Below are 52,107 nucleotides of genomic sequence, written 5' to 3' on the forward strand. Positions count from 1 at the left end.
GGCGGCGTTGCGGCTAACCGCGGCCTTCGTGCCGCTCTCGCCGCGCGCTGCGAGGCGGAGGGTGTTCCGCTGCTCGTGCCGCCTTTTGAGCTGTGCACCGACAATGGCGCCATGATCGCGGCAGCAGCTCATCTGAAATGGAAGAACGGCGAATTTACTTCGCTCGATATGAAGGCCGATCCGCTCCTCTCGCTGGAAGAGTGGTCAGTTGCAGCAAAGCCGGTCGATTGACCGGCTTTTTTGTATGTTCCGCTGCTGCTGCGCAACTCGGGCTAACTGCGTGCGTCTTAATTAACGAGCCTCATATCTGTTGCACAACTGGCTGTATCTCGATGGTGTGCGCTGCAGAATATGTTGCTGGATTCACCGGGCATAAGAGTTTTTGCAAACGCTTAATCGAATACGAACACGGTGTTTGGCAGGATAGGAGATCATGTGAAGCTCTTAAATTCGTCAATGAGTATGACAGATACGAATAAGAGTCCCAGAGAGACACTTATCATAGCTCAAGAGGCGATATTGCTTGCCTAGTGCAGACGTAAGAGTCTTTGGCAGACTCTTATATGTGTGCGAACATTGCGTGTGGCAGGATAAGAGACCTTAATAGGCTCTTAGAGGGAGTCGCTATAATAGACTATGACAACAACCTGTTAGGAGGAACAAGACGATGAAACAGAACAAATATGATGATTCGAGCTTCTTTACGAACTACAGTCAGATGGCAAGGTCGATCGGCGGACTGGATGCAGCGGGCGAATGGACGACCTTCCGCTCGATGCTGCCGGAGTTGAGGGACAAGAGAGTGCTCGACCTTGGCTGCGGCTTCGGCTGGCATTGCCGTTATGCTCGTGAACAACACGCGAGCTCGGTGCTCGGAATCGATTTATCGGACAACATGTTGGCACGTGCCCGAGAAATGACGGACGATCCGAACATTGAGTATCGGCGCCAAGCGATTGAAGACATTGAGCTAACTGGGGAACAATTCGATGTTGTCCTCAGCTCGCTCGCGATTCACTATGTGGAGCGGTTTGATCTGTTGTGCAGCAAAGTGTACGACAGTCTGGTGCCGGGAGGGAACTTCTTGCTTTCGGTCGAACACCCGATCTTTACGGCGCTTGCTGCGCAAGATTGGCACTACGGCCCGCAAGGCGAGAAGCTTCATTGGCCGGTCGATAATTACCACCATGAAGGACCGCGCGAGGCGAGATTTCTCGATCACGATGTCGTGAAGTATCATCGGACGGTGTCCTCTTATTTGAATGAGCTCATAGAGTCCGGCTTCACCGTAACCAAGCTGTCGGAGCTTCAGCCGACGCAGCAAATGCTGGAGAGCAATCCGGCGTGGCAGGAGGAAACTCGTCGTCCGATGTTCTTGCTTATTGCGGCTGTGAAGAAATAATGCCGGCGCGCAAGGCGAACCGATGTGCACCGATCGATGGCTTGGCTTAATTGTGGATTTAATAACTGAGGCGTTTCGAGGCGACAAATCGTGTAAAGGCAAAATACACGGTTTGTCTTTTTTTATGGGCTGCAAAGTCCCCCTGCTCTCACGCCTATGCAACTGCGCTAATTCGTCAGAACGGTATGTTCCTTACGAAGGAAGCGGTAACAATCAGATGTGGTGAATACGATGCAATGTTAGTTCCATAGGAACATATTTACATATCGAATGGGAGTCAGTCGATCGGCAGACAAGCAGCGTGTCTGGTTAACCGAGCGGACAAATGAATGCCTTAGGGCTGATATCTAATTGGAAAACGTTGGCTGTATAATGAATTGTGTGTAAGCATCCAGGAGGTGAGAAAGAGGAATGACAAAGGCAATCGAGTCTAAAGGGCGGCAGACAGCGAGCAACCAAGAGACAAAATGAAAGTGCTTACATGCGATGCGGTCGATTGCCATCGTTGTCATTTTAATGCTTGCTGTAAGAGCAATTCGTCGTTACCTTTCGGAAAAGGAGGATTCATAGACTACTTACATCCAAATGAGCGTACTCGTTCAATCATTATGATTTTGAAGGGAGTCAAAGTAATGGAAAGTATGATTGCTAGACCGTCCAAGAAGACGCTTCTGTATGGGTTGATCCTTAGTCTATTGTTGACATCCGTATGGATGGCTTTTGTGATGAAGCCGACTTCTGCCGCTTCAGCTGCCGACTGTCAGGCTACGTGGAAGCTCGATAATTCATGGCCCGGCGGTTACCAGGCATCCGTTACGGTAACCAATCTTGGGACGTCATCGATCAGTACTTGGAATGTCAAATTTACGCTGGCTTCGGGCCAGACGATATCGAATGCGTGGAACGCTAAGTTGACTGGAACCACGGGCACTGTCACAGCGAATGATGCAGGGTACAACGGCAACCTCGCTCCTAACGCTAGCACGAGCTTTGGCTATCAGGCTAGCAGCTCAGGTACGGCGACCGCTCCGACCAGCTGGATTGTCAACGGCGTCGCCTGCGACTCGAGTACACCGCCAACTACGCCGCCAACCACGCCACCTACTACGCCGCCAACCACACCGCCTACGACGCCGACAGGCTGTAACGGCGCCGCGGTCTGCGACAGCTTCGAGAATCAAACCGGCAGCGCGCCATCCGGCAATTGGTCGGTGACTGCGCAGAACTGCTCGGGCACTGGCACCGTGACCGTCGACCGCACGAAGTCGCATTCCGGCAGCACCTCGATGCGTGTCAACGGCGGAGTAGGCTACTGTAACCACGTGTTCCTGACCAACACCAGCGCGATGGCCGGACTCGGACCGAACTGGTACGCCCGGTTCTGGGTCTATCATACGACCTTGCTGCCTCAAGGACACGTCACGTTCCTCGCTATGAAGGACTCGACGACGGGCAAGGACCTCCGCATGGGCGGACAAAATTCTGCTCTGCAGTGGAACCGTGAGAACGACGATGCCACGCTGCCTGCGCAAAGCCCGGTAGGGGTTGCGCTGAGCAAGCCGCTGCCGACGGGTTCCTGGAGTTGCGTGGAAGTAATGGCCGGCGCTGACGGTATCCGCACGTGGCTCAATGACGAGGAAATAACGGGCTTACGCGGCGATAGCACGCCAACGGCCGACGTCGACGCAACCGGATGGGGCACGACCTATCGTCCGAAGCCGACCGATTTCCGGCTTGGTTGGGAGAGCTACGGCGGCGGCGACGATACGCTGTGGTTCGACGACATAGCGTTCAGCAGCTCGCGGATCGGCTGCAGCAGTCAATAACAGAACGAGGGTCAGATGCCGTTGAACGGCGGCTGACCCTCGTTTTTATTTTTTGTTAAAGCTGAAAAATAATATTGGCATCGTAAGGCGATTCGGTGTATCAATTGATCAACGGAGAAAGATTTATAACCAAATTGTATATATAACAGCTGTGGTGTTTGAGGTAACAAATCGTGCAGCGGATAAATGACGGATTTGTCTTTTCTTTTTGATGAGGCAGAGGTCAGAATGTTTATATCGCCTGAACTTTTGCCGAGATTACCGCAGGGGGCGGACTAACACGGGTAGACATTGAATCGTATGCTTACGGATGGTTCAGATTAGAACGACAATCAAATCGTACAGGTGAAGTTCCGTCGTATCTTCTGTCGCATTACCCAAAATTGCCCTGGAAAATTCCGAATTGACAGACGAAAAACGGTTGAATATAATAACGTCAACAGATCGCACTTGAATATCGTTCCAAACGCGACGAACAGGAGCAGTAGAAATTACCGGGATAAGCGGCTAGACCGAATGCGGTCGGCTGACATTAGAGAGCTGCGGGTCGGTGCAACGCAGCCGAAGGAATTTCGAAACTCGCCTGGGAGCGGAATGACGGAACCGATTGGCGATGACGATGGTCATCGGCACGGCGTACGTCATTACGGCTAACCCCCGTGAGAGGGTGCGCATTCGTCTGTCCGGACATGACGAAGCGCTTAAGGTGGGCATTCCGCTCCGAACAGCATCTATCGTCTAGATGTCTCGTTCGTCGGCCGATGTCAACAAGAGTGGTACCGCGCGGGCACACAAGCCTGTCGTCTCTTGCATTACGCAAGAGGCGGCAGGCTTTTCTTGTTGTCACCGAGCTGAGCTGACAAACCTACAGCGGCGCCGCATTGGAACGGTAATGCAAGATGCAATTCTGTCGTATATGCTGCGCTGACAAATGATACGGCTGGCGTAACAAGTTAAGCCGGCGAACAGACGATCCAGTCCAAACGAACACGGTGATGGACCAATCGCCGGATCCAACATACATGTCACTTAACACGACAACGCGATGAAACAGGAGCAGTACGACGATTCGGGGTGCAGAGAGCTGCGGGACGGTGCGACGCAGCCGAACGAACGTTGGAAACTCACCTGCGAGCGGAACGGTGGAAGAGCGTGCGTCTGTCTATCAGACGCAACGGGCTTGCGTACACTGTTACGGCCGATCCAGCCGTTACCCCGGATGCTTGGCGCCACGGCGCCAAGCACGAAGAGGGCTCGAACGAAACCGCCGGCGGCTGCATCTTGCAGCACGCAAGGCGGGCGGAACGTTCGGCCAACGAGAGTGGTACCGCGGCAGTGGCTTGATCAACAAGCCTGTCGTCTCTTATTAGCAACGGCTATGTGCTGGTGCGAGAGACGGCAGGCTTGTTTTTTATTGTCACAATCTAAATTTCAGGAGGAATCCGCTATGAATACGAACGTGAACATCAATTCCGAAGCGAATACGAACGCCAACAAACAACGAATCCAAATTTTCGATACGACGATGCGCGACGGCGAGCAGTCGCCTGGTGCATCCATCGATTCCGGCCGCAAAATCGTCATCGCCCGCCAGCTCGCCAAGCTGGGCGTCGACGTGATTGAGCCGGGCTTTGCCATCTCAAGTCCGGGCGACTTTGCTGCTATCCAGCACATTTCCCGCGAGATCCAGACGGTTGAAATCGCAGGCTTCGCCCGCTGTGTGAAGGCGGATATCGATGCCGCCGTGCGAGCGACAGTGGATGCGGCGAGGCGCCGGCTGCACCTGTTCATCTCGTCATCGGATATCCATCTGAACTTCCAGATTCGCAAGTCCCGCGAGCAGGTCATTCAGATTGCCCGCGATATGATCAGCTACGGCAAGCAGTTCGTGGACGAGATCGAATTCTCGGCGATGGATTCGACCCGGTCGGGCCGTGACTTCGTCATCGAGCTGGTGGAAGCGGCGATCGACTCCGGCGCAACGGTCATCAATCTGCCGGATACGCTCGGCTATGCGATGCCGCACGAGGTGGAGGATCTGTTCCGTACGGTTCGCCGTCAGGCACGCGGAGCGGACCGCGTCCGGTTCAGCGCCCATTGCCATAACGATCTCGGGATGGCGGTCGCTAACAGTATCGCTGCAATTCGCGGCGGCGCAACGCAGATCGAAGTGACCGTGAACGGCATTGGTGAACGGGCAGGCAACTGCTCGCTGGAGGAGCTCGTCATGGCGATCGAGACGCGCCAAGAAGCGCTGCAGGCCGAGACGGACATCGTTCAGTCGGAAATTTTCGAGACATCGCGTCTCGTCAGCCGCACGATGCGTTTCCCGATCGCGTTCAACAAGCCGATCGTCGGACGCAACGCATTCCAGCACGAATCGGGCATTCATCAGGACGGCCTGCTCAAGAACCGCAACACGTACGAGATTATGGATCCGGAAGCGATGGGGATCCCGCGGAGCATGATCATACTGGGCAAATCGTCCGGACGCCATGCGATCAAGCACCGGCTGTCGGAATTCGGCATTATCGTCAGCGACGAGCAGATGCAGGGAGTGTACGAGAAATTTATTGCCGCTGCCGATGAGAAGAAGATTGTGACCGACAGCGAGCTGATCCGCATGGCCGGCGAAGCGACCGAGACCCAGCCCGATCCGTTCGTGCTGGTCGATCTGCAGGTCATCTCCGGTACGCAGCGCGGACGCGTCGCATCGGTAACGATTCGGGACGACAGCGGACAGGAGCGGTCGTACTCCGCAGTCGGCGAAGGTCCTCTGGAAGCCGTCATCCGCTGCATCCAGCAGGCGATACCGGCAGAAGCGGAATTCGAGGACCTGGAGCTGCACTCGCTGTCGACTGGAGAGGACGCGTACGGCGAGGCGGTCGTGACCATCGTGTACGATGGCCAGCGCTGCCGGGGGACATCGATTCACCGGGATATTGTACTGGCGGCGGCACAGGCATACGTTGCCGCATGCAATCAAGCGATTATGGGCGGCGCGGCGAGGCCGGCTGCTGACCAGCAGGCTGCCGCATCGGAGCAGTCAGCCGTATAACCGAAAGGGAGAGGAAACGGCATGAAGAGCTCGATTATCGACTACTATAATCATTTCGACGAATGGGGAAGGCTGGAACGGGAGCCGATTGAGTTTCTTATCAACTGGCACTATATGAGGCGCAGTATTCCCGGCAACGCACATGTATTGGACATCGGCGCAGGGCCGGGTAAATATTCGATGGAGCTGGCGCGCACTGGCTGCGAAGTGACGTTGGCCGACCTGACGCCGAGACTTGTCGAGATGGCCAGAGACATGGCTGGGCAGCTCGGACTAACCGGGAAGTTTAGAGGCTTTCATACAGCCGATGCGACAGACTTGTCGATGTTCGAGGCCCATTCGTTCGATGCCGCATTGATGATGGGGCCGCTGTACCATCTTCAAGACGAACATCAGAGAAGCGAGGCCGTCAGCGAATTATATCGGATTGCAAAGCCTGGCGCGCCTGTGTTCGTGGCCTTTATGACGAGGCCGCGCATGCTGATGACGTCACTGGCTTATCCGCTTTATTGGAAGCCGAATCATGAGCCGGAAAGCTTGAAGCAGTTCGAAGAAACAGGGATATTCAATCATACAGACCTGGGAAGATTCACAGGCGCCTACTACTATCCAGTTGAAGAAATCGAGCCTTTCATGGCGTCGCATGGCTTCCGTATGTCGCAGCTAATCGGATCTTCGAGTGTCGTACCGGGCATCCATGCAGAGCAGCTCGACTATTGGCGGTCGTTCGGCGAGGAGCGCTTCGGCATGATCATGGATATGGTCTGCCGCGAGGCGGCTAACCCGTACAATCTGGGAGTGTCGTCGCACGTGCTGTATATCGGGGAAAAGGCATAGTCCACACCGGAGCAGCTTGACTTGGGTTTATACAAAGGGATAAGGCAGCCGAGTGCATACTCGGCTGCCTTATCCCTTTGTAGGGCTATTCCACTGCCTTGATCAAATCGCTCAGCGACTTGATCGTCATATAGGGCAGCGCGGACGAGCCGTCGGCAACGCCGTTCCCTTTGTGGTCGACCCAAACGCCTCGTATCCCGAGCCGCTGAGGTGCAGCAACCTCCCATTCGAAGTTGTCGCCGACCATCCAAGCCTCGTCCGCTGCAACGTCAAGCTGTTCCAGCACGTGAGCGTAAATCCGTTCATCCGGCTTGCCGATCCCTAGATCTCCTTCGACCACTATCAGATCGAATAGCGGCGCGAGGTCGAACCGGTTTATTTTCTCCCACTGCATCTTCGAATTTCCGTTTGTAATCATCGCGAGCTTAATTCCTTTGCTCCGGAGCTGTTGAATGGCATCGATGGAATCAGGAAAGATGGTTATGGCAAGGTCGCGTTCTTCCCCGTACGTTGTTGCGAGCTTATGGGCCAAGTCCGGTTGATCGATGTTGCGCTCCTCTAGTACGGCGGCCAGGAACTGAAGTCTCGCGAGATACAGATCTTGACGGCCGATGCGGTGACGTTCAGGATCGCTCCAATACCAACGGGCTTTCTCTTTAATAGAAGAGACGATTTGGGCTGCTGCTTCCTCAGACTGCTGCGGCAAATGCTGACTGACTGTGCTTCTCCAGCATGCATCGGTATCGACGCCGTGATCAAATGAGATGATCGTATCATCCATGTCGAGCATGATTGCCCGCGGCCGATGACGTTCCATGTTTCCCCACATCCGTTTCGTCGTTGTCGTTAACTACTAACGCGGTTACTACCCTTACATTACCATACTTATGATGGGGCAGAGGCGATTTCTGGGTTATAGATGCGCTGCAGGATATAATTTCCGATTATCCACATTTATCCACAATTTGCTGCAGAGTGTTGATAACGTTTGCAAAACCGCATTATTATCGCTTCATGAAGAATTAGTAGCTGTGATGTAAAAGTGGACAACTTTTTCACAGGTCATCTGTGGACAATGTGGATAACGTGGACAAAAGCGACAGGCAGCAGTTCTGAAGTCGCAGGACATTAGTTAACCCCTTGAAATATCTCGCGATATTCGACTTCCTTTTCGACAGAATTGTACAACAATTTATACACGGCTGTGGATAAAGCTGTGGATGAGGTGAATAGTTTTTAATTGGCTTACAAAGCGCATGAAATTGCATAGTGGTCTCTTCATAGAGAAATAATGGATAGGGAACGAATTCCATCACGATGACATCTATGAGGAGGCTATGTCCATGTCCACGAATAACAATGGCGGGAACGGGCTTGCCGCGGGCGGGCCGAACGACCGCCGCTTCGGCGAAGGCGAGACAGAGCTTACGCTGACGAACCGGCAAGGCCATCCGGTAACGGACAATCAGAACGTGAGGACGGTAGGCAGCCGGGGCCCGACGACGCTGGAAAACTACGATTTTATCGAGAAAATATCGCATTTCGACCGCGAGCGCATCCCGGAGCGGGTCGTGCATGCGCGCGGCGCAGGCGCGCACGGCTATTTTGAAACGTATGGCAAAGCAGGCGACGAGCCGGTATCCAAATATACGCGGGCGAAGTTGTTTCAAGAGGCTGGCAAGCAGACGCCGGTGTTCGTCAGGTTCTCCTCCGTTATTCATGGCATCCACTCGCCGGAGACGCTGCGCGATCCGCGGGGCTTTGCTGTGAAATTTTATACCGAAGACGGGAACTGGGATCTTGTCGGCAATAACTTGAAGGTTTTCTTCATCCGCGATCCGATTAAATTCCCGGACATGGTTCATGCGTTCAAGCCTGACCCGGTGACGAACATTCAGAGCAACGAACGTTTTTTTGACTTCGTATCCAACTCTCCGGAAGCGACGCATATGGTTACGTTTCTGTTCTCGCCGTGGGGCATTCCGGCTAACTATCGGCAGATGCAGGGATCGGGCGTTAATACATATAAGTGGGTCAATGCGGAAGGCCAGGCCATGCTCGTGAAATATCACTGGGTGCCGCTGAAGCAGGGCATCCTCAACTTAACGTCCGGTGAAGCGGAGAAAATCCAATCGGTCAACTTCAACCACGCGACGCAGGACTTATATGAAGCGATTGAACGCGGCGATTACCCGGAATGGGAAATGTGCGTGCAGTTGCTCAGCGACGACGACCATCCGGAGCTTGATTTCGACCCGCTCGACCCGACGAAGCTGTGGGATCCCGAGAAGTTCCCATTCTTACCAGTAGGCAAAATGGTGCTGAACCGCAATCCGGTCAACTATTTCGCAGAGGTGGAGCAAGCGGCGTTCGGTACGGGCGTGCTCGTCGACGGGCTTGATTTCTCCGATGACAAGTTGCTGCAGGGACGCACCTTTTCTTATTCGGATACGCAGCGCCACCGGGTCGGGACGAACTACCTGCAACTGCCGATCAATGCGCCGAAGAAACATGTCGCGACGAATCAACGCGACGGGCAGATGGCGTACCAAGTCGACCAGCCGCCAGGCGCCAATCCGCATATCAACTACGAGCCGTCTTCGCTCGGAGGGCTGCAGGAGGCGAAGGAGCGGGGCAAGGAACACGAGCCCGCTTACAATGACCGGCTCGTCCGGCAGCAGATTGAGCGGACGAACGACTTCGCGCAAGCGGGCGATACGTACCGTGCGTTAGATGATGTCGAGCGCGCGGACTTGATCGAGAACTTGGGCGGTGCGCTGGCAGAGTGCAAAGACGTCATCCGCAATCGGATGGTCGAGCATTTTACACAGGCGGACCCGGAATACGGCGCAAGTGTCGCGAAGGCGATCGAAGAAGCGCTGCAGAAGCGTGCGAGCAACCGCAGCGGCATTACATCCCAGGGCGGCGATGGCATGGAGATGGCAACCGAGCTCGGCCATAAGTCGGACGGGTATTAAAGCGATAATGAAGACCCTTGTGATGGACGATGACAAGGGTCTTTTCTATGGAATGTATATCCGAGATACTATTTACATTAAATCCCTTCAATATTAACATCGTATACGATAGGGGTATCACGAATGCCCCCTGTTCTTCCAAAGTATAAGGCTGAAATCGAAGAGCGATTAGAGTGAGCATATAAGGCTGTTGGGGCATCAGATCCCAATGATAACTTGTGGAGATACTCGAATTATAGCGTTCTTAAAAAGCTATGCTGAGTCGAATAAAGGAACTTTTTGCGGGAATGGGATACCTCGGTTTAAGGAAGGGGTGGTTCAATGATAAAAAACAAATGGCTGATCATGTTCATTCTAATATCAATTGCAGGTATAATACAGGCTTGCGGTAATGAAAGGGTTTACTCTGACCTTCGAAATGAGTCTATTGAAGGCTTGAGGCCAGGAGATATGTATCACTCATCTACGAAGATCCCCACGAGAACAAAACCATTGAATTTTGGATGGTAGATAATAAGGTCGATCGCATTTTATTCAAACAAAGAGAATCCGAACGCTAGTCTCGGTTCGGCAAAAAGTAAAACCGTTCCTCGCTTCGTGAGCGTATACGCTTCGAACTGGAGGAACGGTTTTATTATTAGATCTGATTTGAATCGTATAGTGCCTGTCTCGCAGAGTTAAAGTGTGGGTGCTCTTACCCGACTAACGTTTCCCACTGCTCGTACACAGCAGCGAGCGCGGCGCGCTTGGCGTCGATGGCGGACTGGATGCTTTGGATGCGGACGTAGTCGTTGAACACGTCCGGATCGGTCAACTCCGTCTCCAATGCACCGATTGCTTCCTCCAACTCGGCGATTTCCGCCTCCAGCTGCTCTAGCTTCCGCTGGCGGTTGCGCTCGTCGCGCTTGGCTTGCTTGTCGGCTTCATAGGAGGACGAAGCAGTCTCGACAGGAACGGCAGCTGCTTTGCCTGGCTTCGTGCCAGCCATCTCGGCGGCTTGCGCGGCAAGCTCGGCGAGCTCCTGCTTTTTCTCGATCATATCGTCATAATTTCCCAGGAAATGCTGGCAGCCGTCAGGCGTCAATTCGACAATCCGCTCCGCCATCCGGTTCAAGAAATAACGGTCATGCGAGATGAATAGAAGCGTTCCGTCGTAATCGAGCAGTGCCGATTCAAGCACTTCCTTGCTGAACAAATCCAAATGGTTCGTAGGCTCATCGAGAATAAGCACATTTGCTTTATCGAGCATCAGCTTAGTCAGCGCGACGCGCGCCTTCTCTCCGCCGCTTAACGAAGAGACGATCTTCTGCACATCGTCGCCGCTGAATAAGAAGTTGCCGAGTACGGTGCGAATACGGGCTTCCTCCAGCCCCGGGAAAGCGCTCCACACTTCCTCCAATACCGTATTGGAGCCGTTCAGCGTGGCTTGTTCCTGATCGTAGAAGCCGATTTTCACATGAGTTCCCCAACGGTATGTTCCATCTGCGAGCGGCTGGCGGCCGATGAGCGCTTTGAGCAGCGTCGACTTACCGATGCCGTTCGGTCCTACTAGCGCGACGGTCTCGCCGCGCTCCAGCCTGAAGCTGATATCCTTGAACAGCGGCTTCGGGGACCCTTCGAAAGCGACGGACATCGATTCGGTCTGCAGCACGTCTTTGCCGGTCTGGCGCTCGATCTCGAACGAGAAGTGAGCTTTCTTCAGATCGCCCAGCGGCTTGTCCAGACGATCCAACTTGTCGAGCGCCTTGCGGCGGCTCTGCGCCCGCTTCGTCGTAGAAGCGCGCACAATGTTGCGCTGGATGAACTGTTCCATCTTCGCAATTTCATCTTGCTGTTTCTCGTATTGCTTCAACTGCGATTCATACTCGGCAGCCTTCAGGTCGATGTATCGGCTGTAATTGCCGGTGTAGCGTTTTGCCGCATGCCGTTCGATTTCGATAATCGATGTTGCAAGCGCATCAAGAAAATAGCGGTCATGGGATACGATTAGAATCGAGCCGCTGTAACCGCGCAGATACGATTCGAGCCAAGTCAGCGTCTCGATATCAAGATGGTTGGTCGGCTCGTCGAGCATAAGCAGATCGGGAGCTTGCAGCAGCATGCGCGCGAGGGCGAGCCTCGTCCGCTGACCGCCGCTTAGCGTCGAGATCGGCGTCGCGTGATCGAAGTCGCCGAAGCCCATGCCGTGGAGAACGCTCTTGATCCGCGTATCCATCTCGAAGCCGCCCTGAGAGCGGAACCATTCGGAACGCTCGGCGTACCGGGCAAGCGTATCCTCGTACCGCTTCTCGTCGCTGAGAAGAGCCGGGTCGGCAATAGCCACCTCGAGCTGGCGGAGCTCCTGCTCCGCATCGATAAGAGGACGGAACACTTCGCGCATTTCTTCAATTATTGTACGATCCGAATTAAGGCCGCTGTTTTGCGCAAGGTAGCCGATTTTGGTCTCCTTCGCTTTGTAGATCGTGCCGGAATCTGGCGAAATTTCGCCGGCAATCATTTGGAGAAGCGTCGACTTGCCAGCCCCATTCACGCCGACGAGACCGACTCTCTCCCTTTCTAGAATTTGGAATGTAATACGGCTAAGTATAGGCGTAACGCCATAGCTTTTGGACAAGTCCGAAACTTGCAGCAGCATGGTAGATGATAACCTCCAATAAAAACTTTGCTTCTATTAATGATAGACGGCGGTGACGGCGTTATATATCCATCCTTGCCGTATGAATCCGGAAGCGGCAGCCCGGTTCGAGCAGCGTTCCTAAAACGATTACATATACCGACAGTTTACATGATTCCGCCCGATTAAGAAACTAGGTGCACATTGGCGAAAGCGGAACAACAATGGTAAACTAAGAGCGATAAGATACGTCGGAAAGGGTTACGAGTATTCATGACGGAACGGAACAAGGGAGCGAAGGCGGAGCTGCGCGCGTCGATGAAAGCCCGCAGGAAGGCGATCGGTGCTAGCCAGCGTTCAATCAAGTCGGAACAAGCCTGCAGCCGGATGCAAGGGCTGTTGTCCGCTATGGGGGCTTCGAATGTGCTCGTGTACATTCAATTGCGTTCCGAATTGGACACGTCGCCGCTGCTGGAATGGTGCTGGAGCAACGGCATCGCGGTTGCGGCGCCAAGATGCGAGCCGGACGGACAGACGATGACGCCGTATTGGATTCGCGGCTGGGACGATTTGAAGCCGGGAGCTTACGGTATTCGAGAGCCGGATCCGGCGGCAGCGGCTGAATGCGGCAGCGGATTTATTCCCGATGCGGTCATTGTGCCCGGACTTGCCTTCGACCGGCAAGGGGGCCGGCTTGGTTATGGCGCGGGCTACTATGACCGGTATTACGACCAGCTTCAAATGTACGCGAGAGAGGGAGGCGGAATGCCGCCTTGGATAGGCTTCGCATACGAAGAGCAATTGATCGAATCGGTCCCGACGGACGGGCATGACGCATTCATGGATGCGGTCGTAACGGAAAGCGGCGTATATTGGAGTGGGCGGAGGAGCGGAGTACAATGGAATCTTTAACGCATTTTAACGAGCAGGGCCGGGCCCGCATGGTGGACATCTCGGAGAAGGAGACGACTTCGCGGACGGCTGTAGCCCGTACGGCGGTAACGATGCGGCCGGATACGCTTCAGACGATCAAGGCGGGCAAGATCGGCAAAGGCGATGTGCTTGCTGTAGCACAGGTCGCCGGTATAATGGCTGCTAAGCAGACGTCATCTTGGATTCCAATGTGCCATCCGATTGCGCTTACCGGCGTCAACATCGCATTTGATGATAATGGTCATGATGAGCTTCACATTGAAGCGGCGGTGAAGACGACAGGCAGAACGGGTGTTGAGATGGAAGCGTTGACGGCTGTTTCGGCAGCTGCTCTGACGGTGTATGATATGTGCAAAGCGCTGCAGAAGGATATGGTTATAGGGCCGACTCGGTTAGTGGAGAAAACCGGCGGCAAGAGCGGCGACTACCATAGCGGCGGCGAGTCGGCCGAATAGCGGTCCGCAGGGATAGGAGGAATTGTTCATGAAGTGGAAAGTGGCGATTCTGACAGCAAGCGATAAAGGCTCAAGAGGAGAACGGGAAGATACAAGCGCTCAGGTTATTCGCGAGCTAGTCGAAGAAGAGCTCGGAGGCGAAATCGTCGATTACCGGATCGTTCCGGATGAACAAGACGAGATCATGGCCGCATTGATCGAGATGACCGATTATTTCCAAGCGGATCTCGTGCTGACATCAGGAGGGACGGGGCTCGGGCCGCGCGATCTGACTCCAGAAGCGACGCTGAAAGTGATCGATCGCGTCGTTCCCGGCATCGCTGAGGCGATGAGAATGGGCGGGATGTCGCGGTCGCGTGCGGCGATGCTGTCCAGGGGCGTCAGCGGCATCAGAGGCCGCTGTCTCATTATTAACCTGCCCGGCAGTCCGAAGGGCGTACATGAAAGCTTGATGCAGGTCATGGATCAACTGCCGCATGCGCTCGGCATTGTATCGGGACGAATCGGAGAGCATGCGAATGAGCGCTGAGACGGAAGGACAAGCAGCCAGCAGTCAGACGGTGATGCGCGAGGTGCCGGTTGCCGAAGCAGTCGGCATGCGGCTCGCGCATGATCTGACCCAGATCGTGCCCGGCCAGTTCAAAGGCCGCAAGTATAAACGGGGCCATCTCATTACGGAAGCCGATATTCCTGGGCTGCTCGATATTGGGAAAGAACATATTTATACGCTTGAGCTCGGCGATGAAGATCTTCATGAGGACGATGCGGCGCAGCGTCTTGCTTCCGCACTGCAAGGCGAAGGCATCACGTTGTCCGACCCGCATGAAGGCAAAGTGTCGTTAAAGGCGCAGCTGACGGGACTCGTGAGCGTTCCGGCGGAGCTGGTCGAAGCGATTAACGGCATTGGCGAGATTGCGCTTGCGACCGTCCGCAACCATACGCTCGTCAAGGAAGGACAGCCTGTTGCGGCGACGCGCGCCATTCCGCTCGTGCTACCGAAGGCGAAGGTTGAGGCGGCAGAGGCGCTCGCGCAGGCCTATCGGGCGGTCAGCGGAGGAGAGGCTCCGATCAATGTGCGTCCGCTCAAGCGGATGCAGGTGGGACTGCTGACGACGGGCGGAGAAGTGTTCAGCGGCCGTATTCAAGACCGGTTCGGACCAGCCGTCAAGGCTAAGCTGGAAGCGCTTGGTTCGGAAGTGGCGGAACAGCTGTTTTCACCAGACGATAGACAAACAATTGTCAATCATATACGTTTCTTGTACGACAAAGGGTATGATATGATATTGGTGACTGGCGGCATGTCGGTAGACCCCGACGACCGAACGCCTGGCGCCATTAAGGATGCCGGCGCCGATATCGTAAGCTACGGCACGCCAATGCTGCCGGGCTCGATGCTGTTAATCGGCTATTTGCACGGTGTTCCGATTATGGGACTGCCGGGCTGTGTGATGCACGATCCTTATACCTCATTCGACGTACTGCTGCCGCGTATTCTAGCGGGGGATACCATTACCCGGGCGGATATCGTAGCAATGGGTTACGGCGGATTGCACGGCTGTTGATTGGCAACAGCATATACATTACATAATTGACGGAAGAGGTGAATGACATGTTCAGCGGTATTGGAGCAACAGGCATGATTCTGCTTGTACTGATCGCACTCTTGCTGTTCGGTCCGAACAAGCTGCCGGAGCTGGGCCGTGCATTCGGACGGACGCTGCGCGAGTTCAAAGCAGGCGCACGCGATATTATGGACGAACCGACCGATAAGTCGAAGGATCGGATCGAAGCAACCCGGACGGACGATATCAAGTCCGACAACAAGCGGCTTCCGGAATAATCGGGGCCGTTTTTTTCTGCATCATTGAGCCATTCATTACTGCTTCGCATTGAGGAGTGAGCCAACATGGCCGAACAACGCAAGTCCCAGGCCGGCCAGACGGCGGAGGAGATTCGGGCGCGCGTGCAAGAAGAAGGGCTGATGCCGCTGCTGGAGCATCTGGGCGAGCTGAGACGCCGCATTTTCTGGACCTTGCTCATTCTATTAGTGGGTATAGGTATTGGACTTTATTTTGCCAAGCCGCTTTATAATTTCGTTATAGAGGACGGACCGATGAGCGGGGTCGAGCTGCATACGTTCTCCTTGTGGGACGGCATCAGCATGTATATGAAATTCGCCTTCCTGATCGCGCTCGTACTCGTGCTGCCGTTCGCGTTCTTCCAGCTGTGGCTGTTCGTAAAGCCGGCGCTGTCGCGGAAAGAACAGCGGGCAACGCTTCGGTATATACCCTATGCACTTCTGCTGTTTCTTGCAGGCCTGTCGTTCTCTTACTTCGTTATCGCCCCAATGGCCTATGATTTTACGAAGTCGGTATCGCACAGTATGGGATTGATCGAAACTTATGGGGTTATGCAGTACATATCTTTTCTGTTCAACATCTTAATTCCGATCGCCTTGCTGTTCGAGCTGCCGCTCGTCATTATGTTCTTGACGAAGCTGCGGATCTTGAACCCGCTGCGTCTGCGCAAAATGAGACGAATCGCTTATTTCGTCATGGTTCTCATCGGCACGATCATTACGCCGCCGGATGTCATATCGGACATTCTGGTGTCGATTCCGCTGCTGGTGCTCTATGAGATCAGTATCTTCCTGTCATCTTCCGTCTACAAGAAACAGCTTGCAGCGGACGAGGCGTGGGAGCGGGAATTCGCCAGTGAATAACGCAAGACCGGCAAGATAAACAAGTCTCATAGCAACACCGGACGATAAGAGCCGGCATTTGAACCCTCTGCACGCAGAGAACGACAAATGCCGGCTCTTTCTCATTTCCATCATTCGACAATTCATGTATGTTCGCGTCTTCAATGGGGAAAATATTGGAGATGGAGGTGAAGGACGGATGCTGCCGGTCAAAAAATTCGGCGTATGGCCCATGAGCATGATGATGATACTGTCTGTCGGAATCATAAATCATGTCACCATTACCCCGCTGCTGCTTAATGTTGCCGGACGAGATGCGTGGCTTGGCGCGGTCGTGGCAGCGCCTGCCGCTTTGCTGTGGGCTATCTTTCCGCTGTTAAAAATATTGAACGCAATCGATGGTCAGCCGATCGCAGCCTGGTTGGACAGTCGCGGCTCCGCCGCGCTGCGATGGCTCGTCCTCGTTCCGGTTATCGGCATGCTGCTGTTTACGTCGTTCCATACGAGCATGGATGCCGTCGAATTTGCGAACTCGACCTATATTCCGCGTACGCCGTCGCCTGTCGTGACGTTTCTATTCGTCGGATTGTGCGCATACGGCGCACTTTCGGGATTGCGCACGATCGCGTTCGTCTCCTGCGTTTTGCTTCCATTCGTTGTCGCATTCGGCGACCTGGTCATGTCGGCTAATATTCCGCACAAAGATTTTAAGTTTCTGCTTCCGATGGCGGAGCACGGATTAGGGTCGATTGTGGATGGGGCGTTGTATTCGTTCAGCGCTCTAGCTGAAATCTATATGATCATTCTATTTCAACCGCATCTAAAAGGACGGATCGGCAGAATTGGCCTAACCGTATTAATTTTGTTTCTTGCGCTGTTGATGCTAGGCCCTGTCACCGGAACGATATCGGAATTCGGGCCGGTGGAGGGCGAGAAGCTGCGCTACCCTGCTTTCTCGCAATGGCGCTTAGTCACCATCGGGCGGTATATCGAGCATCTCGATTTCCTGGCTATCTATCAATGGATGTCGGGATCGTTCATTCGCGTGTCGATGTCGATGTACTTGGTGACGGAGCTTTTGTTCCAATCGAAACGCGGGAGAGTATGGGGCATTATCGTGTTATCGGCGCTCATAGGCATTACCTACGAGCTTCTAGCGACGCATCAGCTCCTGTACCGGCACACGATACAAAATTATTTTCAGTATTCCGGATTGGTGATTCTAGCTTTGACGCTCGTGTTGTGGGTCGTCGCTGCGGCCAGCCGCAGGCAGCAGGAGCGCGCGAATGGGAAAGGGCAGCAAGCGGACGATGATTCGGGGAAAGGAGGCGCTGTTGTATGAAGCCGTTAACGGGAATAGGTGAATCGAACCGGGAAGGCAAGGCGAGCATCAATTTCGATCTATGGATGGGCATGGTCAAACCGTGCGGGGATGTAACGATCCAGTCGTTTCAGACCGGCGAGAGCGGCAATGTGCATGTCGATTTATTCTACTGCATGGGGATGGTCGATAACCGAGCGCTCATCATCGGCATTCTGCAAGAGCTGGAGCATTGGCAGTCCGAGGGCGGGCATTCCAATATCCCGGTCGTTATCCCGCTTGCCGCTCATGTCAACGAAGAGCAAGCGTTCCAGATGCTCGCCTCAGGAACGCTGATCGCCTGCATCGAGGGGTATTGGTTCCATATGAATGTGAACAGCCCGCCGGGCCGGTCGCCTGAAGAGTCGACAATGGAAGTATCGCTCAAAGGGCCGCGCGACGGATTCGTCGAGAAGCTGGAGACGAATCTCGCGCTCGTTCGGAGAAGGCTGCGCACGCCTGATCTGCGCTGCGAGTTCATGACGATCGGGAGCCAGACGAAGACGGAGATCGTGCTGATCTATCTAGCCGGCAAAGCATCCAGAAGCTTAGTGGACGAAATGCGCCGGCGTCTGCATGCGATCGACATCGAGGCGTTATATGGCGCGACTCAGCTGGAGGAGCTTGTATCCGACCGGCCAAGGTCATTGTTCCCGCTCGTCGATTATATCGGCCGGCCAGATTATGTGGTGCAGTCGCTCATGGGGGAGCGAGTTGCGGTGCTTGTGGACGGTTCGCCGTCCGCCATTATTGCGCCGGCTACGCTGACGTTGCAGATCAAATCGCCGGAAGATATCCATCTGCCGTATCATTTCGTGTCGCTGGAAAGACTGCTTCGTCTGTTGGGTATTATACTTGCGCTCTGTCTGCCCGGCTTCTGGGTGGCGGTGTCCTCTTTCAATACCGATCAGCTGCCGTTCAATCTGCTCGCGACGGTAGCGATTTCCCGGGAAGGGCTGCCGCTGTCCGCTCCGCTCGAAATGTTTCTGATGCTTGCGATGTTCGAGCTGTTCCGGGAAGCCGGCGTCCGTCTGCCCAGGCCGGTTGGCCAGACCGTGTCCGTCGTTGGCGGTCTCATCGTCGGCGATGCGGCGATCCGCGCGGGACTGACCTCGCCCACGATGCTCGTTGCGGCTGCCGTTACGGCCGTTGCGACGTTCACGCTCGTCAATCAGTCACTTAACGGCACGGTCAGCGTCATACGTTTGTTCATCCTTATGTTGTCTTCACTGCTTGGCATATTCGGCTTCTTCATCAGTCTGTTTGCCGTTATCGTCTACATCTGTTCACTGGAATCGTTCGGCCACCCGTACTTGCTCCCTATCGCTCCGATCAAATGGAAGAAGGTGCTGGGGGCGATTATCCAACTTCCATGGTCAGTGCAGCATAAGGACAGCGGCATGCGAAAGGGCGGAGACCGATGATCAGCCCGCTTCTGCATAAGGTACCGAAACTAGTCGTTGTGTTATCGGCTGCACTATTTCTAAGCGGTTGCTGGGATAAGGTCGATCTGCAGAATATCGGATACGTTACTGCGATGGGAGTCGATTATGAAGAAGGACAGTTCAAACTATATGGCGAGATGATCTCATTCAACTCCGTCGCGAAGACGGAAACGGGGTCGGCCATGCCAGGACCGAAGAAGTGGATCGGGCACAGCGAAGGACAGACGATTCAGATTGCTTTAATGGAGCTTGTTAAATCGAGCCAATATCAGCTTAGTATCGAGAACTTGAAGACCCTTGTTATTCATGAGCGGGCGATGCGGGAGCTCGATGAGGTTCTTGATGCGATGAACCGGCAGCGTGCGGCAAGATACACCATATGGGTGTATGGCACGCGAACTCCATTCGATCAGCTGTTTACGACGGATCAGATTTTTAACCAATCTCCGCTCGTCAGCTTTCTATACAAGCCGGATCTTATGTTCAGACAAGTGAGCATGTACCGTCCGCTTAATATGCAGATGTTTATCCAGCAGCAGTACGAGCGAGCCTATACGACGATATTGACGAATATTACGATGGTTAAAGGTGATTGGAAAACGGGACGCAAGCCGCTGTCGCTTAACGTTCCTCAGGGCAGCTTCATTATGAACAACCGCCGGCTGATAGGTTATATTACGGAATCGGAGATGAAAGGGCTTCGTTGGGTGCTTCCCGATTTTAAGCAAGAGATGCTGAGGATCGAAGCAGATGGCCACCGTGCGACGGTCGCGGTCGATCAGTCGGTCTCAAGGCTGAGCGGCATGCCGCAAGGCGATTCTGCGCGCTTCAAGCTGAAGGTGAAGCTGCGCGTACACGTTGTCGAAATGAAAGGGGAATTGACGAAGCAGCAGGTCGAGGCAGAAGCCTCCCGGCAGGTGCATGAGGAAATCAAGCGTACGTATGAGGCGGGGGTGGAGAAACACGCCGATCTTCTGCAGACGAGGCTGAACCTGTACCGCTATCACACGGCGTTCTGGAAGAAGTACGCCTCCAAGGATGATTGGATGCCCGGCAAGGGCGATATGACAATCGAAGTGACGACGAAGATGACGAACACCGGCAAGTATGATTTGGAATAGGGGCGACGAATCGCGTGCTGGAAGGAAGCATTGTTAAAATCCGATAAATTGGTGGCCGGGCACTTGAAATGTCACGGTAAAATAGGTATTATAAAAATGGTTGTTAGCACTTGAGTCGTATGAGTGCTAATAGGAAAGTACAACGTACCATTTTCAAAAGGAGGCTATTTTTCATGATCAAACCTTTGGGTGAGCGCGTATTGGTAGAGCCGATCGCGAAAGAAGAAACTACGGCAAGCGGCATTCTGCTTCCAGACACGGCGAAAGAGAAGCCGCAAGAGGGTAAAATCGTCGCAGTAGGCAGCGGCACGCTGAAAGACGGCGTTCGCATCGCACTGGAAGTGCAAGTCGGCGACCGCGTCCTGTTCTCCAAATATGCAGGCACGGAAGTCAAATACGAAGGCAAAGAGTATTTGATTATGAAGGAAAGCGACATTCACGCGATCCTGGGCTAATCCGCCCGCGATTGAATCACATACAAGCAAGTGGATCGAACGGGGCGACAGCGAAACGCTCCGGCATGATAATTACTTAATTGATATATGGGAGGTCATTGACGATGGCTAAAGAAATCAAATTCGGCGAAGACGCTCGCCGCGCGATGCTTCGCGGTGTTGACGCTCTTGCGAACGCAGTTAAAGTAACGCTTGGCCCTAAAGGCCGCAACGTTGTATTGGAGAAGAAATTCGGAAGCCCGCTCATCACGAACGACGGCGTTTCCATTGCCAAAGAAATCGAACTCGAAGACGCATTCGAGAACATGGGCGCTCAGCTCGTTAAAGAAGTTGCAACGAAAACGAACGACGTAGCCGGCGACGGCACGACGACGGCAACGGTTCTCGCGCAAGCGATGATTCGCGAAGGTCTGAAGAACGTAACTGCAGGCGCTAACCCTATGGTTATCCGCAAAGGCATCGAGAAAGCGGTACGCGCTGCAGTTGCAGAACTGCAACAGATCGCTAAGCCGATCGAAGGCAAACAATCGATCGCACAAGTTGCTTCGATCTCGTCCGCTGACGAAGAAGTCGGCCAACTGATCGCTGAAGCGATGGAGAAAGTCGGCAACGACGGCGTAATTACGGTAGAAGAGTCAAAAGGCTTCGCTACGGAGCTCGAAGTGGTTGAAGGTATGCAATTCGACCGCGGCTACCTGTCCCCGTACATGATTACGGATACGGACAAAATGGAAGCTGTACTCGACAATCCGTTCATCCTGATCACGGATAAGAAGATCACGAACATTCAAGAGATCCTTCCGGTTCTCGAGAAAGTCGTTCAATCCGGCAAAACGCTGCTGATCATCGCAGAAGACATCGAAGGCGAAGCGCTTGCTACGCTGCTCGTTAACCGTCTGCGCGGCACGTTCACGTGCGTTGGCGTTAAAGCTCCAGGCTTCGGCGACCGCCGCAAAGCGATGCTGGGCGATATCGCTGCTCTGACGGGCGGCCAAGTGATCACGGAAGAGCTCGGCCTTGAGCTGAAGCAAACGACGGTTGACCAACTCGGTACGGCTCGTCAAATCCGTGTAACGAAAGAAAACACGATCATCGTTGACGGTGCTGGCGACAAAGCCGACATCGACGTTCGCGTGAACCAAATCCGCGCGCAACTGGAAGAAACGACTTCCGAGTTCGACCGTGAGAAGCTGCAAGAGCGTCTGGCGAAACTCGCTGGCGGCGTAGCGGTAATCAAAGTCGGCGCAGCAACGGAAACCGAACTGAAAGAGCGCAAGCTCCGCATCGAAGACGCGCTGAACTCGACTCGCGCAGCAGTCGAAGAAGGCATCGTATCCGGCGGCGGCACGGCACTCGTGAACGTATACAACGCAGTAGCAGCGGTTGCAGCTAACGGCGACGAGAAAACGGGCGTTAACATCGTACTCCGTTCCCTCGAAGAGCCAGTCCGCACGATCGCAGCGAACGCTGGCCAAGAAGGTTCCGTTATCGTTGAGCGCCTGAAGAACGAGAAAATCGGCATCGGCTACAACGCAGCAACGGGCGAGTGGGTTAACATGTTCGAAGCGGGCATCGTCGATCCAGCGAAAGTAACGCGTTCCGCACTGCAGAACGCAGCTTCCGTAGCGGCTATGTTCCTGACGACCGAAGCAGTTGTCGCTGACAAACCAGAGCCTAAAGGCGCTGGCGGCGGCATGCCTGACATGGGCGGCATGGGCGGTATGGGCGGCATGATGTAATCACATCGCTAAAAACCTTATAGCAGCAAGGGAAACGGGACCTTACGGGGTCCCGTTTTTGTTTGGAAATCACAAAAAAATCACTTTCTCTGCTATGAAGGATAAGATTCTGGCTAAAAATCATGAACTTATTCTCCAATAGAAGGTGGAGTATCAATTCTGGGTTAGTGATATTGGCCATATGGTGTAGGTACAGAGGAAAAGAGAGAGGGGATCGTCGTGCAATATATATGTTTGAAATAAGAAAAATCATGGGTACACATGTCTGGTGTATTTGCAACTTCAAACTAATTGACAAACCCTTATATAACGGGGGATAATCTAGATTAATTAGTAATTGGGTAGTATTAAGTTAGTATTAAATCGAATCGTTCGGGCAAGATGGTTATTTAAGGAGATGGTGATCTATGTCTGACGAAACTTATGACATCTTGGATAAATTTGTGAACGAATCATACCTAACAAAACAGAGCTTCATTTATAAGCAAAAAGTTGGATCAACAGTTATGAGGGACTGGGAGAGGATTATAAGAAAGAGGAAGGACATTAGTATTGAAATTAATTTGCTGGATCAAAATAAAGAAAAAATATGGTTTGTACTAACCCCCCAGCTCATGGCGCAATTGCATAAGCTGGAGGAAGGTGCTTCGAATGATATTCAAGATATAATATCATATGTAACAGATTGGGATAATAAGGTAACGGAACTTTTAATAGATGAAGCATACAATTCCAGTGTAATTGAAGGTGCAATATCTACTAGAAAAAGAACCGCAGAAATGTTGAAAAAGAAGGAACCACCTAGAGATAACAGTGAAAGAATGATCTATAATAATTATGCAGCTATGATGTATATCCTAGATTATATAAATGACCAGAATAATGTTATTAATGAGGATAGCTTTATAGCTCTGCATAAAATAATTACCGAAGGAACATTGGATGAGGAAGATGTTACAGATAAGTATAGAGATGATTACGTTCAAGTAAAGGATATGTCAACTAACAGGGTGATATACACCGCCCCTCGCCCGGAAGATGTGCAGTGGATGATGAACGATCTATTTAAGTTTATTTCAGATAAATCCGAATTCCATCCAATAATAAAAGCTTTGATAGTTCATTTCTATATTGTCTATGTACATCCTTTCTTTGATGGAAATGGGAGAACAGCTCGGGCTTTTACTGTTATGTACTTACTGAAGGAAGGATATAACTTCTTTAAATATCTTTCAATTTCTACTGCGATTAATAAGAAAAAATCCAAATACTATAAGGCCATTGAGGACTGCGAACAAAACCCAACTGATGTAACATATTTTCTAATGAACCAGTTAGAATTATTATTAGTGAGATATTTCGAACTAATAACGGAATTAAAACAAGAGGTAGGAAAACGTATCATTAACACTTGGTTAGATAAACATCATTATGTGCTATCTAAGAGGCAGTTTAAAGAGGTCGAATACTTAAGCAAGAAGTCAAATAATTTAGTGACAATAGCTGAATATAAGAAGAGACATAAAGTCTCGTATGAAACAGCGAGATCAGATCTATTAGAATTGGAAGTTATTGGTATGTTTGATAAGTCAAAAGTAAGTAGAAAATATGTGTATACATTTAATTTCACTCAATTTGTTAGTAAAGTACTTGAAGAATTGCAAACATAGTATAACGACTAACGGGACTCTTCGAGTCCCGTTTTGTACTGAAGTATTAAAAACTCAAAAGATTACTAAATTGTAGCTTCAACTTATCCGTAGCCTTCTTCTGAATCGAGGTCTTATCCAGCAACCGCTGAATATCTAGGGCACTTGGAGTTACGATTGAAGAGTTGTTTGAAGTTGTAGAGGATTAGAACATTGAATGAATCGGCCTATCATGATACTTATAGGAACAAATGTTCTTAATGGTGGTGGGCATAATGATACAAACCTTGAAGATAGTGAGAGAAAAATCCACAGAATATTGTTTAATTTATTCCGCCTTGAACAAGGCCAAGTAAATATTGAGACACTAAGCCGGCTATCTCAAAGGTCAACAGAAGTAGTTCGAAGAACGCTCGATTCATTGGATCAGCTCGGAATGATCAAATGGTATGCTATTACAAATAGAGTGCTTGTGTTGGATACTGGGGAGCAGAGTAAAAAGCTGCATCGAGAATTATTAATTGGACTGGATAAAAGAACAGGGCGCCTCAATAGAGCCACCCTGCTTTTTATTACAGGCTAGGCTCTGTTAAAGAATAGTGTTAACCATAATCATTTATTGAACCAACTAGAGAAAAATAATGGGGGAAGTAACATGTTAACATCAGACCAGTTAATTGAGTTCTTAAAAGAAAAAATCACACCGACTGATTCACCAATTGAATTACAAGAAATATTAAAAGTGATTGTCATGGAAAAAGATGCTTTAAACGAGGCGCAGGCCGTGGCAAGAACTGCTAATATAAAAACAGAAGTAGTACGTAAATTAGATAAGTTGTTGGAGGATAACAGAAAATCAGGAACGTATCCTTGGTTTGATTTTTATGAGGGAACATCTTATATAAGAGGGCCTTTTCATATTGATTTGAGTGATGAAGAATTTGTAAGAAATGAGAAAACGAAATTGGCAGTTCATTTTGATGGTATGAAGAGAGTATTGACAGGTATATCGTTTGAAGAATTTGAAGAAATATGTGGTGCCATTTTGTCGCTTTTAGGTGCTAAAAACTGTAAGAGAACTCCCCATTCAAAGGATCAAGGAATTGATTTTTTTGGCACGATATCCTTATCCGATTTGTCAAACAGTGAGTACCCCTTTGTTCAATTCCAACATAATTTTATTTTATGGGTAATTGGACAAGCAAAGCATTATCCCAATGGACAGGTTGGAACAGAAGAATTACGAAGTTTAGTAGGATCAATTTCTTTAGCGAGATTTGGTGAATTTGCCACTAAAGGCATGGTTTCTGATAATGTAAAGTTAAGAAGTCTTGACCCCATATTTGCATTATTTCTGACAACGGGAGACTATAGTGCTGAATCAAGAAAATTAGCGGAAAAGTCAGGTATAATTCTAAAAAACATTGACGATATCTCATATTTGCTTATAAGAAATGATATTGGAATTACTATGACCAACGGTATAACTAAGGAATCATTAGTACAGTGGGCAAAAGAAACAATAAAAACGAAGTAATTCGATATTCATACGTGTTAGGTTTTAAGGAACGATGAAATGATTTTATTCTGAGTGACTGTTTCACTAACGGAGAACGATAGTTCACAACTAAGTCTTGATTTTTAAAAAATCACAAAAAAAATAACGAAATGGGCGGTCATGATCGAAATAACCCGAAAGCTGAGTTACGGTTAAAGACTGCATTCTCTGTGCTTATGGAGAAAACGAATCATTAAGATGATGAGCGATGAACAATACTTTATGGGCGGCATGATGTAATACAGACTGAAAACCCTTGAGAAATCAAGGTTTTTTGTCTTTATACGGACCATTGGTCACATTTCGTTAATCGAATGACCACATGATGATACATTTTCGAAAGCAGAGGCCTCTCACGAGTTCAGCGAACTTGTGGGAGGCCTTTGTTATCACCGGTCTGTATTTCTATCGCAGCATAGAAATTATTCATCTGTATGCATCACCAGCGAGAACGAGAAATAAATAGATCCCGAGTACGAATTTCCTTCAACGTGCGACATTCTTTTCAACGGCGGCGGTATATGATTAACCACACAGATTACGAATGATTCAGACTACCTAGATTGCCGAGCTTACAAGTGTATACACACACTTATACAGCTTGTTTTTGTGCTGACATGTCGTCACGAAGGAGAAATGCGCGCATGCTGAGAGAGGATCGTCTTCACAGAAGAGCCAGCGAATTGGATAAGTTGGAGCAACATTACCTCGTCGGACGGGACCAAGAAATTCGACTTTTCCATGATAAATTAGATGCTGGTACGTCGGAAGGCGGAATTATTAACGTGTTCGGGACTGGAGGCGTAGGAAAAAGTTATCTGTTAAATGAGTACCGTCGGCTCTCCTTGCATGCCCATGTGAAGTTTATTTTATTAGACTGCAGGGTTTTTCCCGGAAACCCATCCGACTTTATATGGAATGTGTTGCGCGCGCTCCGCTATCCCATCCATCATATCGACAAAACGACAGATGTCAGCTTGCTAACGGAAGTCTGTTTAGAAGCGATAAGGGAAATGACCATCAGCTCTAAAATCGTCCTTGCCCTGGATACGTTCGAAGCGATCGGGGAAACCGAGCATTGGCTGAGGGAACATTTTCTGATTCACCTGAATCCAGAAGTTCTTATTATTATTGCTGGAAGGTTCCCATTGCAGGGAGCGTGGCGTGTCTCGCCCGCATGGCGCCGGCTCATTACCCGTCTGCCGCTTGCCGATCTGGACTATGATTCAGTCAAACAGTACTTGGAGCGGTCGGGCATTGAACAGGAGGAACGCATTCGTTACATATGGAGGAGAACGAAAGGACATGCCCTAACCTTGTCGCTGCTCGCATCGACCACTCTAACTGAAGCGCTGCACAAGAGCACCTTCGCAGATGAGAGCGGCATATTCGCACACATCGTAAACACTTGGCTCCAAGAGGTACCGGATCCCTTCATGCGGGAATTGGTCGAAGCCACGGCTGTGCTGCGCCACTTCAATCAAGAATTGCTGAGCCATGTGCTGGAGAAGCAAGTCACGACGGAGCAATTTCGTAAACTTACGGGATACTCCTTCGTTCAACAGGTCGAGCGCGGATGGCTGCTTCACGACTTGCTGAGGGATGCGATCGGGGTTGAACTGCGGCTTCGCAGACCAGAATTCCATAACCGGCTATGGAAACGATGTGTCTTATATTACTGCAGCAAAATGAAACAGTCGGCCCGAAGCAAATCGGCCGCTTGGGAAAATGCCGAAATTCTCTATTATATCGGCAACCATTTTATTCAATTTCTGCTGTTCCAACAGTCCATCTCCTATACCGTTGAGCCGCTTCATCCGTCGAACTGGGCGGAAGCCGAGCGGTATATCGAACGCAGACGCTTATCGGCGAAAGACGGAATTATTACGTTCGTAGACCGGGAGACGAACGAGCAGGTCGAGTATATCATGTCTGCGAAGAACAGCCTCAATATATTGAAACAAATTCAGCTGAAAGAGCTGTATGACTTGGATCCTAATTGCATTCAGTTAATTCGAAATGCGGAAGGTATGGTCTACGGATTGCTGGAAATTATCCCGATTAATGAGGACACGATGGACTACTTGATGTCCCAACCCATTTCGTCGGCGTATTTTACCCATTTGTCCGATGCGGTGAGGAATGAGCTGAAAGTACCGGGACACTTAAAAGCGGGTTACTTTGTGAAGACGCTCGACGTATATGATTACGCCGACGGCTCGATGATGCAGGCGTCCCTGTCAACGTTTATCATTCACATCCTAACGGCTGGTTACGTCGTGGCAGCGCCCGTCGAAATCCCTATTTCATACGCGATTTGCACCAATCTTGGATTAGAGAAGGTTCAGGATGTCGTTCATTACGATTACGACGGCAAGACGCCAACCTCCTACTATGTCATGGACACGCGAGGCAGCAAGATTCATGACTATTTGAATAAGATGATTGCGACCTTCGGCCTGGCGGAGGAAGAGGATAAGGATCGGGCTGCCGAAGAACAGGGCGGAATGCAGCGGTTATCGAAACGCGAGAAAGAAATTGCCGAACTATTGATTCAAGGGCGGTCCAACAAAGACATTGCCGTTCAGCTTTACCTTAGCGAGGTTACGGTTAAGAAGCATGCGGCGAACATTTATAAGAAGCTGGATATTAAGAACCGCGTTCAACTTGTGCACAAATACTCGGGTAAATGATTGCTTGAAAAGACCTCCTTATTTCGATAAGGCGGTCTTTTTTAATGCAGGGGTATACCTGTTTTCTACCTGAATACTCCTTTCGGATAATATCGATTCTGCTTCAGCAGTGATAATTTATTGCTAGTTGCAAAACAAGAAGTAATGGGGAGGAACACTATGTTGAAGAAAAAGGCAGGATTATTCGTTCTCGCAGTTCTTTTACTGTTCACGGTTGGAGGCCAATTCGTATGGGCGGCGCCGGACACGAGCACATCACCGCAAAGCTGGGACGTTAACGTCAGCTTGGCTCAGAACAACGAAGTATCCTTGTTTTCCATGCAGCCCAGAACGTTGATCATCCATGAGGGAGATACAGTTAAGTTCGCGAACAACGGCGGATTAGCCCCTCATACGGTAACGTTCTGGGGCCAGACGACTCCTCCGACGGCGGATCAGATCGACGAAAGTTACGCCGCACCGAGTGCTCCGAGCGGATCGTCGTGGGACGGCCAGACGATGCTCAACTCCGGCATCTTCTTTCCGGGCCAGAGCTACACCGTCACTTTCACGGCAAGCGGCGTCTTTCCTTACCTGTGTCTCCTGCATTCATCGATGAAAGGAACCATTATCGTCGTTCCAGCGGGCCAGCCCATTCCATCCAAAGACGAGCAGCAGCAGGAACAGGCCGCTAAGCTGAAGGAACTCGATCAGCAGTTCGCCGATCTTAAGAAAAGCCGAAGTGTTCCAAGCTACGAGAAAAACAAGAATGGCTCGATCACCTACACCGGGTATGCAGGATCAGGAACGCCGGATCTGATGATCAATCTCTATTCGCCGAGCACGTTCTACATCAACGAGGGCGACACGATTAAATGGGTTACGGACAGTCATGATTTTCAATTTGTTCTGATCAATTTGCCTAAGGGATTCGCGGCAATCGACGAGAAAGGCGAATTCAATCCTCTGCTTGAGAAACCGGCAGGCGGTCCCGTATTCGACGGCAAAGAATTCGTGAGCTCAGGCGCCATTATGCCGGATATGTCATTCCAATTAACGTTTGCGAAAGCCGGCACCTATACAATTACCGATCCCCTCTGGAACAAAACGGGCAAAGTCATCGTTGCGCCTAAAGGCGCAGCCAAGCTCGTCGTGAACAATGTTCCGGTCTTGACGGATGTCCAAGTGAAGCAGGGGCAGACGCTCATTCCAGCATCGAGCCTATCCCAAATTACGAGCGCAAAGCTTGTCGTTGGCAAGAACCTTACCAAATATACGATTAACAAAAAAACGTATGTGTCCGTCGTGGAGATCGTGAACGCGATTGGAGGCAAATACAACTGGGATTCCGTGATCAAAACGGCTGTAGTAACGACGAAATAATGCAGGCAATTGGAGATGGGCTATGTCATGCGAACCAATACCGCCAAAGCGTGGGCGATCCTATTGTCTCTGCTGTTGTTGCTTGCTGCCGGGTTCTCGATGAATGCGGTGAGCAGCGGTCTGAAAGCTTTCGCTGTCACACCGGTGGTTAAGAAGTTTCATCTATACGCGACGGATGGTTATATGACGCTTGCGGACGGTAAGAAAGCGTATATCTGGGGATACAGCCTGAGCAATGTGAAGGGTACGGCTGCTTACCCTGCGCCGACACTTACGGTCAACGAGGGCGACCTCGTCGAAGTGACGTTAACGAATTTAGGTCCCGGCAAAGAGGGCATTCAGCCGTTAGCGCACACGATTCATTTTCACGGACTCGATACCGACCAACAAAACGACGGCGTGCCGGATACGCATCCCCCCGTACAGCCAGGGTCCAGCTTTACTTATAAATTCACGGCAAAGCATGCAGGTACCTATTTCTATCACTGTCATGTCGATACGGTGGAGCATTTGCAAATGGGCATGCATGGCGCTTTTATTGTGAAAGCAAAGAACGGGATCAAACAAGCTTGGACAGGAGGGCCTGTCTACGACAAAGAGTACGTGATGCTGTTGAATGAATTTGATCCGGTATGGCATGCGGCTGTGGAAGAAGGGAAAACGTACGACCGCACCGACTTTCATCCCCGGTATTGGACGATTAATGGCAAGTCGTTCCCGGACACATTAAACGATCCTACGACTATGGTCCACGCCACCGTTGGGCAGCGAGTCCTTATTCGGCTCATTAACAGCGGCTACGAGGAGCACAGCATTCATTTGCATGGCGTTCATTTTCAAATTATCGCTTCCGACGGCAGGCCGCTGCCAGCGCCTATTGAGAAGGATACGGTTTCGCTAGGCCCGGCGGAACGGTACGATATTCTGGTTGTATTCGATCAGAGCGGCGAGTTCCCTCTGCACAGCCATAATATTGTGGACAATACGAATGATGGCGTGTATCCCGGCGGATTGCATACGATGATGTGCGTCGATCCGAAGTCTGGCACATCGTCAGGCGGCCATGCGGAGCATATGACTGGGGCGGCTGCAGCGGAGAGTCATTGCGGGAATGAATCCATTGAACCTGGCGGAACGACCTCGAACAGTGCAGCAAATACGGCCAATAACACAAATGCGGCTAGCGTATCTGTCAACATCGGCGCACTGTCCGTCTCCGTCAAAGAGCTGCATGTCAAAGTCGGCGACACCGTAACTTGGACGAATGCCGACAGGCAAGTCCATACGATTACGAGCGATGATGGGCTGTTCAATAGCGGCAATATTTTTCCGAAGGGCGCATGGAGCTATACGTTCACGAAAGAAGGGACGTATTCGTACGCCTGCACGATTCATGCAACGATAAAAGGCACGGTAGTCGTGGAATAAACCCAAGCGGAAGAAGCTTTGCACGAGCTTGCTCGTATGAGGCTTCTTCTTTTCTTTCTATAGGTATGGGCAGAACCTAGTTATTGGCGGGTTGTGTTTAATTTCCAGCTCATGGGTACAATACAAACTGGACTAATCCCTATGTGCCAGAATCAGGCGGCTTAAGCATACTGCATCGGAGTGAATGTTGTGATGAATGACGGCCAGGCGCGAAAACCTAGAGTACTGCTCAGCGGTAACGGAGCGACCTACATATCGAGGCGCGACCCTAAGATCGTCTTATGGTGGTCGGCTGCTTTTCCCGGCTTCGGTCATGTATTGATGGGGCAATATGCAAGAGGGCTGTTGCTTACTTTAGCCGAAGTGATCATTAATACTTTGGGCCATATAAACGAAGCGATCGTTTATACATTGTGCGGCCGCTTTGAATTGGCAACAAAGACACTGGAGCCCCAGTGGATGTATGGTTATGTCGCTGTATATTTCTATGCGATGTGGAGCAGCTATCGTACCGCGTTTACTCTTAACCGGCTTAGCCGCTTATCGGAGCTTGAAAACATAACGATTACGAGACTCAAAATTTTCGCATTTGAAATTCAGTTTTTGGAAAGAAAAAATCCGGTGATGGGCGCTCTATGGTCGTTCGCGTTCCCAGGGCTCGGTTTTTTGTACAATCAGCGTATCGTACTAGGCGTCTATGCGATCGCTTGGTGGTGGATCAAAGGAACGTTGGCACATGCTTTCGAATCGCTCTTCTTGTTGTTTTCCGGGCGGTTAGGGGATTCTGTAGCCGTCCTTAATCCGCAGTGGTTGTTATTTATGCCATCGATATTAGGCGGCACCATATATTTCGCCTATATGCAAGCCATTGACCAGAATCGTTTGTTCATCTCCGAACAAGATCAGTTTTTCGCTGAACAATATGGGGGAAGTAAGGTCCACAGACTTTTCCAAGGCAGGGTGGAGGGCTATGTTAATCGTTAGCACATTCGAGCATACTCTCCAGTTGGAATTAGCGTTGGCGGAATTGGAGCAGATCGGCATTAGCAAGGAGAGCCTGCTGGTTGTTGCAATGGATCCATTCGATAAAACAACAACCAGCCCAGCCCATCAGGCGGAGGATCTGAAAGTTAGAGGATTTGAGGTGGGGATGGCTGTTGCAACAGGCGTTGGCGTTATTGGTGCGAGTATCGGGTTTCAATTCCAATGGGGACCGATTGTATGGGGGCTGATCTATGCATTGGCCGGATTCTTAATCGGGTACGGTGCGGTCTGGCTAATCCGTGTGAGGAAAGGGGGACGTCCTGCTACCCGTTCCCCGCGAAGGCCGCAGCCTGAGCTTGCCGTTATTGTCCATTGCAGCGAATCGAGGTCTGAAGAAGTTCGTCATATTCTGTGGCATTACCGGGCGATATCGGTTGGCATTGCAGCGGAACCTGCATCTTCATAAGGATAATTCAACCTAGTAGCAACTGCGTTTGCGGAACCTTTCCGTTAACGCAGTTTTTTTGTGTGCTTATAGGGGGTGTGCTCCAAAAGTAATAGATAAACCTAAAGAAAACATAAATTATATTCAAACAAGACGACTAGTTGAGAAATATTACCTGCGTTTTCATAAAGAAAGTAATCGGATATGACGATAATTACTTTAATATGGGTTGTCATGAAATTGGGAACGAATTAGAGGAGAGATGATATTGAAGAAAATCATATTATTATTAACAACGGTCATCCTTGTATGCTCATCTGCATCCATAGGATATGCGGCAAGCATTCCTGCCGACAGCACGCCTCCAACCGCGCCAGTGTTGAAGTTCACACCGTCTGGTTGGACGAAACAATCGGTTATGGTCGAGGTTACGAACGGAACGGACAGCCAGAGCGGCGTTCAAAAGTCTCAGTATAAGATCGGTGCCGGAGCATGGACGGATTATAGCACTGCGATTACGATTAGCGATGAAGGAGTATATGATTTATCTGCTAGGACGTTGGACAATGCCGGCAACATCAGTTCGGAAGCAACCGGGCAAGCGAAAGTGGATAAAACACTGCCGGTCACAACTCACCGCGTAGACGGCAAGCTGACTAGCGGATGGTATTCGACGGATCCGATCATTACGCTGCTTCCTACCGATAAGCAGATTGGTTCGGGCGTTGACAAAACGTACTACCAATTAGACGGGGGCGCTAATACGCAGTATACGAGTCCCGTCTTAATATCGGTAGATGGCACTCATAAGTTAACCTACTACTCAGTGGATAAAGCAGGAAATACGGAAGCAACCAAATCAGTGCAAGTAAAGCTGGACAAGAAAGCGCCTGTCGCTCCTACGATTACGTTGAAGCGGGATGCCTACCCTTGGACAGGGAAGGGGATGAATTGGAGTCAGTTCGACGCCGATTTGTCCTTAAGCGGCGGAACCGACGACGGGAGCGGAGCTGTCACGATGCAATATCGGATCGGTGAAACCGGCGACTGGGTCAAATATAGCGCCCCGATTCGTTTGCATTACGATTATAGCAACGTCAATATTTATGCTAGATCGATAGACGGTGCAGGTAACATAAGCAACACCGTCATTAAAACATTTACGGCACTATATCTTTCCGGGTCCTCCTGCTGCGGCATTGAGCTAGAGGGAGCAAGCAAGCTTCTTCTGTACAGCGGAAGTCCCGATTATACGTACAGCGGCATTAATAATGTAATTTGGAGAGCCGATGGCGGCCTCTACTTTGATTATTCTGTCCGGTATGCAGACGGCACCTCTTCTGCAGCTATCCCTGGCAGCGCGAGTAAAGCCAATATTGACAAAGTGGACAAGATATGGGACAGCCAAGCTCCGACGACTCCGGTAAATGTTAAGCTGTCGAACATTAGGAATATCGGCGCGACGCTTACATGGACGGCTTCGTCCGATAATGGTGCTGTAGCGGGCTATAATGTTTATGTGGGCGGAGAGTTAAAAGGATTCACCGCAACGCCTAAGTTTACGATTACGGGGCTTGTGCCAAACAGCAACTACAGCGTGACGGTTCGGGCTGTCGACGATGCGAGAAACCTGTCAGAACCGAGCGCTATGCAAACGTTCAAAACAACGGGGGATCTCACAGGACCGAGCATACCTACCGCGTTGGCTGTATCCACGCTTTCGGACGGCAGCCTAGGGCTCATTTGGAAAGCATCTACCGATAATTTCGGCATAATGGAGTACAGAGTGTTTAATGGGTCAACGTTAGCTGGCTCTTCAACGACCAACAATTTTAAGCTGACGAACATTCGGCCGAACACCGCTTATCAATTGTCGGTACAGGCAGTGGATGTTGACGGCAATATTTCGGGGAAGAGCGCGGTACTCCAATTCACGACCGGCTCTGACGTTGTGCCGCCAAGCGCACCTGCGAATCTAGCAGCTACGGCGGTAACAGATAAAACGGTTGATTTGACATGGGCGGCTGCGAAGGATAATGTCGGCGTAACCAAATATGTCATTCTCCGGAATGGCACTCCTATTGGTTCGACGGACAAGCTGACCTATAAGGCGAGCAGTCTTAGCCCGAATACTTCTTACACCTTCACCGTTAAGGCGGAAGATGCAGCCGGCTTACAATCGCTTGATTCCAATAGCGTCAGTGCAAAAACAACCGCTGCCGGAATTACAGGATTAACCGTAGTACCGTATGTTGCTGGCATCGAGATTAGTTGGCAGGCAGTCAGCGGCGCAACGGGTTACGATGTTGAAATTAACGGGACGGCCGTGTCCACGACGGCAACGAGCTATACCAAAACGAAGCTGGTTTCGAATACGAGTTATGCCGTTCGGGTACGGGCCAAAAATGCCGCAGGCGAAGGGGCATGGAGCAGTCTGGTTACAGTCAAGACCAAGCTGGCGATACCGACCATTGGGTTGGCTTCGGCGAGTAAGGATCAGCTGACGGTCAGCTGGGCGAAAATAACAGGGGCAACGAAGTATGAGCTTGAAATCGACGGGACGATAGTTGAGGTCACCGATACGAAGTATACGCATACTGGATTGCAGCCGAGTACGGCGCATAGCTATCGTGTGCGGGCGAAAAGCGCGGATAACGAAAGCGATTGGAGCACGGCGCTCAATAAGATGACAACGCCTGCGAAAGTAACGGGCGTGAGTGTGAAAGCGACCTCCCATACAACGTTGACGGTGAGCTGGCCGGCTGTAGCTGGCGCGGCAGTGTACCGTGTCGAAGTAGACGGTAAGGTGGAGGACAGTTCTACGAACAGCTACACCAAATCGTTATTAATGGCCGCTTCTAGCCACTCGATTCGAGTGCTTGCCGTTAATAGCGGGGGAGAAGGCGAGTGGAGTGATCCCGTTACCGCTATGACATTGCTGCCGGTACCGGCTCAAATCACTGCGGAACCGACTAGCAATGCTATAACTCTTAAATGGGAAGCGGCATACCTGGCGACCGCTTATGAAGTGGAAGTGGACGGGAAGGTCGTTAGCGTCGGAGCGAATCTGACTTATTCGCACACGAAACTCGCATCTAACTCGACTCATAAATATAGGGTACGGGCAAAGAACAGTAATAACTTGAGCAACTGGAGCGATGTACTGAGTATCTCGACTACGATCGGAACTACGACATCGGTGAATGCTGCAGCGACGAGCTCGTCGCTTGCGATTAGTTGGACGGCAGTCAGCGGCGCTGCCAGCTATGAGGTTGAAGTCAACGGCGCAGTAGCTGCGAGTCCGACAACGACAAGTTATTCCCAAAGCGGATTGCCTGCGAATACCGCTTACATCGTTCGTGTTCGAGCGAAATCGAGTGGAAGCACAGGCGACTGGAGCTCGAACTATACGTTCAAAACGTTATTGCCAACGCCGACGGTAACGTTAGGCGCATCGACAGCGAGCCAAATTTCGCTTAGCTGGGCAGCCATTGCAGGAGCAACGAAATATGAGGTTGAAGCAGACGGAGCGTCCTTAGGGGAAGTAACCACGCTTACTTATGCGCATAAAAGTTTGACGGCAAGCAGTTCGCATACGTATCGGGTTCGCGCGAAAAGCGCCGACAATGCGAGTGACTGGAGCGCGGCAGTCAGCAAGTCCACGCTGCCAGCCGCCGTAACGGGTGTCGCCGTTATTCCGACCAGCTCGACGCTGGCGATCAGTTGGACGGCGGCAACGGGAGCAACTGGTTATGATGTCGAAATTAACGGCGTATCGTCTGCGAACGCATCGACAAGCCTTACGAAGACCAATCTGCCAGCGAATACGGATTATACGATCCGGGTACGCGCGAAGAATAGCGCAGGCAGCGGAGGCTGGAGCGCGGCAGTAACGGCGAAAACTTTATTGCCTACGCCTGCAGTAACGGCAGTGTCCTTGAGCACTCAAATGACATTAAGCTGGGCAGCTGTTACCGGAGCGACGGAGTATGAAGTGGAAGTGGACGGCAAAGCCGTCAGTGCAGGTGCAAGCACGACGTATGCATACAAGACCCTCTTGCCGAACACTTCGCACACATACAGAGTGCGGGCGAAGAGCGCCAACAATGCGAGTGACTGGACGGCACTGGTCAACAAGAAAACGGCGCCAGCCAAAACGGTCGGCCTGGCGGCAACGCCATCCAGTTCATCGCTTGCTATAAGTTGGACGGCGTCAGATGGAGCAACCGGGTATGAGGTCGATATTAACGGTACGGTGACGATGAACACAACGACCAGCCTGACGAAGAGCAGTCTGCCGGCGAATACAAGTTACACGATCAAGGTACGCGCGAAGAATAGCGATGGGTACGGGGATTGGAGCGCGTCAGTTACAAAGAAAACCTTATTGGCGACGCCAACTGTAACGTTAGGCGCATCGACAGCGAGCCAAATTCCGCTTAGCTGGGCAGCCATTGCAGGCGCAACGAAATACGAGATTGAAGCGGACGGCGTGTCTGCCGGAGAAGTAACCACGCTTACTTATGCACATAACGGTTTGACGGCAAGCAGTTCGCATACGTATCGGGTTCGCGCGAAGAGCGCCGACAATACGAGCGACTGGAGCACGTCGGTCAGCAAATCGACGACACCGTCTGTCGTAACGGGGCTGAGCGTCATTCCAACCAGCTCGACGCTGGCCATCAGTTGGACGGCCGCAACGGGCGCAACCGGGTACGATGTCGAAATTAACGGCGTATCGTCGCCGAACACGACGACCAGCCTCACGAAGAGCAGTCTGCCAGCGAATACGGATTATTCGATTCGAGTACGCGCGAATAACAGCGCAGGCAGCGGAGGCTGGAGCACGCCAGTTACAACGAAAACTTTGTTAACGACCCCAACAACGGTAACGGCAGTGTCCTTGAGCACTCAAATGACATTAAGCTGGGCAGCTGTTACCGGAGCAACGGAGTATGAAGTGGAAGTGGACGGCAAAGCCGTCAGTGCAGGTGCAAGCACGACTTATGTATATAAGAGCCTCTTGCCGAACACTTCGCACACGTACAGAGTGCGGGCGAAGAGCGCCAACAATGCGAGCGATTGGACAGCACTGGTCAACAAGAAAACGGCGCCAGCCAAAACAGTCGGTCTGGCGGCAACGCCATCCAGCTCGTCGCTCGCTATAAGTTGGACGCAGTCAGATGGAGCTACCGGGTATGAGGTCGATATTAACGGTACGGTGACGACGAACACAACGACCAGTCTGACGAAGAGCAGTCTGCCGGCGAATACGAGTTACACGATCAAGGTACGCGCGAAGAATAGTGAAGGAAACGGGGATTGGAGCGCGGCTGTCACAACGAAAACCTTATTGGCGACACCGGTGTTAAAAACAACGCCAGCAAGCACCCAGAACGTACTGAGTTGGGCAGCTATTGCCGGAGCGACCGGATATGAGGTTGAACTTGATGGTGCGGTGGTCAGTGCAGGAACCAGCACGTCCTATACGCATTCCGGATTGACGCCAAGCACGACGCATACGTACCGGGCGCGGGCGGTGAATGCAGCCAACTCCAGCGCTTGGACGGCGCCGGTCAGCCAATATACGACTCCAGCAGTTGTGACCGGCGTTAACGTAATTCCGACTAGCAACGACATTACGATCAACTGGACGGCGGTTACAGGCGCTTCTTCTGGCTATGATGTAGAGATCGATGGAGTTGTTGTAAGCAGCGCCGCTGCGAGCTACGTGAAGAACGGATTGACTGCCGATACGGATCATTCCGTCCGGGTACGCGCCAAAAACAGCGGCGGAGCGGGCGATTGGAGCGCGTTAATAACGAAGAAAACGATGATGGAGACGCCAGTTGTAACGGCTGTCTCGACCAGCAGCCAGATTACGTTAAGCTGGGCAGCCATTGCCGGGACGACCAAGTACGAGGTCGAGGTAGATGGCGTCGTTAAGAGTAACGGGACCAATATAACGTATGCTCATACGGGAGTGAGTCCAAGTACATCACACACCTATAGAGTACGTTCGACTAATGCAACGAACAGCAGCGCATGGAGTACGGTTGTTAACAAAATGACGCTGCCGGCCGCTGCGGCAGGAGTAAGCGCAGTGCCGACCAGCGATTCCTTAGCTATCACTTGGACGGCGGTTACGGGGGCAACGGGTTACGAGGTCGACGTTAATGGTACGGTTGTTCCAAGTACGGCAACAAGCTATACGAAGAGCGGACTAGCTGCCAATACGAGCTACACCGTTCGAGTACGCGCGAAGAACAGCGAAGGGGCTGGAGCTTGGAGTACGACGGTCACGGCAAGAACCTTGCTTGTAACGCCAACTGTAACGCCAGTTGCGACGGTCAGCCAGATTACGTTAAGCTGGCCGGCGATTACAGGAGCAACCGAGTATGAGATCGAAGTGGACGGCGTGAAGAGCAGCAATGGAACGAGCAGATCCTACGTGCATACGGGTCTTCTGCCAAGCTCGTCTCATACCTATAGCGTACGTGCCAAGAACGCAAGCAATGCCAGCGAATGGACGGCAATCCTTACCCAGTACACGACGCCGGCGGAGGTAACGGGCATTAATGCCATACCTACCAGTACGTCGCTTGTTATTACCTGGCCAACGGTTGCGGGAACGACAGGTTACGAAGTAGAGATTAACGGCACGGCTACGGCTAGTGCTTCAGCGAACTTCACGAAAAATGGGCTAGCGGCCAATACAGCCTACGTGATTCGGGTTCGCGCGAAAAATAACGGAGGCACCGGCATATGGAGCGCGCCGGTCAACGTGAAGACGCAGCTAGTAACGCCGGCCGTAACGGCAGTTTCAGCCAAAGACCGTATGACATTGACTTGGGCGGCCGTTGCGGGCGCAACGGAGTACGAGGTTGAGTTCGACGGTGTAGCTGTTAGTGCAGGAGCGAACACGACGTATACGGCTTCGGGATTATCGCCGAACACGGCACACACTTATCGAGTGCGTGCGTTGACCGCAGGGAACAACAGTGCTTGGACGCCAGGCGCCAGCAAGTACACGACGCCGGTTGCCGTTACAGGCGTTTCGGCTGTGCCGACCAGTTCTTCGATTGCACTTACTTGGCCAGCGGTAGCAGGCGCGACCGGTTACGATGTCGAGGTCAACGGGGCAATTGAACCGGTCACAACGACGAGTTACACGAAGAGCAGTCTCCCTGTCAATACGGATTACACGATCCGGGTACGTGCGAAGAACAGCGGAGGCGAAGGGGAATGGAGCACACCGCTCGCTTCGAAGACGCTGTTAACGACGCCGACGGCAACAGCAGCATCCGCTAGCGGAAAAATTACGTTAAGCTGGTCGGGCGTAACGGGAGCGACCGGTTACGAAGTGGAGGTCGATGGCGGTGCGGTCATCCGCATTGCCAGCACTTCATACAGCCACACTGGCCTAGCGGCGGGCACATTGCACAATTATCGCATACGTGCAATTAATGCGAACAATGCGAGTGAATGGAGCGCAATCATTACGCAAACAGCTAACTAGAGTTGAAGCTCATATATGTTATAGGTCGGCCGTTAATGGCTGACCTATTTTTTTTGAAGTGGAAGATACGATCCGTATCTTTATGAGACCAACGTCTCATTACACCGCATTGTAACTGATATAAAATAAAGAAATAGACAAAAACAAAGAGCTGCTTTCAATTTAGAAAGCGCTTGCAATTGGTGAGGGGCGAATCATTAACAGGAGGATGCCCTATGAGAGCGAGCAAAGTAAACCGGTTATGGATCGTCATGTTGATCGCTGCGCTTGTCGCGGCTTATTTGCCGGTCGTCAGCAGTGCAGCGCCTAATCCTGAACTAGGACCAGCAGAAGCGCACAGCGCGGCAGGAGACCCTTTGTTGAAGGCGCCGGGCAAGAAGCCTTCGGCTGCAGGCGCGCTGCACATCATCGAGCAGGACGGGAAGAAGACGCTTGGCGATAAGGACGGCAATCCCATTCAACTGCGGGGAATGAGCACGCATGGCTTGCAGTGGTTTCCCGAAATTATTAACGACAATGCTTTCGCCGCACTGGCGGACGATTGGAATTCAAACATTATTCGTCTTGCGATGTATGTCGGCGAGGGCGGTTACGCATCGAATCCTGCTCTGAACAAGCAGCGGGTCATGAATGGCATCGATTATGCCATTGCGAACGATCTGTACGTGATCGTCGACTGGCATGTTCATTCGCCGGGCAATCCGAATGCGGATGTGTACAGCGGAGCCATGGACTTCTTCAAGGAAATATCGGAGAAATATCCGAATAATCCGAACCTCGTTTATGAGCTGGCGAACGAGCCAAGCAGCAATGACGGCGGAGTCGCAGGCGGCGGAGTGACGAATGACGCTGCCGGCTGGCAAGCCGTGAAATCGTATGCGGAGCCGATTATTAAGATGCTGCGCGACAGCGGCAACGACAACCTTGTTATCGTCGGCAGTCCGAACTGGAGCCAGCGTCCCGACCTGGCCGCAGACAATCCGATTAACGATGGCAATACGGCGTATACGGTTCATTTCTACACGGGAACACATCAGCCGTCGTCTAACAGCGAAGACCGCGGCAATGTGATGAGCAATGTCCGTTATGCGCTGGAGCATGGCGCCGCTGTCTTCTCGACGGAATGGGGAACGAGCGAAGCAAGCGGCAATAACGGACCTTATCTCGACGAAGCGGACGTATGGCTAAGGTTCCTGAATGAGAACAACATCAGTTGGACGAATTGGTCGCTGACGAATAAGAATGAGACATCGGCAGCATTCATGCCGCTGGAACTGGGCAAGCAGAATGCGACGGATCTGAATCCGGGCGATGATCAGGTATGGGCTCCCCGTGAACTTAGCTTGTCCGGCGAGTACGTTCGGGCGAGGATTAAAGGGATTGCGTATGAACCGATCGACCGGACAGTGAAGGAAAGCTACAATACAGTCATCTGGAATTTCGATGACGGGACGACGCAAGGCTTCGGCGTTAACTCGGATAGTCCTGTTAAGACGGTGACGCTGTCGAACACTAGTAATGGCTTGTCCATTGCCGGCTTAGGAACAGGTAATGATGTGTCCGCCTCGAACTTCTGGGGTAATCCGCGCCTATCGGCTGATGGTACAGCCATCCATCCTAACGTGCTCGGCGCGGAAAAGCTGACGATGGACGTCATTGCGCCGTCGAAGACGACGGTCGCTATTGCAGCGGTTCCGCAGAGCAGCTCTGCTGGCTGGGCGAATCCGAAGCGTGCGGTGCAAGTGACGCCGGAGCAATTCGTGCAGCAAGAGGACGGAAGCTACAAAGCGACGGTGACGATTACGGCTGACGATGCGCCTAATCTGCAGGCGATAGCGTCGCATGCCACCGATAACGTGATGACGAATCTTATTCTGTTCATCGGAACGGCTTCGGGGGCGGATTCGATCGTTCTGGACAACATTGCGGTATCGGGCAACCGTGCCGTCGTAGAGCAGCCGGTCGTCCATGCACCGCTTGGAACGGCAGCGTTGCCTTCCACCTTCGAGGGCGAGGAAGCGACCAGACAAGGCTGGAACTGGGACGGCGGCTCCGGTGTGAAGTCGGCGTTAACGATTGAGCAGGCGAACGGGTCGGGCGCGCTTTCCTGGGAGACGGTCTATCCGGACGTGAAGCCGACCGATGGCTGGGCTTCTGCGCCAAGACTCATCTTGAGCGGCATTAATGCGATGAGAGGCCTGCACGACCGCTTGGCGTTCGATTTCTATATCGATCCGGTTCGGGCAAGCGAAGGGGCAATATCGATTAATCTCGCTTTCGCTCCGCCAGCGCTTGGCTATTGGGCTCAAGCCGCTGCGAATGTGAATGTTCCGCTGGACAAGCTTAATACGCTGCAGCGGACACCAGAAGGATTGTATTATGTGCCGGTATCATTCGATCTGACGAACATTGCAGACAATAAAGTGATCGGGCTGGATACGCTGCTTCGCGATATTACGCTTGTCATGGCGGATGCGGGAAGCAACTTCCAAGGGCGGATGTATGTTGATAACATCCGGTTCGATTCGGTTCCTAGCGCGCCGACAGGGCTGACAGCCGCAGCGGGCAACGGACAGGTTGTATTGAATTGGGATGCTTCCGCAGCAGGCGGACTGACCTACAGCGTAAAGCGCTCGACGGAGCAAGGGGCTTCCTATGCGACGGTAACGTCCAGCGTGTATGGTTCGACGAGCTACACGGATGCGGGTCTTACGAACGGGGTGAAATATTACTACGTCGTAACAGCATCGAATAAGGCAGGAGAGAGCGCGCCTTCCTCCGAAGCATCGGCTACGCCTTACAGCAGTAATGTCTATGTGTCTTCGGCGCCTGCCCCAGCGAACACGGAAGAGGATTGGTTCGACCTGCCTTCCGCTGGAAGCGACGGGGTCGTGAAGGTTGCTGTCGACGGCGCATTCCGTATCCATGCGAATGACGAAGCTCTTGCTGGCGCGAAAGCAGTGGAGTTCACAAGCGGCATGACATCCGTGCGCATTCCGGCTGCAGTTATTCGCCAATTGCAAAGTCTGATAAGCGGGCCGGAGCTTGCCAAAGCGGCAATCGTCCTGCGGATGGCGCCGCTGTCCGCATCCGAGCGGGCAGCTCTGCTGGAGCAGGCGGGTGAAGTGAACGGAGCGGATCTAACGGCAGCAGGAGACATCGTACGCTTCTCGCTTTCGATCGCGGGTGCTGACGGCAAGGAGCATAAGCTGGACGTCTTCGAACAGCCGGCCATGCTGTCGTTCCATGCGCACGCGGCCGATGAACATGCCGTAACCGGCATTTACTACATCGGAGATGACGGCTCGCTGCATTACGTTCGCGGCATGCAAGAGAGCGGCATGATGACCGCAGAAGTGAGCCACTTCAGCGTATACGGTTTATTGAACTTTGCGAAGCCGTTCCAAGACGTCCCTGACGGGCACTGGGCGTCGGATGCAATCAAGAAGCTGACAGCTCAAGGCATCATCCAAGGCGTAGACGAAGGCCGGTTCGCTCCGTCGGCACAAGTGACCCGTGCTCAATTCGCCGTGCTGCTTGCGCGTGCGCTTGGACTGCAGCCGGGAGAGAGTGTACGCTTCAACGACGTCGATCCGTCATCTGCGTATGCTAGTGCAATTGCTGCAGTGACCGAAGCGGGAATCGTGAATGGACGAAGCGAGACGTCGTTCGCTCCGAAAGAAGCGATAACGCGGGAAGAGATTACGGTCATGCTCATGCGTGCTTATGCTTATGAGACAGACCGTACAGACGAGGAGAGCGGACACCACCAATATGCGGATCAATCTTCCATATCAGCTTGGGCGCAGGCTGCGGTGAATGCGGCGCATTCGCTCGGCGTGATTCAAGGGCGCGGCGACAATCTATTCGTGCCGCAGGGAACGGCTACGCGCGCGGAGAGCGCGATGCTCATTGTACGGCTGCTTGACCTTTTAGAAGCATAAAATGAGCTTGTCGGCGGTTCAGCGATGAACCTCTGACAAGCTTTTTTTTGTTTCGGTAGTTCGCTTCAACTGACGGCGCTGACGAACCGGATGGTCCAAGTGATGAACGAGCCGGAAAGCATCGTGAACCATTTCAAAGTATAAGCAAGTTAATAGAACAAGCGTCGAGACGGATAACTCGGCGCTTGTCTTTTTGTGCCGGGGGAGAGTTGGTCTTAGACAAGATGCCGTTCGCATAACGATAAGCATTAGGGCGAATAAAGGGAGCATCCCGCGTCTGAATAGGAGGCAGGAGCCAATGGAGTCGTTCGGAAGAGGCTGTTTATATATTATTGTTGGTATCATTGTGCTAGTGTTGATTGCCTTCTTCATTGGAGGGACGCTTACGATCCCATGGTATATTCTGATCCCGCTTATTATATTGGCTTTCTGGGCGGCGTCTAAGAGGAGCAAGTGAGCAGCAGGGCGGGGCGCTTTGCGTCTCGCTTCTTTTTCATATACGATGTTAGGAATAGACTGACGTTATGTAATGCGAGAGAGGGACGGGGAAGACGAATGGCCAATAGGGAGAAACAAGCTGCGGTTGAAGTGCATGTGTTGACTGGGTTTCTGGGAAGCGGCAAGACGACGCTCCTGAAGCGTCTGCTGGATGAGTATGAAGCGCAGGGGAAGAAAGCGGCGGTCGTCATGAACGAGATTGGCGACGTTAATTTGGACGGGCTTGAGGTTGAATCGGCTGTGCCGATGGCGGAGATGCTGGGCGGCTGCATCTGTTGTTCGATCCAAGGAGATCTGAGTCTGGAACTGAAGCTGCTGATCGATGAGCATTCGCCGGATGTCGTATTGATCGAAGCGACGGGAGCCGCTAATCCGTTCGAATTGATCGATGGATTGACGGAGACGGCGATGTATACGCACGTCGAGCTGAAATCGGTCATCGCCGTTATCGATGGGCCTGAGCTGCTTGCCCGTAGACGGACCGGCGGGCAGACGTTCCGATTAATGAAGGAACAGATCCGCTGCGGCACGCAGCTGCTGCTTAATAAGTCAGATAAGCTTGCAGGAGACGAGCTGATCGAGGCGGAGCAATTGATCCGCGAATTGAACGGCTATGCGCCGATGATCGCGACGGTTCGCTGCATGGTCGACCGCGACTGGCTCGTTAGTCTGGCAGAATCGGGGGCGGTGCCCGGCAAGCGGTCTGCTGCCGGCAATGGCGGCGGCGGTTCGCAGGATGCTCATGAGCATGACTGCGGGCCGGACTGCGGCCATGACCACTCTCACCACCATCATCACCATACGGAGGCGGGGGCAAATCATTCGCACAGCAGTCATGAACATGTGATGGCGTTGACTTATTATTTGGACGGGCCGGTGGACAGTTATAAGTTCGAGGAGCTGCTGAAATCGCTGCCGGACAACGTATACCGGGCGAAAGGCGTCGTGACGTTCGAAGGCGGCGAGACAGCGAGCCGGTTTCTATTCCAATATGCTTACAAAGAGACCGATTTCATTCGAATAACACCGCAAGGGAAAGTATTCGATGTCGCGGTGTTTATCGGCGAGCATTTCTCCAAGGACGAGCTGCTTCAGCGGCTGAAGCTGTTGAACCTGTCCGAGTAGCGATATGTCTATATCGCACGAGAAGGCTGCATAACAATTGGCAATAAAGCCCATACTAACCGTGATTCCACAACGGGAGGTATGCATATGACATGGAGAAAGCAAGGATTGGCGCTTGGGATAGCCGCTTCGATGCTGCTGACCGCCGTGCCGGTCTTCGCGGCCCCGTCCGCTCCGTCCGGAGCGCCGGAAGCGGATTCGAATCACCAGGCAGAGCAGAGCCAACAGGCAGAAGGCTGGGGCCATGGCCATGGCCGCCACGACGAACGCCATCAGCTCGAACGGCTGCGTTATATCGCGAATTACTTCGGCATTGAGACCGACGGTAAAGACAGCAAGCAGCTGTTCGAAGAAATTAAAGCGGCCAAGAAGGCGAATCCGCAAAAGTGGGAGTCGTTCAAAGCTGAGCACCGCGCCAAATTCGAGGAGCGCCTGAAAGAAGCGGCCCGCTATTTCAACATCCCGACAGAAGGCAAATCGGTTGAACAGTTGCATAAGGAAGTGAAGGCGGCGCGCGAGTTGAATCCGGACAAATGGCGTGCGTTCATTATGGAGAAGCGCGCACAGCATGATGCAAGCAAGCGCGGCAATCTGCCGGAGCAGCCCAAGGACAGCGGCCAGCCGCCGAAGCAGGAGAAGGGAAGCAACGCTTAATGTAAAGTTTACTTGAGCCTTTGCAGACGGACAGATGTTATCTGTTCGGATGCAGAGGCTTTTTTGCTGCATTGACACCATGTCTGGAAGGGACTACCATGAGAAAAATACGAACTTATACATATGGAGGTATTGCGTGTGAATAAAGAAATGCTTTCCGAACGCGTTCGGGTTACGCAACGACGGCTGCGTAAGGAGCTGATCGGCAGCGTGCTGGATGAGTTCGACGGACAGCTGATGGGATTGCCCCAGGACAAGAGGCTGCAAAAATACGCGAAGATGGCGGGGAGTCCGTTTTCGTTTTATCGGGGGAGCGCCTATTTGTTTTATTTCGACGTCAGCCGGGAATGGTTTCCGTACCATACTTCTCCTGAACGGCCGACGTGGATTCAGGGGGATTTGCATTTCGAAAATTTCGGAGCGTTTCGCAGCGAAGACGGCCGGATCGTATATGATGTCAACGATTTCGATGAAGGCTATCTCGGTTCGTATTTGTACGATTTGCTTAGAATGTCGGTCAGCATAGCGTTGGTTTGCCGAACCAAGCAGATCGAGGAGGACGGACAGAAGAATGCGATCACCACGTATTTGGAAGCGTACGCCAATCAGATTCGCCGATTTGCGAAACACAAGGACGACCCGCGTACGCTAGTCTTTGACAAGGACAGGACGTCAGGTCTAATACGCAAGCTGTTGAAAAAGACGGAGAAGCGGTTGGCGTCGCAGTTTTTGGAAGGCGTAACCACATTGACTCGCTCGGCAAGGCGGTTTACGAAGTCGGATGAGATCCGCCCGGTTACGAAGGCAGAGCGCCGACAGCTGGAGGACAGCTGGCAGCATTACTTGGCGTCGCTGGCGACGGGCACCAAACGCCCTGACGGGTACTACGCGATCAAAGACGTTGCGGTGAAGCACGGCTCCGGTACCGCGTCCATTGGATTGGACCGCTATTACGTCCTTATCGAGGGCGAAGGCGGTGCACATGCTTTAGACGATATTATCATCGAGGTGAAAGAAGTACGAGCCCCTGTGCCAGCGTATTTCATGCCTTATAACGAAACTTTCTGGACATATTTCGGCCATCAGGGCAAGCGGGTTATTGCTACGCAGCAGGCCATGCATCATATGGCTGACCCTTATTTAGGTTATTTGACGATGGATGAACGGGATTATTACGTAAGAGAACGGTCTTCTTACAAGAAGCGGCTTAAGGCCGATAAGTTGGCGGAAACAGAGGACTGGATGCCGGTGCTCGATTGTATGGGACGGATCACGGCAAAGCTTCATGCGCGGGCGGATGCGGACATCGAGCACGGGCTGATGCCATACCATAGCGAGGATGAGATTCTTCAGGCCATCGGACCCGATACGGATGCTTTTTGCGATTATATCGCCCATTGGGCCATTTCATACGCACATCAGGTAGAGGAAGATTACGCGTTGTTCACAGAATGGCTCGGCGAGCGGAAAGAAAACCGGCATCAGACCGTCGCTCACAATGAAGCCTAGGAGATACCGGCAGTATCGAAAGAAGCCTCATTCGAGGTTTCTTTTTTTTATTAATTTGATTTATATCGACTATCATGAATATTAATTTAATCTATAATAGTGACCCCATTATAATTAGCTGTAGTGAAGTGCCGTCGGGTAGAGTTCCGCATCCGATGCCAAACCAATTGTTCGATGATGGGAGAGTTGAGGTATGGAGGAAAGTACTGATTTCTTGAATTGGGATAGGACGCAATTAAACAAACATTATGAAGCTCTTAAAGAAAAATATGCGGGGTACAAGCACCAGGCCATGAAATTGGATATGTCCAGAGGTAAACCGTCTCCCGAACAGCTTGAACTTTCCATAAGCATGCTTGATATCGTCACATCCCGTGATCGATTAACCGCAATGGACGGTACGGATTGTCTCAATTATGGAGGCGTCGACGGGATACCCGAAGCGAAACAATGGTTTGCATCAATGCTTGGCGTCCGTTCGAATGAAATCATAATCGGCGGTAATTCAAGCCTGACGATGATGCACGATACGCTCAGCAGAGCGATGCTTCATGGCGTACGCGGCAGCGAGCAGCCGTGGGGAAAGCTTCCGGCCGTTAAATTTCTATGCCCAAGTCCAGGATACGACAGGCATTTCGCGATATGTGAGTTGTTGAACATTGAGATGATTACAGTGGATATGCTTCAGGATGGACCGGATATGGATGCTGTGGAGCAGCTTGTGAGCCAAGACGATACGATCAAAGGAATGTGGTGCGTTCCCAAATACAGCAATCCGGAAGGCATCACTTATTCGGATGAGACGGTTGACCGGCTTGCCAATATGACGACGAAAGCCGCCGATTTCAGAATTTTTTGGGATAACGCTTATGCCGTACATGATTTAACTGACCAACCTGATCATTTGAAAAATATGCTGGATGCCTGTACAGATGCCGGAAATGCTGACCGTGTGTTCATGTTTTGCTCGACTTCCAAGGTTACTTTTCCTGGAGCCGGAGTTGCTGCTATGGCAGCAAGCGTCGACAATGTTAATGCGATTAGGAAACAGCTTGCCGTCCAGACGATCGGTCCTGATAAGATCAACCAACTGAGACATGTCCGGTTTCTCCAAGATCTCGATCATTTGCGCGAACATATGAAACAACATGCGGCTATTCTGAAACCTAAATTTGATTTGGTTCTCAATAAATTGGAGTCGGAGTTAGGCGGGAACAATATTGCGGCTTGGAACAGACCAAACGGAGGATATTTTATTAGTTTGAACACATGGGATGGTTGTGCCAAAGCCGTTGTTCAAATGGCTGCTGAAGCCGGCGTAACCTTGACTGAAGCCGGAGCAACATTCCCTTACGGCAATGATCCGCGTGACCGTAATATTCGAATCGCGCCTTCCTTCCCGTCTCTGAATGAACTGGAGAAATCAATCGAGGTGCTGTGCATTTGTATCCAGTTGGCAAGCATCAATAAAATTTTAACGGCGTAGAAGCAGGCATCCATCCGAGAGGCCTAAACGTATGAAATGAAGAGAGTCCGGCCCAATGGGCAGGACTCTCTTTTTGCGTATGGTCGGGAATCTATATGTTAATCAAGAACGGCAGTCATATGCGCTTTCGTAATCGACCAGTGGGAAGCGGCCCAGTGCTTTTCTTTGTTCTTGAAATAGATGACCTGCGGCGATTCATGCTTCACGCTCAATTCCTCGGCGATCTGGTTGGATACCGGACGGGATTCGATGACCTTAACCAATGTATAATCTACTTCTTGATTAGGCGAACCCGTGAGATAATCTTCATATTCTTTGAGCGCATTCGCGCTTACAGGGCAGGTCGTGCTGTGTTTCAAAATCACTTGACCGCGTTCAGCCGATTTGGCCACTAGTTCATTCCACTCTTCAAGAGTCGTAATCTCATGCCAGTTCATCTTCATACCTTCTTTCATTGGATGGTTTAAGATCTACTTACTAAACAAAAGTAAGGTAATTGAATATTACCATGTTCATATCTTTAGTCAAGTTAACAGGAGACGGGTGGTGCCCTTACGTATTATCTCCTGCAGAGTAGAACCTTATTTAATGGATCTGGTGAGCACATGGAGGCTGCTGCCCTTACGCTTCTTTTTTTGGACATTGTATGGTAAGGTCAGGTAGAGGTCATTGAAGATAGGTTGCAAGATCATTAGCGGCTTAATCATTTATTTTATGGATTCGGAGGATGGATCTCCTATGAACTATGAAGTGATGTACCAAGGCGCATTCGCGCTGCTGAAAGTAAAGCTTGACCGCGGCGAGACCGTGAAAGCGGAAAGCGGTGCGATGGTATCGATGTCTCCGTCGATCGAAGTGTCCGGCACGACTGACGGCGGCATTATGCGCGGTCTTGGCCGAATGCTGAGCGGTGAGACGTTCTTCTTCCAAGAGCTGTCGGCTGCAAGAGGAAGCGGCGAAGTGCTGCTCGCTCCGTCTTCGATGGGCGATGTACAAGCAGTCGAGCTGGATGGCAGCTACCGGCTGCTCGTTCAGAAAGACGGGTTCCTGGCAGGAACGAGCGGCATCGAGGTCAATACGAAAATGCAAAACTTAAGCCGCGGCTTGCTGTCGGGCGAAGGATTTTTTATCGTCGAAATTAGCGGCAGAGGTACGGTGTTCCTGTCTTCCTTCGGCGCGATTCATGCCATCAACCTCGGTCCGGGCGAAGAAATCGTCGTCGATAATGGACATCTGGTCGCTTGGCCTGACTATATGAACTATACGATTGAGAAGGCGTCCAAAGGCTGGATGAACAGCTTGAAGAGCGGCGAAGGACTCGTCTGCCGGTTCCGCGGCGAAGGCGTCGTCCTTATTCAAAGCCGCAATCCCAAAGGCTTCGGCGGCTGGCTGAAAAAGCTGATTCCAGGCGGCGGCGGTGGCGGCGGCGGTTTCTTGTAAGTCGATCAATAGTATATTATAGATTGTTCATTTACACATGACGAAGAACGTCCTGTTAACCCTTATTCGAGGGTGAACAGGACGTTTTTTATTTGTGAGAAGTCAGCTTAGTGCGCAGTTCACACGGTAATATCCATCCCTGATGATACAAGTAAACGTTTGTTGTGAGGACGAGAGGAGGAAGAAAGAATGAATGAGTTTGAGAAGCGGCATGCCGATTGGTTGGAAGGTCACCGAAAGAAAAGAAAAGGTGAGCGTCGAGGACGTCTGGAGCGTGGGCATGGTCACGGTGAGAAGTTGTTCTTGGAGCGGGTGTGGTGGACGATTTTCGGAAATTTAGACGGGCTGCATCCGGAATATGAAGTGGCCGATTGGCGGGGAAGGCCGAGCTTTATTGATCTAGTGTGGATTCGTGGACAGTATAAGTTTGCGTTCGAAATTAAAGGCTATGGCCCTCATGTACAGAACACGGACCGGACTCGTTAACGGAAGGAGCTTAATCGCGAAACATTTTTGACCATATTGGGATATAGAGTGATTGCCATACCTTATGACGATTTGGCTGAGCAGCCCGAACAAACGATTATGTTGATTAAAATGCTGCTGGCTCCGTTTAGTGCGGCGATTGATTCATCAGATGGCAAGTATACCAAGCTTGAACGCGATGTGCTGCTAGTCGCTTCTCGTTGTGATAAGCCGCTTCGTCCCATTGATCTGCTGGAAGTGCTGGGGATTGGTAGGAGAACAGCCGTCGCGACGCTGAAGTCGTTATGCTCGAAGGGGCGGTTTCGGCCTATCCCCGGCAAGTACGGTAAAAGAATTAGGCATTATGCGTTTATTCCATCATCAACAGACCATTGGGGGTTGTTTTGAGCGATTTAGGTGCCGA

At 51.7% G+C, this 52,107-nt stretch carries 40 protein-coding genes (1 of these 40 cut by a window edge); 37 read left to right on the top strand and 3 right to left on the bottom strand.

Going from position 1 to position 52,107, the window contains the following annotated elements; translation table 11 throughout:
* The 7 genes from tsaD to PKO01S_RS09490 form a co-directional block, all read left to right on the top strand.
* Nucleotides 1–231, top strand: the final stretch of a protein-coding gene (gene tsaD / locus PKO01S_RS09465) for a tRNA (adenosine(37)-N6)-threonylcarbamoyltransferase complex transferase subunit TsaD (RefSeq protein WP_246070513.1). The gene continues 876 nt to the left of window position 1, outside the view; the window shows 231 of its 1,107 coding nt (coding positions 877–1,107); its start codon lies off the left edge, out of view; the stop codon is at nt 229–231.
* Between the two features lie 436 nt (nt 232–667).
* Nucleotides 668–1,402, top strand: a complete 735-nt coding sequence (locus PKO01S_RS09470; RefSeq protein WP_127531091.1) for a class I SAM-dependent methyltransferase — start codon at nt 668–670, stop codon at nt 1,400–1,402.
* A gap of 632 nt (nt 1,403–2,034) precedes the next feature.
* On the top strand, nt 2,035–3,228 hold the full coding sequence (locus PKO01S_RS09475; RefSeq protein ID WP_127531092.1) for a cellulose-binding domain-containing protein: 1,194 nt from the start codon (nt 2,035–2,037) through the stop codon (nt 3,226–3,228).
* A gap of 613 nt (nt 3,229–3,841) precedes the next feature.
* Nucleotides 3,842–3,970: a hypothetical protein gene (locus PKO01S_RS29600; protein ID WP_281278839.1), complete on the top strand. Its 129-nt coding sequence runs from the start codon at nt 3,842–3,844 to the stop codon at nt 3,968–3,970.
* 352 nt (nt 3,971–4,322) lie between these two features.
* Nucleotides 4,323–4,598, top strand: coding sequence for a hypothetical protein (locus tag PKO01S_RS09480; protein WP_127531093.1), 276 nt, complete (start codon nt 4,323–4,325; stop codon nt 4,596–4,598).
* 77 nt (nt 4,599–4,675) lie between these two features.
* Entirely contained in the window at nt 4,676–6,286 is a 1,611-nt protein-coding gene (locus PKO01S_RS09485; RefSeq protein WP_127531094.1) for a 2-isopropylmalate synthase, read from the top strand.
* A gap of 21 nt (nt 6,287–6,307) precedes the next feature.
* Nucleotides 6,308–7,123, top strand: coding sequence for a class I SAM-dependent methyltransferase (locus PKO01S_RS09490; protein ID WP_127531095.1), 816 nt, complete (start codon nt 6,308–6,310; stop codon nt 7,121–7,123).
* Nucleotides 7,124–7,208: 85 nt separating this feature from the next.
* Here the strand turns inward: PKO01S_RS09490 and PKO01S_RS09495 are convergent, their stop codons facing one another.
* Nucleotides 7,209–7,940, bottom strand: coding sequence for an HAD family hydrolase (locus PKO01S_RS09495; RefSeq protein WP_164779547.1), 732 nt, complete (start codon nt 7,938–7,940; stop codon nt 7,209–7,211).
* A gap of 526 nt (nt 7,941–8,466) precedes the next feature.
* On the opposite strand from PKO01S_RS09495, the gene PKO01S_RS09500 reads away from it, so the two are divergent.
* The gene (locus tag PKO01S_RS09500; protein ID WP_127531097.1) at nt 8,467–10,101 is read left to right on the top strand and encodes a catalase; all 1,635 of its coding nucleotides are present in this window, start codon (nt 8,467–8,469) and stop codon (nt 10,099–10,101) included.
* 694 nt (nt 10,102–10,795) lie between these two features.
* Here the strand turns inward: PKO01S_RS09500 and PKO01S_RS09505 are convergent.
* Nucleotides 10,796–12,736, bottom strand: a complete 1,941-nt coding sequence (locus tag PKO01S_RS09505) for an ABC-F family ATP-binding cassette domain-containing protein (protein WP_127531098.1) — start codon at nt 12,734–12,736, stop codon at nt 10,796–10,798.
* 252 nt (nt 12,737–12,988) lie between these two features.
* On the opposite strand from PKO01S_RS09505, the gene PKO01S_RS09510 reads away from it, so the two are divergent.
* The 26 genes from PKO01S_RS09510 (at nt 12,989) to PKO01S_RS09630 (ending at nt 49,778) form a co-directional block, all read left to right on the top strand.
* The gene (locus PKO01S_RS09510) at nt 12,989–13,627 is read left to right on the top strand and encodes a 5-formyltetrahydrofolate cyclo-ligase (RefSeq protein ID WP_127531099.1); all 639 of its coding nucleotides are present in this window, start codon (nt 12,989–12,991) and stop codon (nt 13,625–13,627) included.
* The gene (gene moaC, locus PKO01S_RS09515; protein WP_127531100.1) at nt 13,615–14,103 is read left to right on the top strand and encodes a cyclic pyranopterin monophosphate synthase MoaC; all 489 of its coding nucleotides are present in this window, start codon (nt 13,615–13,617) and stop codon (nt 14,101–14,103) included. Before PKO01S_RS09510 ends, moaC begins: the two co-directional genes overlap by 13 nt.
* A 28-nt stretch (nt 14,104–14,131) precedes the next feature.
* Nucleotides 14,132–14,632 carry a MogA/MoaB family molybdenum cofactor biosynthesis protein gene (locus PKO01S_RS09520; protein WP_127531101.1) on the top strand — a complete coding sequence of 167 codons (501 nt, stop codon included), beginning with the start codon at nt 14,132–14,134 and terminating at the stop codon, nt 14,630–14,632.
* Nucleotides 14,622–15,665 carry a molybdopterin-binding protein gene (locus PKO01S_RS09525; protein ID WP_127531102.1) on the top strand — a complete coding sequence of 348 codons (1,044 nt, stop codon included), beginning with the start codon at nt 14,622–14,624 and terminating at the stop codon, nt 15,663–15,665. The genes PKO01S_RS09520 and PKO01S_RS09525 overlap by 11 nt, the downstream gene beginning before the upstream one ends.
* Before the next feature lie 47 nt (nt 15,666–15,712).
* Nucleotides 15,713–15,943, top strand: coding sequence for a twin-arginine translocase TatA/TatE family subunit (tatA, locus tag PKO01S_RS09530; protein ID WP_127531103.1), 231 nt, complete (start codon nt 15,713–15,715; stop codon nt 15,941–15,943).
* Between the two features lie 66 nt (nt 15,944–16,009).
* Nucleotides 16,010–16,825: a twin-arginine translocase subunit TatC gene (tatC, locus tag PKO01S_RS09535; RefSeq protein WP_127531104.1), complete on the top strand. Its 816-nt coding sequence runs from the start codon at nt 16,010–16,012 to the stop codon at nt 16,823–16,825.
* A 178-nt stretch (nt 16,826–17,003) separates the two neighbouring features.
* Nucleotides 17,004–18,146, top strand: coding sequence for a GerAB/ArcD/ProY family transporter (locus tag PKO01S_RS09540; RefSeq protein ID WP_164779548.1), 1,143 nt, complete (start codon nt 17,004–17,006; stop codon nt 18,144–18,146).
* Complete coding sequence (locus PKO01S_RS09545) at nt 18,143–19,588, top strand: spore germination protein (protein WP_127531106.1); 1,446 nt, start codon at nt 18,143–18,145, stop codon at nt 19,586–19,588. The genes PKO01S_RS09540 and PKO01S_RS09545 overlap by 4 nt, the downstream gene beginning before the upstream one ends.
* Entirely contained in the window at nt 19,585–20,730 is a 1,146-nt protein-coding gene (locus PKO01S_RS09550) for a Ger(x)C family spore germination protein (protein ID WP_127531107.1), read from the top strand. The genes PKO01S_RS09545 and PKO01S_RS09550 overlap by 4 nt, the downstream gene beginning before the upstream one ends.
* Before the next feature lie 173 nt (nt 20,731–20,903).
* Complete coding sequence (groES, locus tag PKO01S_RS09555) at nt 20,904–21,185, top strand: co-chaperone GroES (protein ID WP_127531108.1); 282 nt, start codon at nt 20,904–20,906, stop codon at nt 21,183–21,185.
* A 104-nt stretch (nt 21,186–21,289) separates the two neighbouring features.
* A complete protein-coding gene (gene groL / locus PKO01S_RS09560) occupies nt 21,290–22,924 on the top strand; it encodes a chaperonin GroEL (protein ID WP_127531109.1) in 1,635 nt (544 codons plus the stop codon).
* A gap of 407 nt (nt 22,925–23,331) precedes the next feature.
* Entirely contained in the window at nt 23,332–24,594 is a 1,263-nt protein-coding gene (locus PKO01S_RS09565; protein WP_127531110.1) for a Fic family protein, read from the top strand.
* A gap of 196 nt (nt 24,595–24,790) precedes the next feature.
* Nucleotides 24,791–25,156, top strand: coding sequence for a hypothetical protein (locus PKO01S_RS09570; RefSeq protein WP_127531111.1), 366 nt, complete (start codon nt 24,791–24,793; stop codon nt 25,154–25,156).
* Nucleotides 25,157–25,228: 72 nt separating this feature from the next.
* The gene (locus tag PKO01S_RS09575) at nt 25,229–26,110 is read left to right on the top strand and encodes a restriction endonuclease (protein WP_127531112.1); all 882 of its coding nucleotides are present in this window, start codon (nt 25,229–25,231) and stop codon (nt 26,108–26,110) included.
* Between the two features lie 665 nt (nt 26,111–26,775).
* Nucleotides 26,776–28,824 carry a helix-turn-helix transcriptional regulator gene (locus PKO01S_RS29110; RefSeq protein ID WP_218031476.1) on the top strand — a complete coding sequence of 683 codons (2,049 nt, stop codon included), beginning with the start codon at nt 26,776–26,778 and terminating at the stop codon, nt 28,822–28,824.
* A 159-nt stretch (nt 28,825–28,983) separates the two neighbouring features.
* On the top strand, nt 28,984–30,186 hold the full coding sequence (locus tag PKO01S_RS09585; RefSeq protein WP_164779549.1) for a cupredoxin domain-containing protein: 1,203 nt from the start codon (nt 28,984–28,986) through the stop codon (nt 30,184–30,186).
* A gap of 27 nt (nt 30,187–30,213) precedes the next feature.
* The gene (locus PKO01S_RS09590; protein ID WP_164779550.1) at nt 30,214–31,614 is read left to right on the top strand and encodes a multicopper oxidase domain-containing protein; all 1,401 of its coding nucleotides are present in this window, start codon (nt 30,214–30,216) and stop codon (nt 31,612–31,614) included.
* 192 nt (nt 31,615–31,806) lie between these two features.
* Entirely contained in the window at nt 31,807–32,598 is a 792-nt protein-coding gene (locus PKO01S_RS09595; protein ID WP_127531132.1) for a hypothetical protein, read from the top strand.
* The gene (locus tag PKO01S_RS09600) at nt 32,585–33,064 is read left to right on the top strand and encodes a hypothetical protein (RefSeq protein WP_127531115.1); all 480 of its coding nucleotides are present in this window, start codon (nt 32,585–32,587) and stop codon (nt 33,062–33,064) included. The genes PKO01S_RS09595 and PKO01S_RS09600 overlap by 14 nt, the downstream gene beginning before the upstream one ends.
* A 247-nt stretch (nt 33,065–33,311) precedes the next feature.
* Complete coding sequence (locus tag PKO01S_RS09605) at nt 33,312–40,562, top strand: fibronectin type III domain-containing protein (protein WP_164779551.1); 7,251 nt, start codon at nt 33,312–33,314, stop codon at nt 40,560–40,562.
* A gap of 215 nt (nt 40,563–40,777) precedes the next feature.
* On the top strand, nt 40,778–44,506 hold the full coding sequence (locus PKO01S_RS09610; protein WP_127531117.1) for a carbohydrate-binding domain-containing protein: 3,729 nt from the start codon (nt 40,778–40,780) through the stop codon (nt 44,504–44,506).
* Nucleotides 44,507–44,804: 298 nt separating this feature from the next.
* On the top strand, nt 44,805–44,963 hold the full coding sequence (locus tag PKO01S_RS28745; RefSeq protein WP_164779552.1) for a hypothetical protein: 159 nt from the start codon (nt 44,805–44,807) through the stop codon (nt 44,961–44,963).
* Between the two features lie 98 nt (nt 44,964–45,061).
* On the top strand, nt 45,062–46,129 hold the full coding sequence (locus tag PKO01S_RS09615; protein ID WP_127531118.1) for a CobW family GTP-binding protein: 1,068 nt from the start codon (nt 45,062–45,064) through the stop codon (nt 46,127–46,129).
* Between the two features lie 87 nt (nt 46,130–46,216).
* Entirely contained in the window at nt 46,217–46,783 is a 567-nt protein-coding gene (locus PKO01S_RS09620) for a hypothetical protein (RefSeq protein WP_127531119.1), read from the top strand.
* Nucleotides 46,784–46,906: 123 nt separating this feature from the next.
* Nucleotides 46,907–48,292: a DUF2252 domain-containing protein gene (locus PKO01S_RS09625; RefSeq protein WP_456152490.1), complete on the top strand. Its 1,386-nt coding sequence runs from the start codon at nt 46,907–46,909 to the stop codon at nt 48,290–48,292.
* A 193-nt stretch (nt 48,293–48,485) separates the two neighbouring features.
* A complete protein-coding gene (locus PKO01S_RS09630; protein WP_127531121.1) occupies nt 48,486–49,778 on the top strand; it encodes an aminotransferase class I/II-fold pyridoxal phosphate-dependent enzyme in 1,293 nt (430 codons plus the stop codon).
* A gap of 98 nt (nt 49,779–49,876) precedes the next feature.
* On the opposite strand, the gene ytxJ is transcribed toward PKO01S_RS09630, so the two are convergent.
* Complete coding sequence (ytxJ, locus tag PKO01S_RS09635) at nt 49,877–50,215, bottom strand: bacillithiol system redox-active protein YtxJ (protein ID WP_127531122.1); 339 nt, start codon at nt 50,213–50,215, stop codon at nt 49,877–49,879.
* 301 nt (nt 50,216–50,516) lie between these two features.
* On the opposite strand from ytxJ, the gene PKO01S_RS09640 reads away from it, so the two are divergent.
* The 3 genes from PKO01S_RS09640 to PKO01S_RS09650 all read left to right on the top strand — a co-directional run bounded on the left by PKO01S_RS09640 (nt 50,517) and on the right by PKO01S_RS09650 (nt 52,091).
* Complete coding sequence (locus PKO01S_RS09640) at nt 50,517–51,218, top strand: TIGR00266 family protein (RefSeq protein ID WP_127531123.1); 702 nt, start codon at nt 50,517–50,519, stop codon at nt 51,216–51,218.
* Between the two features lie 189 nt (nt 51,219–51,407).
* Nucleotides 51,408–51,704 (top strand): hypothetical protein, encoded by a 297-nt coding sequence (locus tag PKO01S_RS09645; RefSeq protein WP_127531124.1) that lies wholly within the window; start codon nt 51,408–51,410, stop codon nt 51,702–51,704.
* Nucleotides 51,705–51,752: 48 nt separating this feature from the next.
* Nucleotides 51,753–52,091 carry a hypothetical protein gene (locus PKO01S_RS09650; protein ID WP_127531125.1) on the top strand — a complete coding sequence of 113 codons (339 nt, stop codon included), beginning with the start codon at nt 51,753–51,755 and terminating at the stop codon, nt 52,089–52,091.
* The last annotated feature ends 16 nt before the right edge of the window (nt 52,092–52,107 follow it).

Source organism: Paenibacillus kobensis NBRC 15729, from assembly GCF_004000825.1.
GTDB lineage: Bacteria > Bacillota > Bacilli > Paenibacillales > Paenibacillaceae > Paenibacillus_T > Paenibacillus_T kobensis.

Coding starts and splice junctions, on each gene's coding strand:
- PKO01S_RS09470 (WP_127531091.1), top strand. CDS start 668: ATGAAACAGAACAAATATGATGATTCGAGCTTCTTTACGAACTACAGT.
- PKO01S_RS09475 (WP_127531092.1), top strand. CDS start 2,035: ATGGAAAGTATGATTGCTAGACCGTCCAAGAAGACGCTTCTGTATGGG.
- PKO01S_RS29600 (WP_281278839.1), top strand. CDS start 3,842: ATGACGATGGTCATCGGCACGGCGTACGTCATTACGGCTAACCCCCGT.
- PKO01S_RS09485 (WP_127531094.1), top strand. CDS start 4,676: ATGAATACGAACGTGAACATCAATTCCGAAGCGAATACGAACGCCAAC.
- PKO01S_RS09490 (WP_127531095.1), top strand. CDS start 6,308: ATGAAGAGCTCGATTATCGACTACTATAATCATTTCGACGAATGGGGA.
- PKO01S_RS09495 (WP_164779547.1), bottom strand. CDS start 7,940: ATGGAACGTCATCGGCCGCGGGCAATCATGCTCGACATGGATGATACG.
- PKO01S_RS09500 (WP_127531097.1), top strand. CDS start 8,467: ATGTCCACGAATAACAATGGCGGGAACGGGCTTGCCGCGGGCGGGCCG.
- PKO01S_RS09505 (WP_127531098.1), bottom strand. CDS start 12,736: ATGCTGCTGCAAGTTTCGGACTTGTCCAAAAGCTATGGCGTTACGCCT.
- PKO01S_RS09510 (WP_127531099.1), top strand. CDS start 12,989: ATGACGGAACGGAACAAGGGAGCGAAGGCGGAGCTGCGCGCGTCGATG.
- moaC (WP_127531100.1), top strand. CDS start 13,615: ATGGAATCTTTAACGCATTTTAACGAGCAGGGCCGGGCCCGCATGGTG.
- PKO01S_RS09520 (WP_127531101.1), top strand. CDS start 14,132: ATGAAGTGGAAAGTGGCGATTCTGACAGCAAGCGATAAAGGCTCAAGA.
- PKO01S_RS09525 (WP_127531102.1), top strand. CDS start 14,622: ATGAGCGCTGAGACGGAAGGACAAGCAGCCAGCAGTCAGACGGTGATG.
- tatA (WP_127531103.1), top strand. CDS start 15,713: ATGTTCAGCGGTATTGGAGCAACAGGCATGATTCTGCTTGTACTGATC.
- tatC (WP_127531104.1), top strand. CDS start 16,010: ATGGCCGAACAACGCAAGTCCCAGGCCGGCCAGACGGCGGAGGAGATT.
- PKO01S_RS09540 (WP_164779548.1), top strand. CDS start 17,004: ATGCTGCCGGTCAAAAAATTCGGCGTATGGCCCATGAGCATGATGATG.
- PKO01S_RS09545 (WP_127531106.1), top strand. CDS start 18,143: ATGAAGCCGTTAACGGGAATAGGTGAATCGAACCGGGAAGGCAAGGCG.
- PKO01S_RS09550 (WP_127531107.1), top strand. CDS start 19,585: ATGATCAGCCCGCTTCTGCATAAGGTACCGAAACTAGTCGTTGTGTTA.
- groES (WP_127531108.1), top strand. CDS start 20,904: ATGATCAAACCTTTGGGTGAGCGCGTATTGGTAGAGCCGATCGCGAAA.
- groL (WP_127531109.1), top strand. CDS start 21,290: ATGGCTAAAGAAATCAAATTCGGCGAAGACGCTCGCCGCGCGATGCTT.
- PKO01S_RS09565 (WP_127531110.1), top strand. CDS start 23,332: ATGTCTGACGAAACTTATGACATCTTGGATAAATTTGTGAACGAATCA.
- PKO01S_RS09570 (WP_127531111.1), top strand. CDS start 24,791: ATGAATCGGCCTATCATGATACTTATAGGAACAAATGTTCTTAATGGT.
- PKO01S_RS09575 (WP_127531112.1), top strand. CDS start 25,229: ATGTTAACATCAGACCAGTTAATTGAGTTCTTAAAAGAAAAAATCACA.
- PKO01S_RS29110 (WP_218031476.1), top strand. CDS start 26,776: ATGCTGAGAGAGGATCGTCTTCACAGAAGAGCCAGCGAATTGGATAAG.
- PKO01S_RS09585 (WP_164779549.1), top strand. CDS start 28,984: ATGTTGAAGAAAAAGGCAGGATTATTCGTTCTCGCAGTTCTTTTACTG.
- PKO01S_RS09590 (WP_164779550.1), top strand. CDS start 30,214: ATGCGAACCAATACCGCCAAAGCGTGGGCGATCCTATTGTCTCTGCTG.
- PKO01S_RS09595 (WP_127531132.1), top strand. CDS start 31,807: ATGAATGACGGCCAGGCGCGAAAACCTAGAGTACTGCTCAGCGGTAAC.
- PKO01S_RS09600 (WP_127531115.1), top strand. CDS start 32,585: ATGTTAATCGTTAGCACATTCGAGCATACTCTCCAGTTGGAATTAGCG.
- PKO01S_RS09610 (WP_127531117.1), top strand. CDS start 40,778: ATGAGAGCGAGCAAAGTAAACCGGTTATGGATCGTCATGTTGATCGCT.
- PKO01S_RS28745 (WP_164779552.1), top strand. CDS start 44,805: ATGGAGTCGTTCGGAAGAGGCTGTTTATATATTATTGTTGGTATCATT.
- PKO01S_RS09615 (WP_127531118.1), top strand. CDS start 45,062: ATGGCCAATAGGGAGAAACAAGCTGCGGTTGAAGTGCATGTGTTGACT.
- PKO01S_RS09620 (WP_127531119.1), top strand. CDS start 46,217: ATGACATGGAGAAAGCAAGGATTGGCGCTTGGGATAGCCGCTTCGATG.
- PKO01S_RS09625 (WP_456152490.1), top strand. CDS start 46,907: ATGGAGGTATTGCGTGTGAATAAAGAAATGCTTTCCGAACGCGTTCGG.
- PKO01S_RS09630 (WP_127531121.1), top strand. CDS start 48,486: ATGGAGGAAAGTACTGATTTCTTGAATTGGGATAGGACGCAATTAAAC.
- ytxJ (WP_127531122.1), bottom strand. CDS start 50,215: ATGAACTGGCATGAGATTACGACTCTTGAAGAGTGGAATGAACTAGTG.
- PKO01S_RS09640 (WP_127531123.1), top strand. CDS start 50,517: ATGAACTATGAAGTGATGTACCAAGGCGCATTCGCGCTGCTGAAAGTA.
- PKO01S_RS09645 (WP_127531124.1), top strand. CDS start 51,408: ATGAATGAGTTTGAGAAGCGGCATGCCGATTGGTTGGAAGGTCACCGA.